The sequence below is a fragment of the Micromonospora sp. WMMD737 genome, from assembly GCF_049179055.1.
Taxonomy (GTDB): domain Bacteria; phylum Actinomycetota; class Actinomycetes; order Mycobacteriales; family Micromonosporaceae; genus Micromonospora; species Micromonospora reichwaldensis.
The window spans coordinates 7,445,001-7,485,762 of the sequence record NZ_JBMHMH010000001.1 but is presented as its reverse complement, the minus strand read 5'-3'; the positions used below and the strand labels follow the sequence as shown (position 1 = coordinate 7,485,762).

The following is a 40,762-nucleotide window of genomic DNA, read 5'->3' as shown; positions in this document are numbered from 1 at the left end:
CCGTGCTCGGTATTTCCGGCATCACTCAGGCCATCGCCAAGCAGGGACAGCGCGCTATCGCGTTCACCGCGCCGATCGTGCGCGACGGGCCGGGGTGGCGGGCCGACATCGACCTGCCGCCCGGTGTGACGGCCGGGGACGTGATCGAGCGCCGGGACCGGCTCGCCGCCGGCCTCACCCGCCCTCTCGGCTGTGTGTGGCCGGAGGGACAGCCGGAGGTGCACCCGGGCCGGCTGCTGCTGTGGGTGGGCGATCAGGACATGGCCGCCACCCCGCCGAAGCCGTGGCCGCTGCTCAAGGCCACGGGCGGGTTCGACCTGGGCCGTCCGGTGCCGTTCGGCACCGACCCACGCGGCCGGGTCATCTCCTTCGAACTGCCGTACACGAACCTGCTCATCGGGTCGATTCCCGGCTACGGCAAGACCGCTGCCACGCAGGTGCCGATGCTCGCCGCCGCCCTCGACCCGTACGCGGAACTGTGGTGCTTCGACTTCAAGGGCACCGGCGGCCTCGACCCCCTGGAGAAGGTGTCCGCCCGGTACGCGTCGGGGCAGGACGACGACACCGCCGAGGAAGGGCTGTTGGCGTTGCGGGAGCTGCGCAAGGAGTGCCAGCGCCGCGCCGCCGTCATCAAGGGACTCCCGAAAGCGGTGTGCCCGGACAACAAGGTCACCCCCGAACTTGCCCGCCGCAAGAAGTTGGGCCTTCACTGGCTGGTCGTCGCCCTCGATGAGGTGCAGGAACTCTTCTCGCACCCGGAGTTCGGCAAGGAAGCCGGCGAACTGGCCGAGAAAATCATCAAGCTCGGTCGCGCCCTGGGCGTCATCCTCGTCGTCGCCACCCAACGGCCCGACGCCAAGAGCCTGCCCACCGGCGTCTCGGCGAACGCCGGTACGCGGTTCTGCCTGCGGGTCATGGGCCAGATCGAAAACGACATGATCCTGGGCACCTCGGCCTACAAGAACGGCATCCGGGCGACCATGTTCGCCAAGAAGGACAAGGGCGTCGGCTACCTCGTCGGCGCCGCCGACGACGCGCAGATCGTTCGCACCTTCTACGTCGACGGCCCCACCGCCGAGAAGATCACCGACCGGGCACGCGCCCTACGCGAAGCCGCCGGCACCCTTACCGGCCACGCCATCGGACAGACCCCGGCCACCCCGGCGGCACGCCGAGACACCCTGCTCGACGACATCCTCACCGTCGTCCCCGCGACCGAGCCGAAGGTATGGGCCGAGACGCTCACCGAGCGGCTCGCCGACCTCAACCGTGAGGCGTACGGGGAGCTGACCCGCGATCAGCTCACGGCAGCACTCAAGCCCTACGGCATCACCACCGGGCAGGTATGGGGCACCGACCCGGCCACCGGCAAGGGCGCCAACCGGCGCGGCATCGAACGGACCCACATCGCCGATGCGGTCGCGGAGCGTAATAAGCGGCGCGGCGACAAAGCCGCCTAACCCGGACAGCGTGCGGTCGCTAGGTCTAGCGGCACCCCCCGCTAGACCTAGCACCCCCGCTAGCAACCAATCCCAACCCTGGCCAGCGCCCTAGTTCCTAGCGGCGTCAGCCTTCCACACCCTCGAAACGGCCTGTGGAGGCATCCTGTGACCACCATCCTGCCGCTCGCTAGCCTCGCCGCCCTCGGTTACGCAACGTGGTATCTGATCCTGTGCGCGGCGTCGCCGTGGGGACGCTGCCGCCGCTGCCGTGGTGCGCGTTTTCACCGCACGAGCATCGGCACCCGTCGCGACTGCACCCGCTGCGACGGCACCGGCATCCGCGTACGCGCCGGCCGTCGGCTGCTCGACTACATCCGCGCCGAGTACCGCGACGGCCACCCGTGAACCGCCGCGCCGGGCACACCGACTGGTGCGGCAGGGACCACCGCTGCAACCTCGGCGAGCACCGCTCCGACGAAATCGTGGTCGACGTCGCCGGCCACGCCCGCGCCGTCCTCGTCAGGGTGCGTACCGCCACCGGCCGGGAGCACGCCGAGGTACGCGTCAGGGTCGCCCTCGCCCCCGGCGAACTGGCCGCCCGCCGCCAGTTGGTCGGGCTACTCGGTGACCTGCGCCAGGCCGTGACCCGGGCGGCCATTGCGGCCCGGCCTCGACCCGGGCGGGCCGGGCAGTGACCGGCGGGCGGTGCCGCCACTGGATCGGCACCGCCGCCCGCTACTGCCACACCACCCATGACGTCCGGCCCTGCCTGCAAGGCCCCCGCTGCCCGGCTCACACGCCCTCAGCGCTCGCGGGGCGGCCAGAGCCGCCCTCTACGCCCCTGTGTCCGCCATCGACCGAAGGAAGGGACCTCATGCCCGATCCTGGCCTGTTGGCCGCTGCTCTTGCCCACGCCGCGCGCGGATGGCACGTCTTCCCGCTGCGCCCCGACGACAAGCGACCCGCCTTCCCCGACCACACCGCCGACACCTGCACCCAGCTCGACCCGCGCTGCCACGCCGCCGGCCAACACCTCGGCTGGGAACCCCGCGCCACGACCGACCCGAACCGCATCCGGCGCGCATGGTCGACGCGCCCCTACGGCGTCGGTATCGCGTGCGGCCCGTCCGCGCTGGCGGTGGTCGACCTGGACGTGCCGAAGCGCCCCGACGACACCCCGCCCGCCGAATGGGCCGGGGCGCGTAACGGCCTGGACGTACTCACCACCCTCGCCGCCCGCCACGGCGGCAGCATCGACACCACATACACCGTCACCACCGGCCGGGGCGGAAGTCACCTGTACTACCGCCACCCGACCGGCGGCCCCGAGTTGCGCAACACGACCGGCGAGCGGGGCGGGTTGGGGTGGAAGGTCGACACCCGCGCGCACGGCGGCTACGTCGTCGCCGCCGGCAGCACCGTCGCCGGCCGCCCGTACACGGTGGCGCTGGACTGCGAACCGGCGCCGCTGCCCGCATGGCTGGCCGGGCTACTCACCCCCGCCCCAAGACCGGCCTACCGACCCGCCCCGGTGGCACTGCCGGCCGACCGGCACGGCCCCTACGTGGCAGCGGCGATCCGCCGCCAGGTCGCCCACCTCACCGCCGCCCCGGACGGGCAGCGCAACCACGCCCTGTTCACCTCCGCCGTCGCCCTCGGCCAGCTGGCCGCCGGCGGGGCGCTCACCGACGACGATGTGACCGCCGTTTTGGAACCGGCTGCGTTGTCGATCGGCCTGCGGCCCGCCGAGGTCGCTCGCACGATCGCGTCCGGCCTGCGCACCGGGGCACGTAACCCGCGAAGTCTCGCCACCATCGGAAGGGCGGCGGCATGACCACCCGCCTACAGATCGGCTCCGGGCCGGAGACCATCCGCGTGCTCAAGGCCGCGCTCGTCGACGGGTTGCTACCCGACACGTACGTGTCGGCCGGGTCGCTGGTCCACATGGAGGCCGTCTCCGGTGGCCTGGCCACCGCCGCTGACGAAGATTCGCCGCTGCCGGTGTCGGCGAGCATGGTCAACCCCGCCGGCCTGGCCGGGCTGCTCGCGGAACACGCCTACGTGTACCGGCTCAAGACCCGCAAGAGCGACACCGGCGACCCGGAGATGTTTGAAGACGAGGTGACCCCGCCCCGCGACATCCTGTCGTCGGTGCTGGCCGGCAAGACGTGGCCGGGCGTGCCGCCGCTGCGCGGGATCATCGGTGCCCCGGTGCTGCGCCGTGACGGCACCCTGTTGCAGCGGCCCGGCTACGACCCGGCGACTGGCCTCTACCTCGCGTCCAAGGTGGCGCTGCCGCCCGTGCCGGATGAGCCCACCGCCGAGCAGGTGGAGGAGGCGCGTACGTTCCTGCTCGGCCGGTTCCTGCGTGACTTCCCGTGGGCGTCCGCTGCCGATCGAGCGAACTACGTGGCGCTGCTGGCCACGCCGATCCTGCGGCACTTCACCCGCAGCCTGACGCCGTTCGCGCTCATCGACGCCACCATGCCGTCATCCGGGAAGACGATCCTCACCGCCGGGCCGGGAATGCTCTACGGCCAGCGCGTCATGACCTGGGCCTACTCCGACGAAGAACTCCGCAAAAGCATCACCGCGGTTCTCGCCGAGCAGGTCGGCGTGGTCATCTGGGACAACCTCGCCGAAGGCACCGTCATCGACTCCGCCGTGCTCGCCCAACTCGTCACCTCCGGCGTGTGGTCCGACCGACAGCTAGGGGCGTCGCGCAACGTCGCCACCGTCAACGACCGGCTATGGATGGCCACCGGCAACAACTTGCAAGTCGGCGGGGACATGGCGTCCCGCACGGTGCGGGTGCACCTCGACCCGAACATGCCCCGCCCCGAGCTGCGCGACCAACGAGGGTTCGGCATCCCCCACCTCGACCAGTGGATCACCGACCCCGCCAACCAACTCACCGTCCTGTGGCACCTCCTGGTCCTCGTGCTCGACTGGACGCGGCGAGGTGCGCCACGGGTGACGGGGTTGTCGATGCGGCAGTTCACGCCGTGGGCGCAAGCCCTCGGCGGGTTCCTCGCGCACCACGGCATCGACGGGTTCCTCACCAACGCCGCCGACATCCGTGAAATCGATGAAGACGAAACGCGCTGGCGCGCATTCCTCACCTGCTGGCACGACCGCCACGGCAGCCGTGCAATGACCGCCGCCGAACTCCGCCAAGACGCCGAACCCATGCACCTCGGCAGCGACGTCAACGACCCGTGGGACGGGCAGTTCATCACCACCCACAACGGCCGGCTACCCAACCCGCTGCAACTCGGCCGGCTGCTCACCGGGCAGGCCGGACGCTGGCGCGGCGATCACGTCATCCGAGCCGGCAAGAACGACCGCGGCGACCGGTCCGTGTTCTGGGTCGAACGCCACCAGGGGTGAAACCCGCTGAACCATCTCCGCATCTCCGCAACGCCGCACCAACCCCGCTCCACCAGGGGAAACACTCTGCGGAGATCAAAACCTAGAGGATCATCGATCTCCGCATCTCCGCAACCGACTGCGGAGATGACGGCCTCTTGCGGAGATGACCCCTCAACGGAACTCCGCATCTCCGCAAGCATTCGCCCAGCTCACAGCCATGTTTGCGGAGATGCGGAGATGCGGAGATGGTTCAGCCCTCCCGCGCAGCAACACACCAACCACCCGCCGCCCGCCGACGTAGGGCGGCCCGCTGAGAGCCACACAGACACTCCGGCGCATCCCTTCACCCCCGCCCGCCGCAGATCTTGGCTTCATGGCGCTCTCAGGGGGCCGCCCAGCGCGTCCCTACAGCCTGACCTTCCCAACCCTTTCTCGATGGCACCTCTCGCCCGAAAGGCGCTCACCGTGCGACTCGTGACGCAGAACTTCCCGCCAGAAACGCCCACCTCACCGGAGGTAGAGAACGTCATGCGGCTCTCGCCGAAGCCGTTCATGTCCACCGAGGAGCTTGCCGGACTGCTCGACGTCGACCCGTCGACCATCCGGCGGTGGCGTACTGTCCCGCCCTTGCAGGGTCCGCCGTTCATTCAGATTTCCGACCGCGTGGTGAAGTACGCGACGGCCGACGTAGAGCGATGGCTCTCCGCTCGCCGGGTCTATCCGAAGGCGGCATGATGGCCCCTCCGCAGCAGGCACCTATCGGCGTGCACCTCGCCTCCGATGTGGAGTTCCGTCCAGGCCGAGATCGTCCCTACCGGGCGCGCGTCCGATGGGTCGACCCAACCACAAAGCGCCGGCTGTCCAAGTCGACGACGGTCGCCACCCCCGAAGAGGCCCAAGCATGGATCGACAGGATGGCCAGTGCAGCGCAAGGCGGCGTCGACCCAGTCGCCGCGACAAAGCGACTGGCCGAATACGGCGAGGGCGTGATGACGCTGGCGCTACGTGGCCTGGAGCGGAAGACGCTAGATCCATACCTCGCCGGCTGGCGGAAACGGGTGGTGCCCGCCCTCGGTCACATCCCCGTACGAATGATCACGAACGGTGCCGTTGACCGGGCCGTGCACGGCTGGATTGCCGACGAGTGCAGCCGTTCCACGGTCAAGAATAGTCTTGCCGTGCTGGTCCGGGTGATGGAGCAGGGCGTACGGGACGGCATCATCCCACGCAATCCCGCACAGGTAACCGGTTGGCAGCGCGAATACCGGCAAGCAGAAGACGAGTTGGACGACCCGCGCACGCTCGCCCTGCCCGACTGGGAATCGCTGACCACGCTCGCCGCCGCGCTGGTGGAACGATCCGCCAACGCCTTTCCCGGATGGGGAGACGTCGTCATCTTCGCCGCCTGCACAGCGGCCAGAATCGGCGAGGTTTCCGGCGTCCGCGCCGAGGACATCGACCGGAAATTGTGGATGTGGACGGTACGCCGACAAACCACGCCCAGCCCCGGCGGCCTGGTCGACAAGGGCACCAAGGGGAAGCGCGCACGCGTGGTTCCGCTGATCGAGGAAGTGCGACCGATCGTCGCTCGCCGCCTGGACTCGGTCGCCGAGCCGCACTCCCGACTGTTCACCGGGCCGCGTGGTGGACGGATCAGCACCGCCGTGCTGCGGGACGCGACGCACTGGGACGAGGTGGTGACAAAGCTGGGCTACGAACATCTACGCCGGCACGACCTGCGGCACACCGGGCTGACCTGGATGGCTGACGCCGGGGTACCGGTGCACGTTTTACGGAAGATCGCCGGGCATGGGTCGCTCACCACGACCCAGAGGTATCTTCACCCGGACCGACAGACCATCACGGATGCCGGCACCGCACTAAGTGCCCATCTAAAGGCTCGCCACTCGGGTTACTCTGGACTACTCGCGATCTAACAGCGGCGTCTCTATCGTGCTGGAGCGGGTCAAAGTTTCCCGCTCCAGCACAGCCATACAGGGAGCCCACGACAAGACATTAAAAGGCCGTCTCCGCAGCCAGTATCGCAAGCGAAGCTTATCGAAGTTCGTAGGCCCGAATCAGGTGCGGCCGTTCACTGAGGAGAGCCTCCAAGCTGGCATCGTTCCAGACTTCAATAACTGGGCGCCCATTCCGCGCGTTATGCCGTTCAATCCAAGTCACAGCATCTGCTGTGAATCTGCCACTCGTAGCGATGACAAGCACATCGAACGGCGGATCTTGCCAATGCCCCAAACTCACTACCGCCTGGTTTGCATCCACATCGCGCACCGAAGTTGAAAGCCAATGCTTACACTGGATTGCAACCCTCTGCGAACTGTGACCGCTCAATGGGTCTTTACGTAGACGCACTGCGCTTATATCGCGACCGTGGTCCGGAGCGTTGGTATGCATCAGCCAATCAACGTTCTCATACCCTTCCGTTTCAACCACCAATTGAAAGATGAGTCGTTCAAAGGTTGCCGAGTCGATCTTCCCCCAAGAAAGCTCAAGCCCTGCTCGCCTAGGAGGAAGATCGACCGGCGAATAGGACATCGGATCGTCGAGCCTTAACGCTCTTGAAAAGAGAATATGCGACAAGGTGGACAGCGGCAGACGCGAGTCTCTGTGATAAACACTCACTTGCCAGCCTTGAGCGTAGGCTCGGTCCACTTCCCCCGAGATCCTCGTCACCGCGCTATTAGCAGCCTGCTTTGCGGGGACCCTCTCCCTTGCGAGGTAGGCAGCACTTTCCTTTGCGGCTCGCCAAATGAAGTAAAATACCTGACCGATGGAGAACCATTTAAGAGCGCGACGAAATACATCGTCCGTCTTCTGCCCCGGCGTGAAATCCAAGCCATGACGTTCAAGCATATGGACTAGGTAAGCTTTGCACTCAGCAACAGCCACGTCGACCCAGAACCTAGAGAACTGACCAATCCACCGATCGGGCCAAGCTTCACGAGACACGACTTCAGCGAAACTCTTTAGATATTTCTCGGCCCGGTCCTCAAGAGGACCACTACCCGGCAGGTAGTAAGAAACAAGTGCGGGATAGTGGGAGTCGCCTAGGGTGCCATCATCGTTCCAAACGAAGGCATCGCGCGATGAGGAAGGATGCAGCCGCAACAGCCCCGAATCGGTCAATGAACTAAGCAGGCTGAAGTCATAGTCGAAAGTTGGGGTCAAACGATCGGTACGCTTGGCTACTGGAATGGTGATCCCGCGCGAGGTTTCTTCAGCGTCTTCGAGAATCGCTGCCAGAGCAAATGCCACTGGCATATCAAGGTTCTCGGCACGAGGTGCCAACTCGCCCTCCACGACAGGAAAGCGTTCGAGGATGATCGCAGCAAAGGCAGCCTCCTCGCGCTGCCGCTGCTCTTCCCGCCTTCGCTGCTTCTCTTCGCTGCAACTCCGGCACGGAAGATTCGCGTTCCTGGCGCCTGTCGTCCACTGCGCCCGTGACCTGTAGACGAAGCCCTTACCACAGTGGTTGCAGCGACGTTCCAATGACACTGCATAGCATGCCTCGGAGACGATCTTGCTTATCTTGAAGGGTTCGTTAAATCGTTCAGCTAGGGCTTTGACGGTGTATAGGAACGCACCGTCCTCCCCCGTGGCCCAGTACATCGAGCAGAGTTCGGCAAGGTGTTCATGCTCTGAATGGAGCTTGACCTCGAACCCTGACACAAGCCCTCCTGACCCCGGAGCGACGCTCGATCAGGGGCATGGCGACCACTTTGGGTCCCCAAGTGGTCCCCAGCCACCAGAAGCAGGGCATCTCCGCTTCAGCGGAGATGCCACTGACCTGCTACTTCACACCGTCGGGACGGCCGGATTCGAACCGACGACCCCTTGACCCCCAGTCAAGTGCGCTACCAAGCTGCGCCACGTCCCGATGCTCTCGCGCGGATCTCCCCGCGACAGCCGGTACAGCTTAGCGCAGGATCTTCGCGCCGTCCGCACTGCCCCCTCCCGTGCCGGAACGCGTCGTGAAGCGCACATCCTCTACGGCATCCTAGGAGGATAGGGAAGTTGAGGGCAGCGAAAAAGCCGGGTGGGAGCCTGCTCCCACCCGGCTTTCGATCGGTCGGGTCAGCCGTGCGCCTTGCCCCGGCCGCCGGGGCCGAGCTTCTTGCGGGGGCGTACGGAGATCTCGATCGGGCTGCCCTCGTAGCCGAACTCCTCGCGCAGCTTGCGCTCGACGAACCGCTGGTAGCCGGCGTCCAGCGGAGCCGTGGTGAACAGCACGAAGCGCGGCGGCGCCACGCCCGCCTGGGTGGCGAAGAGGATCTTCGGTGCCCGACCGCCCCGCACCGGGTGCGGAGTCGCCTGCACCAGCGCGGTCAGCCACGAGTTGAGCTGCGCGGTCGGTACGCGCGTCTCCCAGCTGGCCAGGGCCTTGCGCAGCGCCGGCGCGAGCTTGTCGACCGCCCGGCCGGTCTGCGCCGACAGGTTGAGCCGGATCGCCCACGGGATGCGGCGCAGCTCGCGCTCGATCTCCTTGTCCAGGTAGTACCGGCGGTCGGCGTCGACCAGGTCCCACTTGTTGAAGGCGATCACCAGCGCCCGGCCGGCCTCGGTGACCATGGACAGGATGCGCTGGTCCTGCTCGCTGATGGGCTCACTGGAGTCCAGCAGCACCACGGCGACCTCGGCGGCCTCGATCGCCCCGGCGGTCCGCAGGCTGGCGTAGTACTCGGTGCCGCTGGCCTTGCCGACCCGCTTGCGCAGGCCCGCCGTGTCGACCAGTTGCCAGGTCTCCCCGCCGATCTCGACAAGGCTGTCGACCGGGTCCACGGTGGTGCCGGCGACCGAGTCGACGACCGCCCGCTCCTCGCCCGAGAAGCGGTTGAGCAGGCTGGACTTGCCGACGTTCGGCCGGCCGACGAGGGCCACCCGGCGCGGGCCGCGCGGGCGGTTCTCGACGATCTTCGGGGCCTCCGGCAGCGCGGCCATGATGGCGTCGAGCAGGTCGCCGGAACCACGTCCGTGCAGCGCCGACACCGGGTACGGCTCACCCAGGCCCAGCGACCACAGCGAGGTGGCCTCCATCTCGATGGCGGTGTTGTCGGCCTTGTTCGCGACCAGGATCACCGGCTTGGCGCTGCGGCGCAGCATCCGTACGGCCGCCTCGTCCACGTCCGTCGAGCCGACCATCGCGTCGACCACGAACAGCACCACGTCGGCCGTGACGACCGCCGTCTCGGCCTGCGCCGCGATCGCGGCGGCCCGGTCCTTGGCGTCGGGCTCCCAGCCGCCGGTGTCCACCACGGTGAACTGCCGGCCGGCCCACTGCGCGTCGTACGGCACCCGGTCCCGGGTGACCCCGGGGACGTCCTCGACGACCGCCTGACGACGGCCGATGATCCGGTTGACCAGGGTCGACTTGCCCACGTTGGGGCGGCCGACCACGGCCACTACCGGCTGCGGACCGGTCGGCTCCTCGGTGTCGACGTCCGGTTCCCGCAGCTCGATCCACCCGTCGGTGTCGGTCATGCCACTCCCCGATCGGTCAGCAGGTCGCGCAGGCGCCCGACGACCTCGTCGATGCCCAACTCGGTGGTGTCCAGCACCACGGCGTCGGCGGCCTGGGTCAGCGGGTCGGCCTTGCGCGTCGAGTCGAGCCGGTCCCGCCGGGCCAGGTCGGCCGCCGTCGCCGCCACGTCGGTGGCGTCTTCGGCGCTGCGTCGGGCGGCCCGGGCCGCCTCGGAGGCGGTGAGGTAGACCTTCAGGTCGGCGTCCGGGGCCACCACGGACCCGATGTCGCGACCCTCGACCACGATCCGGCCGGCATTGGTGATCATCTCCTGCTGCCGGGTGACCAGCAGCGCGCGCACCGCCGGCACGGCAGCCACGGCGGAGACCGCCCCGGTCACCTCCGGCCCACGGATCTCGGCGTCGACGTTCACGCCGTCGGCGGTCACGCCGTACCCCTGCGGGTCGGTGCCGATGCGCAGGTCCACCTCGCCGGCGACCTTGGCCACCGACTCGGCGTCGGTCAGGTCGACCCCCGAGCGCAGCACAGCCCAGGTGATGGCGCGGTACATGGCGCCGGTGTCGAGGTAGCGGGCACCGAGGCCGACGGCGAGCCGCCGGGAGACGGTGGACTTACCCGAACCGGACGGTCCGTCCACAGCGACCACACATCGCCCGGCCCGTTCGTTTTCCTCCACCGTCGTCCTCCTCAGCCCGTACCTCACGAAACACCGGATGTGTCGCGAGCGGTTGTCCAAACGTTCTCAATGATGCCCGGCGTCGCGCCGCCCGGTGGGCGCCGCCCGCGCCGGGCCGCCAGGGAGCCTACCGGCAGCCGTACCCCGAACTCGGGGGTCAGTCACCCACGGCCTTGAACAGGGCGGCGACCTCCGCGTTGGTCAGCCGCCGCGTCCGCCCCGCGCGCAGGTCGCCCAGCCGGATCGGCCCGATCGCGGTACGCACCAGCCGGCTCACCGGGTGGCCCACCTCGTCGAGCAGCCGGCGGACGATGTGCTTGCGCCCCTCGTGCAGGCTCAGCTCCACCTGGGCGGAACGTCCCAGCGTGTCCACCACCCGGAAGGAGTCGATCTTCACCGGGCCGTCCTCGAGTTCCACGCCGGCCATCAGCCGCTTGCCGAGGTTGCGCGGGATCGGCCCGGACACCTCGCACAGGTACGTCTTCTGCACCCCGTACGACGGGTGCATCAGCCGGTGCGCGAGGGTGCCGTCGTTGGTGAGCAGCAGCAGGCCCTCGCTGTCGGCGTCGAGCCGCCCGACGTGGTAGACCCGCTGCTCCACCCGGTTGCCGAGGAAGTCGGCGAGCGCCGTGCGGCCCTTCTCGTCGGCCATCGTGGAGACGACCCCGCGGGGCTTGTTCATGGCCAGGTAGACCAGTCGGGTGTCGGCGACGAGGCGCTCGCCGTCGACGTGGATCACGGCGGTGGCGGGGTCGACCTTGTCGCCGAGCTGGGCGACCCGGCCGTCGACGGTGACCCGGCGACGGAAGATCAGGTCTTCGCAGGCGCGCCGGGAACCCACGCCGGCGGCGGCCAGCACCTTCTGCAGGCGCTCGGCCCCCTCGAAGGCGGGCGCGTCGGGGCGGGGCGTGCGGTCATCGCGTGGCATCGGCAAGCTCTTCTACGTCGTCGGGAAGGAACGGGGCCAGCGGCGGGAGGTCGTCGACGCTGTTCAGCCCGAGCTTCTCCAGGAACATCGTGGTGGTCCGGTAGAGGAACGCCCCGCTGTCCGGTTCGGTGCCGCACTCCTCGACCAACCCGCGGGAGACCAGGGTACGGATCACCCCGTCGCAGTTGACACCCCGGATGGCGGAGATCCGCGACCGGGTCACTGGCTGCTTGTAGGCGACCACGGCCAGTGTCTCCAGCGCGGCCTGGGTCAGCCGCACGGACTGCCCGTCCAGTACGAACCGTTCCACGTAGGTGGCGTATTCCGGGCGGGTGTAGAGACGCCAGCCACCCGCGGCCCGGCGCAGCTCGAAGCCGTGTCCGGCGGCCGTGTAGCCCGCGGCGATCTCGTCCAGCACCGGCCCGATCCGCTCGGCGGGCTGCTCCAGCACCTGGGCGAGGACCAGCTCGCTGACCGGCTCGTCCACCACCAGCAGGATCGCCTCGAGCGCTCCGCGCAGCTCCGCGTCGTCGAGTTCCGGCGCCGGCTCGGGCACCGCCCGCCGCCGCCCCGCCGGCCCCTTCGCGGGTACGCCCCCCGCCGGTCCGCTTCCCGCCGGCCCGACTGCGGCCCCGCTCTCCCCCGCCGCTCCACTTCCCGCCGGCCCGACCGCAGCCCCGCTCTTCCCGGCCGACCCCGCCGACCCGACCGCCGATGCCGGTTCCTCGGGCGCAGCCGCCGGTGCCGCCGCCTCAAGCCCTGCCGCCGGTGCCGCCGCTTCAGTCCCTGCCGGGTCCCCGGGCTGGCCCCCGTTCGCGGTCGCCGCGCCCGAGCCCGCCCCCGCACCCGCCTCCGGTGCGGCGTCGGAGTCCTCGGAGATCTTGGTAGGTTCGGGCCCCTCCGGGGGCGCGGAAGTACCAAGATCTCCGGTGTCGGGGGCCGTGGCGGGGGTCGTGGGGCGCTGCCAGGGCGGCACCCAGGCGGCGGCCTGGTCGGCCAGGGAGTCCCGACGCTCGTCGCTGCTCATCCCGCTCGCTCCTCCGGCGTCGCCGCCCGGCTCCCGTCCGCCGCCACACCCGACGACGTCCCGCTCTCCACCACCGCCGCACCCGACGCCGATCCGCTGTCAGCCTCTGCCGATCCGGCGTCCGCCCCCGAACCGGCGTCCGTCGCCGATCCGCTGTCGACCACCGATCCAGTGTCCGCCGTCGCACCCGGTGCCAATCCCTTGTCGGCCACCCATCCGGTGTCCGTCGTCGCACCCGGCGGCGATCCTGCGTCCACCACGGCCGAACCCGCGTCCTCCGGCGCAGCTCCGGCGTCGACCTCGGCCAGCCCGGCGTCCGCCGCCGATGCGGTGTCGGCCGCCAGCGCACCTGCGACCGTGTCTGAGCCGCCCTCGTCCGCCGTGCCGTCCGGCACCGGCCGCCGCTCGGCCGACGCCGCCGGCAGCAGGCCGGAGCCGGCCGACTCGGGCGGGGTGCCGGCGTACTCGTCGACGTGCAGGTCGGGGCCGCCGTCGGCGGGACCCGTCCAGCGTACGGTCAGCTCCTCCAGGGCCTGCTCCTGGACGAAGGCGACCAGGCCCTCCCGGTAGAGCTCCAGCAGCGCCAGGAACCGGGCCACCACCTCCAGGGTGGCCTCGCAGTCGGCGCAGAGGAGCGAGAAGGTGGCCGTGCCGACCCGGCGCAGCCGCTCGGCGAGGATGCCCGCGTGCTCCCGGACGCTGACCCGGACCATGTGCACGTGGGCGATGGACACCTCGGGCACCGGCTTCGGCGTCATCGCCCTGATCGCCAGCTTCAGCAGCCGCTCCGGGCCGATGCCGAGCACCAGGTCGGGCAGCGCGTCGGCGTACCGGGCCTCCAGGGTGACCGCGCGGGGGTAGCGCCGGCCGCCGACCTCCTCCAGCGCGGCGATGTGCGCCGCCGCCTCCTTGTACGCCTTGTACTGCAACAGCCGGGCGAAGAGCAGGTCCCGCGCCTCCAGCAGCGCCAGGTCCTCCTCGTCCTCGACCTCGGCGGCGGGCAGCAGCCGGGCCGCCTTCAGATCGAGCAGGGTCGCGGCGATGAGCAGGAACTCGCTGGCCTCGTCCAGGTCCCACTGGTCGCCCATCGCGCGGATGTAGGCGATGAACTCGTCGGTGACCCGGTGCAGCGCCACCTCGGTCACGTCGAGCTTGTGCTTGCCGATCAACTGGAGCAGCAGGTCGAACGGGCCGGTGAAGTTCGCCAGCCGGACGGTGAACCCGCCGCTCTCCGCCGCCGCCTCGGGCACGCCGGCCGGATCCGCCGCCCCCGGCACGCCGGCCGGATCCGTCGGCACCTCGGCGACGGCCCCGGCGGCCCGTACGGGCGGCTGCTCCGGCGTCGTCGGAGGGTCGAGGGGTGGCGCGGTCACCGGGTGACCGTAGTCCACGCCCCGGCCGGCTCGGCGCGAAGGTGCACGCCGGCCTACCGCTCGGCCTGGGCGGCGATCACCTCGCGGGCCAGTTGGCGGTAGTTGCGGGCGCCGGACGAGGCCGGATCGAGCGTGGTGATCGGGGCACCGGCGACGGTGGACTCGGGGAACTTGACGGTCTTGGTGATCACCGTCTGGTAGACCTTGTCGCCGAAGGCCTCCACCACCCGCTGGAGCACCTGCCGGCAGTGGGTGGTGCGGCTGTCGTACATGGTGGCGAGGATGCCCTCGAGCTCCAGGTCGAAGTTGAGCCGCTCGCGCACCTTGTCGATGGTGTCCAGCAGCAGGGCCACCCCGCGCAGGCTGAAGAACTCGCACTCCAGCGGGATGAGCACGCCGTGCGCCACGGTCAGCGCGTTGATCGCCAGCAGGCCCAGCGAGGGCTGGCAGTCGATCAGGATGTAGTCGTACTCCTTGCGGACCGACCGGAGCACGCGGGCCAGGGCCATCTCCCGGGCGACCTCGTTGACCAGCTGGATCTCGGCCGCGGAGAGGTCGATGTTGGCCGGCAGCAGGTGCAGCCCCGCCACGTCGGTCTTGATCAGGACGTCCTCGGCGGTGACGTCGTCCTGCATGAGCAGGTTGTAGACCGACAGGTCGAGGTTGTGCGGGTTGACCCCCAGCCCGACCGAGAGGGCGCCCTGCGGGTCGAAGTCGACGAGCAGCACCTTGCGGCCGTACTCGGCCAGTGCGGCGCCCAGGTTGATGGTCGTGGTGGTCTTGCCCACACCACCCTTCTGGTTGGCCATCGCGATGATCCGGGCCGGGCCATGCCGGTCGGTCGGCATCGGCTCGGGAATCGGCTTACGCATCGTGTATGCCGCCGGATCCGCCGGACCGAGATCCGCCCCGAGCGTGGCCTGCTGCTCGCGGAGCTCCGACGTCCAGGTCTCGGCACGGTCACCGTTGCCAGCCATGTGCTCGTTGCCCCCTCCCGACGACCACCCGGCGTCGGAGCCGTCCGACGTCCTTCGCGGCGCCGCTGCGCACCCCGGTCTGCATCACCATCGCCCCAGGAGGTCCGCGCCGATGCCGACTGTACGCCACCGCCCGGCGGCCCGGTCGCACCCGCTCGGCGTGTCGCCGCCCCGCCGACCAGGCCAGCCACCGGCGGCGTCCTGCGCGCGCCGCCCCGGACACCGTCGCGCCGCCCCTGCCGGCCGGCGGCGATCACCCCTGGCAGGCCGCCCGGTCGGTCCCGCGCCTGGGCCGGGGCCGAGCGGCTGCCGGAGCCGGGGCCAGAGCCGGGGCAGAGGGCCGGAGCCAGAGCCGGGCGGGGCCGGGGCCAGAGCCGGGCGGGGCCGGGGCCAGAGCCGGGCGGGGTCAACCCCGCGCCCGGGGATGGGCCGTGGCGTACACCTCGCGCAGGCGCTCGACCGTGACCAGGGTGTAGACCTGGGTGGTGGTCACCGAGGCGTGGCCGAGCAGCTCCTGCACCACCCGTACGTCCGCGCCGCCGTCGAGCAGGTGGGTGGCGTAGGAGTGGCGCAGGGTATGCGGGGAGACCGCGTCCGGGCCGTCCACCGGCAGCCCGGCCCGCTGGGCGGCGCGACGCAGGATGGTCCACGCACCCTGCCGGGTCAGCGCGCCGCCGCGGGCGTTGAGGAAGACCGCCGGAGTGCCCCGGCCGGCGGCGGCGAGCCCGGGGCGGGCCCGCACCAGCCAGGCCCGCACCGCCTCGACGGCGTACCCCCCGACCGGGACGAGCCGGGTGCGGCCGCCCTTGCCGCGCAGCAGCACGGTGCCCTCGTCCACGTCCAGGTCGTCCACGGCGGCGCCGACCGCCTCGGAGATGCGCGCCCCGGTGCCGTACAGGAATTCCAGCAGCGCCCGGTCGCGCAGCGCGAGCGGCGCCTGGTCCCCGGCGGCGGTCAGCGACCCGGCGGTCTCCAGCAGCCGCACCACGGCGTCGGCCGGCAGCGCGCGGGGCAGCCGGCGCGGCGGCGTGGGCGGGCGGACGTCCCGGCTCGGGTCGGCGCCGGCCAGCCCCTCGCGCAGCGCGAACCGGTGCAGGCCGCGTACCGCGCTGGCCGCCCGCGCGGCGGAGGCGACCGCGAGCGGCGGATGCTCCCCGTCGCCGGCGCGCAGCCGGGCCAGGTGCGCCTCGACCTGCCCGGGGCCGACGGCGGCCAGGTCCGGCACGCCGGCCGCCGCCAGGGTGTCCAGGTAGCGCTCCAGGTCCCGCCGGTACGACGCGAGCGTGTTCGCCGACAGTCCCCGTTCGACGGTGAGGTGGTCGAGGTAGCCGCGGACGGCACGACGCAGGGCCGGCGCGGGCTCCACGCCCGCGCCGGCCCTGTCCGGTGTTCCGGTCAGCCCGCCACCTCTCAGGCCAGCGCGTCGGCCAGCGCGAGGGGCGCCATGCCGTGCGCCTCGGCGACCGGGCCGTAGGTGACCTGCCCGTCGTGGGTGTTCAGGCCCAGCGCCAGGGCCGGGTCGCGACGCAGCGCCTCGCGCCAGCCGTGGTTGGCCAGCTCCAGCGCGTACGGCAGGGTGACGTTGGTCAGCGCGTAGGTGCTGGTGTGCGGCACCGCGCCCGGCATGTTCGCCACGCAGTAGAAGATCGAGTCGTGCACCTGGTAGGTCGGCTCGGCGTGCGTGGTGGGACGCGAGTCCTCGAAGCAGCCGCCCTGGTCGATGGAGATGTCGACGAGCACGCTGCCCGGCTTCATCCGGGAGACCAGCTCGTTGGAGATCAGGGTCGGGGCCTTCGCGCCCGGCACCAGCACCGCGCCGATGACGAGGTCCGCGTCCAGCACGGCCCGCTCGATCTCGTACGCGTTGGAGGCGACCGTCTGCAGGTGGCCCCGGTAGATGGCGTCGGCCTGGCGCAGCCGGGCGACGTTCTTGTCCAGCAGCAGCACCTCGGCCTGCAGGCCGAGCGCGATCGCGGCGGCGTTCATGCCGGAGACGCCGGCGCCGATGACCACGGTCTTCGCGGCGTACACGCCGGAGACGCCGCCCATCAGGATGCCGCGCCCGCCGCCCTGCCGCTGGAGGTGGTAGGCGCCCACCTGCGGGGCGAGGCGACCGGCCACCTCGGACATCGGGGCGAGCAGCGGCAGCGACCGGTCGGGCAGCTCGACGGTCTCGTACGCGATGCCGGTGACCTTGCGGTCGACGAGCGCGTCGGTGCACGCCTTCGAGGCGGCCAGGTGCAGGTAGGTGAAGAGCACCTGCCCCTCGCGCATCCGGTGGTACTCCTCGGCGATCGGCTCCTTGACCTTGAGCACCAGCTCGGCGGTCTCCCACACCTCGTCGGCGGTGGCCAGGATCTTGGCACCGGCGGCGGCGAACTCGTCGTCGCCGATGCTGGACCCGACGCCGGCGCCGGACTCGACGAAGACCTGGTGACCGCTGCGGACGAACTCGTTGACGCCCGCCGGCGTGATCGCCACGCGGTACTCGTGGTTCTTGACCTCGCGGGGGATTCCGACCTTCACGATGCAGACACCTCTCTTCGGGGCTGCGCTCCCCCGACTGCGCGGTGCCACGACGGCCCCTTTGCCGCCGCGGTCCACCGGTCCCGCCGGCGGCAGTCTAGGCGCGTCGCCGCCCCCGATGAGGCAGCACAGTGACATCCGGTGCCCGCACCCGCTGACGATGTGTCAGGCGTGAACCGGGCCGGCGGTGGGACCCGCACCTCAGCCGTCAGGACAGTGTTCATCCATTATCGTCCCACTCTTCGGGTACCGCTGCGGACAGGAGAGCAGTGGATCACTAGGGTGTCGCCTCATGACCACACCTCCTTACCAGCCCGGCTACCCCAACCAGCCCGGGTACCCGTCGGGTGTCTCCGACAAGAGCAAGGTCGTCGCGGGCGTCCTGCAGATCGTGCTCGGCACCTTCGGCGTCGGCCGCTTCTACATGGGCGACACCAAGACCGGCGTCATCCAGCTCATCGTGTCCCTCGTGACGTGCGGCATCGGCGGCATCTGGGGCCTCGTCGACGGCGTCCTGATCCTGATCAACGGTGGCGTCGACGGGCAGGGCCGGCCGCTGCGCGACTGACCACCCGGAACGACGAAAGGGGCCGTGCGGACGTACCGCACGGCCCCTTCACGTTCTTCCCGGCTCAGCCCGGCAGGGGCGCGTCGGCCCGGCGCAGCGCCGACCAGCCGGTGTCGCGGGCCCGGGCGGCGGCGAGCAGCCCGGTCACGCAGGAGGCGTTGGTGATCTCGCCCGCGAGGACCATGCGGACCGCCTCGTCCAGGTCGATGCGGACGACCTGGAGGTCGGCCTCCTCCTCGCGACGCTCGTGCCGCTGCTCCGCCGGCACGTCGGCCAGGTCCCGGGCCAGGAAGACCCGGACCAGCTCGTTGGTGAAGCCCGGCGAGCTGTGCAGGTCCACCAGGACGTCGATCCGCCCGGCGGTGAGGTCGACCTCCTCGGCCAGCTCCCGGACCGCGGCGGCGGCCAGGTCCTCGCCGGAGACGTCGGTCAGCCCGGCCGGCAGCTCCCACAGGTGCCGCCCCACCGGGTGCCGGTACTGGCGGATCAGCACCACCTGGCCGGCGGAGTCGAGCGCCACCACGGCGACCGCGCCGACGTGCCGGACGAAGTCGCGGACCCCCGTCCCACCGCCCGGCATGGTCACCTCCTCGCTGACCACGTCGAAGATCCGGCCCCGGTAGCGCTCGGTGCGCGAGCGCACCTCGTAGCGGTGCTCGACGGCGCTCACGCCGCTGTCGGGCCCGGTGCCCCGCTCGCTCACGCCGCCGCCCCGCTTCGCGTGCCAGCGGCGCGAGACGCCGCGCAGCGATGCCCGATGGTTCGCTCGCTCACGAGGCCGACGTCGCCTTCGCGGCGGCGCCGCCGTTACGGGCGGCGTGCTGCGCCGCCGCGCTCTCGGCGGCCTCCAGGTCGACGGGGAGCTGGTCGGCCTCCGAGTAGGCCACCGCCGCCTTCACGAAGGAGGCGAACAGCGGGTGCGGCCGGGTCGGCCGGCTCTTCAGCTCCGGGTGCGCCTGGGTGGCCACGAAGAACGGGTGCAGGTCCCGGTCCAGCTCGATGAACTCGACCAGTCGCCCGTCGGGCGAGGTGCCGGAGATGTGCAGGCCCGCCCTGGTCAGCGCGTCGCGGTAGGCGTTGTTCACCTCGTACCGGTGCCGGTGCCGCTCGCTGACCTCGGTGCTGCCGTACGCCTCGGCGACCAGCGAGCCCTCGGCGAGCGCCGCCGGGTACGCGCCCAGCCGCATGGTGCCGCCCAGGTCGCCCCTGCCGGCCACGATGTCCTCCTGGTCGGCCATGGTGGCGATGACCGGGTGCGCGGCCTCCTCGTCGAACTCCAGCGAGTTGGCGCCCTCCAGGCCGGCCAGGTGCCGGGCCACGTCGATGGTCATGCACTGCAGGCCGAGGCAGAGGCCGAGCAGCGGAATGCCGTTCTCCCGGGCGTACCGGGCGGTGCCGATCTTGCCCTCGATGCCGCGCACCCCGAAGCCGCCGGGGATGACGATGCCGTCGACGCCGGCCAGGGCAGCCGCCGCGCCGGACGGGGTGACGCAGTCGTCGCTGGGCACCCAGCGCAGCTGCACCCGGGACCGGTGGCCGAAGCCGGCGGCCCGGATCGCCTCGCTGACCGACAGGTACGCGTCGGGCAGGTCGACGTACTTGCCGACCACGGCGACGGTGACGGTGTGCCGGGGCTGGTGCACCCGGTCCAGCAGGTCGTCCCAGCTGGCCCAGTCGACGTCGCGGAAGGAGAGGCCGAGCCGGCGCACCACGTACGCGTCGAGGCCCTCGCGGTGCAGCACCTTCGGGATGTCGTAGATGCTCGGCGCGTCCGGGGCGGCGGTGACGGCCTCGCGGTCGACGTCGCAGTAGAGCGACAGCTTCTGCTTGACCTTGTCGGGGATCTCCCGGTCGCAGCGCAGCACCAGCGCGTCGGGCTGGATGCCGATGCTGCGCAGCTGGGCCACCGAGTGCTGGGTCGGCTTCGTCTTCAGCTCGCCCGACGGCGCCAGGTACGGCACCAGCGAGACGTGCAGGTAGAAGCAGTTGTCGCGGCCCAGGTCGTGGCGGACCTGGCGGATCGACTCCAGGAACGGCAGCGACTCGATGTCGCCGACGGTGCCGCCGACCTCGGTGATCACCACGTCCGGCACCTGGCCGTCGTCGTCCGGGTCGGCCATCGCCAGGATCCGCGACTTGATCTCGTTGGTGATGTGCGGGATGACCTGGACGGTGTCGCCCAGGTACTCGCCGCGCCGCTCCTTGGCGATCACCTCCGAGTAGATCTGGCCGGTGGTGACGTTCGCCTTGCCGGAGAGCGCCCGGTCCAGGAACCGCTCGTAGTGCCCGACGTCGAGGTCGGTCTCGGCGCCGTCCTCGGTGACGAAGACCTCGCCGTGCTGGAACGGGTTCATCGTCCCCGGGTCGACGTTGAGGTAGGGGTCGAGCTTCTGCATGACCACGCGCAGGCCGCGCGCGGTGAGCAGGTTGCCGAGGCTGGAGGCGGTGAGGCCCTTACCCAGCGAGGAGGCGACTCCCCCGGTGACGAAAATGTGCCTGGTCGTCCGTGCTGAAGGGGCCAAGGCCTGCTCCCGTGTCGTCCGTCGCGGTCGTGCAGACCGCCGTGCCGATCAGCCAAGTGATCACGCGATCCACGGGATTCCACGGTAACACCTCTCCCGGCCCACCCGCCGGGCGCACCCGGAGCGGGCTGCGGGACGTCCCGCCCACGCCTCAGCCGGCGGTGACCTCGGTCGATGCCAGGCCGGCCGGCGCGCGCTGCCCCGCGCCGGTTGCGGCCGTCGGCCCGGCCGCCCCGGTCGCCGGGCCCGGGGCGCGCGGAGCCGGGGGCGCCGCCGTGGCCGGTCCCGCACCCGGATCCGGGGTACGGGCGGCGCCCGGCCCCGCGCCGGTCGGTGCCGGCCGGTCCGGGCCGGCGTCGTCCGGTCCCCCGCCGCTGTCCCCGCCCGAGCCGTCGCCCGTACCGCCGGGCCCCTCGTCGCTCGGGCGGCCCGCGTCGGGCAGCGTACGGTCGGTCGAGTGGTCGAGCACCCGCAGCGCGGCCAGCGCCGCCATCGGCACCACCAGGGCGGCGGCCGCGCCGGCCACGTCCAGGGCGTCGCCGCCCAGCACCCCGCCGATCACCGCGGCGACGGCGGTGCCGGCCATCGCCGCCCGCATCGCCGGGTAGATGCCGAACAGCCGCATCAGCCCGCCCCACGGCTGGAGCAGGGCGAACCAGACCAGCAGGGCGCCGGCCAGGGCCAGCACCGTCAGCGGACTGTTGACCAGGGTATCGAAGTTGGCCGTGCTGGAGCGGTGCACGGTGAGCCCGCCGGTGCCGTCACCGACGGCGGCCAGGAACCGGCCGAGGCTGCCCCGCTCGGCGGCGGGCCGGCGCAGGTCGAGCACCGCGAAGCCGATCGTCAGTGCGAGCCCGGCCATGGTGGCCCAGGCCAGCCTGCTGATCGTCAGCCAGCCGCCGGCGCTGATCGCCGCGGCGACGCTCAGCCCGGCGGTCAGCGCGATCGCGCCGATCGGGTCGGCCCCCAGGTACGGGCTGCCGACGACCAGCACGGCGGCGCCGCCGACGGCCACCATCACGGGTGGCCGCCAGGACCGGCGGACCCGCTGGGCCAGCCACCCCGCGCTCAGCAGGGAGCCGGCCAGGAACACCCCGAGCCCGACGGTGCCCAGCCCGGCGTACCGGCCGCCCTCCAGGGCGGAGTAGCCGACCACCCCGTTGAGCTGGAGCCGGGCGCCGGTGAGCACGTCCAGCCCCACGGCCAGCGTGGTCAGGCCGGCCACCGCACCGAGCGGACCGAGCGTGCTCGCGTGCCCGGGCGCGAGCCGCACCACGGCGGTCGCGGCGACCAGCAGCAGCACGGTCACCCCGGCGAAGTAGACCCCCGCGTGCTCCCCGCGCCACCAGGGCACGGCGTCGGCCAGCAGCGCGGCCGGGACGGCGAGGGCCGCCGCGACCAGCAGCAGCTCCACGACCGCCACCACCCGCCGCGAGACCGGCTCCGGGCCGTACGGGCCGGCGTGCCGGCGGGCCCGGCGCAGCAGCGGCAGCACCGCCACGGCCAGCAGCACCTGGGCGCCGGCCAGCAGGGTGAAGAACCAGTCGGCCACCCGGCGCTGGGCGGCCGCCTCCCGGTCGGCGTCCGCCGGCGCGGCGATCGCGGCGGCGAGGTCCGCCGGCCGCCCGCCGACCGACTCGGCGGGTCGGCCGAGGAAGAGCCGGTCGGGGATCGGCCGGCCCAGCGCGGTGAGCGCGGTCGGCGCGAGGTCGACCAGTTGCAGGTAGCCCTCGCGGCCGGTGCTGGCCGAGGTGAGCCACCCGCCTTCCCAGCCCGGCCCGTCGGCGACGGCGACGTGCAGCCGGGACGGGGCGTCGGTGTCGGAGACCCCGGCGACGAGCACCAGCGAGCGGGGCGGCCGGGCGGCCAGCACCCGGGCCAGGCGGGCGTCCGCCTCCCTCGCGACCGCGGCCCGGGCCGCCGGGTCCTCGCCGGTGACCGTGCCGAGGTCGACGATGCTCAGCACGCAGGAGCCGAGCAGGCCCGCCGGGTCCGCCGGGAGCGCCGGCGCGTACCGGTCGACGCGGCCGAACGGTCGGGCGGCGGCCACGGCCGCGCCGGGTCCGACCGCGACCGAGCAGCGCACCGACTCCGCCAGCGCGCCGGGCACCGTGCCCCAGGGCAGCCGCTCCTGGTTGTGCAGGACGACGCTCTCCTGGTCGGGCAGGTTCGCGCCGATGCCGTCGGGCTGCTCGACCGTCACCTGGGCCGGTGGACAGCCCCCGGCCTGCCGGCTGCCGTTCCAGGCGGCGTAGCTGCCGGCGCCGAGGGTCAGCCAGCCGTCCACCGGGCAGGTCGGGCGGTGCGCGGAACGGACCGACAGGGAGCCGATCGAGCCGTCCTGGGCCATCCGCCACAACGTCGGCGTGGTCTGCGGGTCGACGTCCTCCCAGCGCAGCCCGGCGACCCCGACCAGCACCACGAAGTCGGCGGTGCGCCCGGGCGACGCCGCCCGTTCGGGGCGGGCGGTCAGCGCGGTGATGCCCAGCGCCACCACGACCAGGGTCAGCAGGATCGGGGCGATTCTGCGCCGCATCACCGGCGTCCCGTCGACGGGGCGTCGGCGCCGGGAGCGGCCGGTCCGGCGCCGTGCGGGGCCAGCTCGGCGTAGAGCGCCGCCAGCTGGGCCAGGGTGTCCGCCTCGGTGGGCCAGGAGGCGGCCCGGGCGGCGCCGCGCCGCCCCAGCTCGGCCCGCCCGGCCTCGTCGTCGAGCAGGGCGCGCACGGCCGCGTCGACGGCGTCCACGTCCGCCGGCGGCACCAGCACCGCGGCATCGCCGACCAGCTCGGGCAGGCCGCCGACCGCCGTCGCCACCAGTGGTACGCCGGCCCGCATCGCCTCCTGCGCGAAGAGCTGACGGGCCTCCCAGTCGCTGGTCACCAGCGCCAGGTCGGCCCCGGCCAGCAGGTCGGCCACGTCGGTGCGGTGCCCGAGCAGGGTCACCGGGGCCCGGGCGGCGGAGATCCGGGCGGCCAGCGGCAGGTAGGCGGGGCCACTGCCGGCGATCACCACGACCGGCGCCGGTGTCCGGGTACGCCACCGGGCGGCGGCGTCGATCAGCACGTCGTACCGCTTCTGCGGGTGCAGCCGGCCCACGGAGAGGATCAGCGGCCGGTCCTGGCCGACGCCGAACTCGGCGCGGACGGCGGCCCGGCGGCGGCGCGGCGCGGGCAGTGCCGGCGCGGCGACCGGGGCGAGCCGGGCGTCCGCCGCGCCCAGCGCGGCGGCCCGCTCGACCAGGTCGGTGGAGGCGCCGAGCGCCACCCGGGCGCCCCGGGCGACGACCCGCTCGACGAGGCGCGACACGCCTCCGCGCAGGCCGCCGGCGAGCACCGCGTTGTGCCAGGTGACCACGAGCGGGGCGGCGGGCCGGGCGAGTACGGCGACGAGCCCGGCGCGCAGGCCGTGGGCGTGCAGCACGTCGACCGGTTCGGCGGCGAGGGCCCGGCGCAGCGCGGTGACCGCGCGGGCGTCGGCCGGGGTCGGGCTGGCCGGGATCTCCACCGGCAGGAACCGGGCGCCGACGCCCGTGAAGTCGAACTGCTCCTGCGTCGCGGCGGGGCCGCAGACCAGCACGGAGGCGCCCGCGGCGGTCAGCCCCTCGGCCAGCGACCGGACGTGCTGCCCGACGCCGCCGGTGCTGGAGGCGAGCAGCAGGGCCACCGTGCCGCGCCAGCCGGGAGACGGTGCCGGCTGCGTCACCGCGCCCACCCCCGTTCGTCGGTAGTCGTCGGCCGGTCACCCGTCCTGCACCCGCTCACCGGGACACCGTCTCCTTCCCGCCACCCCGTTCCGGGGGGATGTCGCCCTCGCCCGTCCCATCGGCGGGGGCCGCCGGCCCACGCCGGCCCGCCCTGCCCAGCCGCCGGAGCACCCCGGCGAGCATCGGCGACACGTCCCGCCGGTCGACCAGCCAGACGACGGCGAGGAACACGACGCCGACCAGGGCTCCGGACAGCATGCCCTGCACGAGTGCGCCCGGTGTCGTCGGGGTGCCGCCGGCGGCCGCGTCGAGCCAGCGGGCGAGGGCCGTTCCGGCGAGCGCGGCAAGGGCGCCGGCGAGCAGTCCGGCGGCGCCGGCCCGGCCCGCTCCGGCGAGCGCGGGGCGCCCGGCCGAGCGCCACACCGCGACGAGCAGCAGCCCGCCGAGCAGCACCATCCCGGCCGAGTTGGCCAGGGCGACCGCGAGCACCCGGTCCGTCACCGGCAGGAGGACCGCCAGCGGCACCGCCACCACCGGCACGGCCAACCAGCCAGCGGTGATCGCGAAGGTCGCGGGGCGGGTGTCGCCCCGTGCGTAGAGGGCGCGGGAGAGCACCGCGAAGAGGCCGTAGCCGAGCAGCCCGGGGGCGAAGCCGACGATGGCCGCGGCGGTGGAGGCCGGGTCGCCCGGGTAGAAGAACGCGGCGACCGGCGCGGCCGTGCCGACCAGTGCCGCCGCGCCGAGGCAGCTGAACAGCAGCACCCCACGCACGGTCGAGGAGAGCGTGCGCCGGTACTCCTCGTTCCGCCCCGCCGCGGCGGCGGTCGCCAGCGTCGGGTACGCCGCCACCGCGAGGGGGACCGCCAGCACCGCCCAGGGCAGCAGGTACATGGTCTGGGCCAGGTTGAACACCTGCGGCGAACCGGTCGGGCCGCCGGAGACCCGGTTGAGCAACACCAGTAGCGCGAGCTGCTGCGCGGTGACGGTGACCGCCCCCGCCATCGCCAGCCCGCCCACCCGCGCCCGGGCGTCGGGCGGGAACGCGTACCCGGGGCGTGGCCGCAGGCGCAACCGGCGCAGCGGGATCAGCAGGGACAGCGACAGCACCACGACGCCGAGCGTGGTGCCGGCCGACAGGAGCAGCTCGCCTCCACCGCTCACCTGCGCCACGCCGACGCTTCGTCCCTCGGTCCCGGCGAAGGCGAGGTACACGACGATCACGGTGAGGCTGGACAGCAGCGGCGCGATCACCGGCCAGGCGAAGCGGCGGTGCGCCTGGAGCACCCCGGTGAGCACGATGCCGACGCCGTAGAGCGGCAGCTGCGGGGCGAAGACCCGCAGCATCCGCGCCCCGGCCGCCAGCTCGGCCTCGGAGCGCCCCTCGCTGAGCAGCGACACGATCGGGCCGGCCGCCACCGCGACCAGGACGGCCAGCGGCACCAGCAGGGTGACCGTCCAGGTGAGCAGGGCCCCGGTGGTGGCGGACACCGCGCGCCGGTCACCGTCCGCGACCGGCCCGGCCAGCAGCGGTACGACCAGGCTCGCCAACGCGCCACCGGCCACGATCTCGAAGATGATGTTCGGCGCGGTGTTGGCGATGACGTACATGCCGCCGAGATCGCTCTTCTGCACGACCCAGGTGAAGACGGCGGTACGGCCGAAGCCGGCGAGCCGGCTGAGGACGGTGAGTACGGCGATGAGCGCGGCCGCTCCGGCGACACGGCCGGCGCCGGCGAGGGGTGCCGGGGTCGTCACGTCAGTCGGCGCGCCGGCCCAGTGCGTCGAGCTCGCGCAGCCCGGGGGTGCGCTGGATGACCTGGGTGAAGCTGACCTTCTCGCTGGCCGCGGTGAGGCCGGCGAGCACGGCGAGCAGCCCGGCCCGCCCGACGGGCCCGGTACGCGCGGCCAGCGCCACGCCGAGCAGCGCGCCGAGCGCGTTCGCGCCGCTGTCGCCGAGCATCACGTCCTCGCCGAGGTCGGCGGGGAGCAGCCCGGCGGCGGCGCCGACGGCACCGGCGGCGATCCCGCCGTGCGGGCCGCCGGCCAGCGGGGCGCCGAGCAGGAGGCCGGACTTCAGCGCCCGGCCGGGGCGCAGGTCCAGCAGGTTGAGCAGGTTCGCGGTGCCGGCGATGACGCCGGCGCCGAGCAGCACGTCGACGCCCCGGCCCAGCGCGCCCTGCCGCTGGCGACGCCGGTGCCCGGCGACCCGGGGGTCGGCGGCGAGCAGCGCGGCGGCGCCGAGGCCTGCGGCCCCCACCCCGACGACCTTGACCAGCCCGGCGGTGACCCGGCCCTCGCGCAGCGCGGCCAGGTGCCCGGCGAACCCCTTGGCCGCCTTCTGCTCCGGCCGGGTGCCGACCACGTCGTCGTAGAGCCCGACCGCCCCGGCGCCCACCCCGGCGACCAGGGCCGCTGCTCCCGACGGGCCGCTGGAGGCGCCGAACGCGCCCGTCGCGGCGGCACCTGCGGCGAGGGCGGGGCCGGCGGCCAGGCTCACCGTGCGGCCGCGGAAGTTGGTCCGCTCCAGCGCGGGCCCCGCCGGTGAGGTGCGCACCTCGCGCAGGGCGTAGCGGGCGGCGGCGACGCCCGCGCCGGCGATCAGCAGTCGACCGAGCAGGCTCACGCGTGTCCCTCCCGCCGTACGTCGGCGGGGCGGGATCCGGACAGCGGGGTACGTCGTTCGCTCACTGGGGCAGTCTAGGCAGCAGGGACGACGCGTTGTCGCCGACACCGTACTGTCCGGCCTTCTTCTCGGTGACCTGTTGCACCAGCGCGAGGGCGGTGACCAGCTGGCCCTGGTTGGTGTTGGCGTTGTCGACGGTGGAGATGGTCTGCACCAGCACCGGGTCGCTCCGGACGGCGGCCACCAGGTTGCCCCCGGCCGAGCCGTTGCCGCCGACGACGATGGTGCCCGCCTGGTCGAACTGCTCGGCGACCTTGAGCACCGCCTCGTCCTTCTTCGCCGAGTCCTTGTCCACGTACGGCTGCCCGCTGACCACGACGACGGCCTCCGCGGAGGCGCTGACCCGCTCCTGGGTGGTGAGGTAGTTGGCGTTGGTGTACGCGGCCAGCACCGCCCGCCGGTCGGCCTCGCTGACCGGGGTCGCGCCGGGCGCCCGGTCGAGCAGCACGCTGGCCAGCAGGGCGGTCGACGTCTCCACCCCGTGCCCGTTGCCGGGCAGCCCGGCGGTCGGGGCGCTCGTGGGGCGCGCGGCGGTGACCGCCAGCTCCAGCAGGTTGTTGTTGTTGTCCGGGTTGATGAACTTGTCCTGCAGGTCGATGCGACCGGTCACCTGGGCGCCGGCGAGCTGGAGCATCTTGACCACGCCTTCGGTGTGGTCGCGTCCGGTGGGCAGGCTGACGACCAGCACCCGCTTGCCGGTCAGCGTGCCCGGCAGGACGACCTCCGCGATCTGGGCGGCGAAGTCCTCCTCGAGCTCGAGCTCCTTCTCCATGCTCTGGACCGCCTGGCGCATCTGCTGGTTGTCCTTGCGCAGCGCGTTGACGTTCTCCTTGAGCGAGTCGGCCACCGGGCCGTTGAGGGCGGCGGTGCCGACCACGAGACCGATCGCCAACGCGAGGAATACCGCGGTCAGGGACACCACGTGGTACCGGAAGTTGATCACACCTGTCGCCTCTTGGTCGGGGGGACGCTAGAAAAGCTGTTCGAGCTGGAACACGAAATTGTTCCACCACTCGGAGACCACGCCCAAGTACGCCTTGCCGACGGTGGAGACCGCCACGGCCGACGCCATCGCCGCGATCGCGGAGAGCACCAGCAGCAGCAGCGACGACCCGGAGATGCTCTGCCGGTAGAGCCGGCTCACGCCCTTGGCGTCGACCAGCTTGCCGCCGACCTTGAGCCGGGTCAGGAACGTGGAGGCCATCCCGCCCCGGCCCTTGTCGAGGAACTCGACGAGCGTGGCGTGGGTGCCCACGGCGACCAGCAGCGAGGCGCCCTTCTCGTCGGCCAGCAGCATGGCCAGGTCCTCGCTGGTGGCCGCCGCCGGGAAGGTCACCGCCGGCACGCCGAGGCCGTTGACCCGGGCCAGGCCGGGGGCCCTGCCGTCGGGGTAGGCGTGCACGATCACCTCGGCGCCGCAGCGCAGCACGTCGTCGGTGACCGAGTCCATGTCGCCGATGATCATGTCCGGTGTGTAGCCGGCCTCCACCAGCGCGTCGGCGCCGCCGTCGACGCCGATCAGCACGGGCTTGAACTCGCGGATGTAGGGACGCAGCACGTCCAGGTCGGCCTTGTAGTCGTAGCCGCGCACCACGATCAGGCAGTGCCGCCCCTGCATCTCGGTCTGGATCTCCGGCACGCCGACCCCGTCGAGGAGCAGGTCGCGCTCCTGGCGCAGGTAGTCCATCGTGTTGGCGGCGAACGCCTCCAACTGGACCGAGAGCCCCTCCCGGGCGTCGGCCATCGACTTGGCCACCGACTCGGCGTCCTGGAGGCTGCCGTGCGCCACCGGCTCGTCGCCGAGGAAGACGGTGTTGCCCTCGATCCGGACGGTGTCGCCCTCGCGGATCCGCTCGAAGACCCCCTCCCCCAGGTCGTCCAGGAGCGGGATGCCGGCGGCGACCAGCACCTCGGGCCCCAGGTTGGGGTAGCGGCCGGACACCGACGGCTTCGCGTTGAGCACGGCGCCGACACCGACGGCGACGAGCGAGTCGGCGGCGACACGGTCGAGATCGACGTGGTCGATGACCGCGATGTCACCGGGGCGGAGCCTGCCGACCAGGCGTTTTGTCCGGCGGTCGAGGCGCGCGGTGCCGAGGATCCTGCCCGGTTCCGCGTTCCGGGTCCGGCGCAACGTGGGTAGACGCATCGTGACCATCCTGGCATGTGAGGCAGGCAATTCTGTCGCGACATGCCTGAGCAGGGTCGCCTACCCAGGGAAGCACACCAACGCGCAGGCCGGTGTGCCTGTGCTCACAATCGCCGACCTCACGGGCGCCTTTCCCGGGCCGCCACGGCGAGAAGCTCCTCGGCGTGCGCGATACCCAGGTCGGAGTCGGGCAAACCCGCGAGCATCCGGGCCAGCTCCCGGGCGCGCTCGGTGTCCTCCACCACCCGGACCCCGCTGGTGGTGACCGCCCCACCCGTGTCCTTCGCCACCACCAGGTGCCGGTCCGCGAACGCGGCCACCTGCGGCAGGTGGGTGACGACCAGCACCTGGTGGCTGCGGGCCAGCCGGGCCAGCCGCCGGCCGATCTCGACCGCGGCCTGGCCGCCGACCCCGGCGTCGACCTCGTCGAAGACCAGCGTGGGCGGCCCGCCCGAGCCGGCGAAGACCACCTCGATGGCGAGCATCACCCGGGACAGCTCACCGCCGGAGGCGCCGCGCTGCAACGGCAGCGAGGGCGCGCCCGGGTGGGCCAGCAGGCGCAGCTCGACCTCGTCGCCGCCGTCCGGGCCGACGCCGACCTCGGTGCCGTTGACCGGCAGGGTCGGCTCGGCGCGGCCGGCCGCGCGGGGCAGCACCGCCACCTCGATCCGGGCGTGTGGCATGGCCAGCCCGGCCAGCTCGACGGTGACCTGCTCGGCGAAGCGGGTCGCCGCCTCCTGCCGCGACGTCGACACCCGGCCGGCCAGGTCGGCCACCTCGCCGGCCAGCCGGGAGGCCTCCCGGTCCAACTCCTCCAGCAGGTCGTCGGAGGTGTCCAGGTCGGCCAGCCGGGTGCGGGCGTGCTCGGCCCAGGCGATCACCCCGTCGACGTCGTCGGCGTACTTGCGGGTCAGCGCGCGCAGCGCGGCACGCCGCTCGTAGACGGTCTGCAACCGGGCCGGGTCGGCGTCCAGCGCGGCGAGGTAGGCCGACAGCTCGGCGGAGACGTCCGTGACGAGGGTCGCCGCCTCCTCCAGCCGCCCCGCCAGCTCGCCCAGCGCCGGGTCCGTGCCGGCCTGCGCCTCCAGGGTGCGGCGGGCGGTGCCGAGCAACGCCGCCGCGTCCGGCGTCTCGTCGGTCGCCTCCACGCCGCCGGCCACGCACTGGTGGGCCACCTGCGCCGCGGTGCGCAGCCCTTCGGCGTGCTCCAGCCGCTGCGCCTCCGCCTTCAGCTCGTCGTCCTCGCCGGGCTGCGGGTCCACCCGGGTGATCTCGTCGAGGCCGAGCCGCAGCAGGTCCGCCTCCTGGTTGCGCTCGCGGGCGTTGCGCCGCCGGTCGGACAGGTCGTCGACCACCGCGCGCCAGCGGGCGTAGGCCTCGCGCAGCGCGTCGAGCAGCTTCTCGTGCTCCGGGCCGGCGAAGCGGTCCAGCGCGGCCCGCTGCTCGGCCGGCCGCAGCAGCCGCAGCTGGTCGGACTGGCCGTGCACGGCCACCGCCTGCTCGCCCACCTCGCCGAGCATCGACACCGGCATGCTCCGCCCGCCCAGGTGCGCCCGGGAGCGGCCCTCCACGGTGACGGTGCGGCTCAGCAGCACCGAGCCGTCCTCGTCGGGCTCGCCGCCCGCGTCGGTGATCCGCGCGTGCACGGTGGCGGCGACGCGGCCCGCGAGCCGCAGCCGGCCCTCGACCACCGCCCGGCCCGGCTGGGCGCGCACCCGCCCGGCGTCGGCCCGCCCGCCGAAGAGCAGGCCGAGGCCGGTGACCACCATGGTCTTGCCCGCTCCGGTCTCGCCGGTGATGACGTTCATGCCGCCGGTCAGCGGCAGCGTGGTGTCCTCGATGACGCCCAGTCCGGTGATGCGCAGCTCTTCCAGCACAGCAACCGACAGTAGACGCGGCCCCCGACACTTGACCAGCCGGCGTGCGCACGCCGGTGCGTCCGTCCGCCGACACCCCGCCGGGGCGGCCCGCCGGCGCCGGCAGGACCCGGGTCAGCGGCGGTTGCCGCGCCAGCCGTGCACGGGCAGGTCGAACTTCGCCACCAGCCGGTCGGTGAACGGGCGGTCCCGCAGCCGCACGACGCGCACCGGCAGCGCGCCGCGCCGCACGGTGACCCGCGCCCCGGGCGGCAGGTCGTAGACCCGTCGGCCGTCGCAGGACATCACGGCGAGGGTGGTGAACGGGTCGACGGTGATGACGAACGTGGAGGTGGGCGCGGTGACCAGCGGCCGGCTGAACAGCGCGTGCGCGCTGATCGGCACCAGCAGCAGGGCCTCCACCTCCGGCCAGACCACCGGCCCGCCGCCGGAGAACGCGTACGCCGTCGAGCCGGTGGGGGTCGCGCAGACCACGCCGTCGCAGCCGTACCGCGACAGCGGGCGGCCGTCCACGTCGACCATCAGCTCCAGCATCTGGGCGCGCTCGCCCTTCTCGACGCTGATCTCGTTGAGCGCCCAGGACTCGATGGTCGGGCCCCCGTCGAACTCGGCGGTCACGTCGAGGGTGAGCCGCTCGTCGACGGTGTAGTTGCGCTCGACCACGTCGCGTACCGCGCTGTCCAGGTCGTCGATCTCGGCCTCGGCGAGGAAGCCGACCTTGCCGAGGTTGATGCCGATCAGCGGCACCTTCTCCGGGCGGGCCAGCTCCGCCGCGCGCAGGAAGGTGCCGTCCCCGCCGAGCGCGAAGACGATCTCCGCGCCCTCGGCCGCCTCGAGGCCGGTCACCGGGACCACTCCGGGCAGGTCGAGGTCGTCGGCCTCCTCGGCCACGACCCGCACCTCGAAGCCGGCCGAGATCAGGTCGGCGGCGACGGCGCGGGCGTGCTCGGTGCTGCGCCGGCGACCGGTGTGCGTCACCAGCAGCGCCGTGCGGCTCACCGGGACGGCCGTCCCGTCGCGACCGCGCGGCATCCGCGCGGCACGCCCGCGACCGCGGGGCTCGCCAGTCCACTCACCCGGCCACCTCCTCCGTCGCCGCGTCCGGCTGGTCGCCGGACGGCACCGGGCCACCCGGCCCGGCGGTCACCACCGCGCGCACCCGCTCCGGGTCCGCCGGGGGTGCGTCCCGGCGTAACCATACGAAGAACTCGACATTGCCGCTCGGCCCGGGCAGCGGACTCGCGGCCACGTCGGCCAGGCCGAGGTCGAGCCGGGCCGCCGCGGCGGCCACGTCGAGCACGGCCTCCGCGCGCAGCGACGGGTCCCGGACCACCCCGCCGGCGCCCACCCGCTCCTTGCCGACCTCGAACTGCGGCTTCACCATCAGCGCCAGGTCGCCATCGGGCCGGGTGCAGCCGGCCAGCGCCGGCAGCACCAGCCGCAGGGAGATGAACGACAGGTCGGCGACCGTGAGGTCGACCGGGCCGTCGATGACCTCGGGCGTCAGCGTACGGACGTTGGTGCGCTCGAGGACCCGCACCCGGGAATCGTTGCGCAGCGGCCAGGCGAGCTGCCCGTAGCCGACGTCGACCGCGACCACCTCCGCCGCGTCGGCGCGCAGCAGCACGTCGGTGAAGCCGCCGGTGGAGGCTCCCGCGTCCAGGCACCGTCTGCCGGCCACGGTCAGCCCGCCCGGGGCGAAGGCGGCCAGCGCGCCGGCCAGCTTGTGCCCGCCCCGGGAGACGTACTCCGAGCCGGGGTCCTCGCCGGTGACCAGGAGCGGATCGGCGGGGTCGACCATCGCGGCGGGCTTGCGGGCCGGCACCCCGCGCAGCTGGACCCGGCCGGCCTCCACCAGCGCGGCGGCCTGCTCCCGGGACCGGGCCAGCCCGCGGCGGACGAGTTCGGCGTCCAGCCGGTTACGACGTGCCATGCGTGGTTCTTCTCCGGTCGGTCAGGTCTGGTCGATGGTGGCGAGGGTCTCCCGCAGCGTCTCGTACGCCGCCTCGTACTGCGCGATCTGGTCGGCCGGGGCGAGCGTCGCGGCGTTGGCCATGGCCCGTACGGCGGCGTCCACGGCGGGATGCCGGTCGTCGCCGGGATCCTCGGCGGACTCCGGCGGAGCGGGGCGCGGGCCCGGTCGGGCGGCGGGCGGCGGACCGGGGCGGAACGCGCCGGTCGCGGAGCCGTGGCCGGCACCCGGCGGGCCGGGGCGGGCGGCGGGCGGCGGGCCGGGCCGGAAGGGGCCGCTCACGACCCGCTCCCCGTCAGGGGCGGGTACATCACGCCTCGTCCTCCGGCGGCCGCTTGCGGGCCGGTGCCTTCTTCGCCGGCCGGACCGGCTCCGTGGTGCCCTCGGTCGGGGCGAGGGCCGACGGCGTCCGCTTGGCCACCGCCTTCTTCGCCACGGCCTTCTTCGCCAGCGCCTTCTTCGCGACGGCCGGCCTCGCCACCGGGGCGGAGGCCGCCGAGGTCGGTACGGCCGGCTCGGCCGCGCCCGGGGCGGGCGACGGCCCGGTGCCGGCGGGCACCGGGTGCGCCGACGCCTCGGTGCCGGCGGGCACCGGCGCCCCCGGACCGGCTGGCACCGGCGGGGCGCCGAGGGTCGCCTTGGCGTCCCGGAGCTGGCGCTCGAGCTCGTGCACCCGGCGGGTCAGCTCGGCGACCTCGTCGGCGGTGGCGAGCCCCACCGCGCCGAGGGCCCGGTCCACTTCGAACCGCACCAGCTTGGTCAGCGACTCCCGGTTGGCCGCGCCCGTGGACACCAGCTCCTCGGCGAGGGTCTGCAGCTGGGCGGCGGTCGCCCCGCCCGAGCCGACGACCCGGCGAACCGCGTCCTGGGCCTTCTTCCGGGGCGCCTCCGTCAGGCCCATGGCCAGCTCGAGGTAGGCGCGCCACGCGTCCTGCATGCCTGTTTCCTTCCGCGGGGCGGGGGTGTGCAGGTGCCACGCTACCGGGCACCCCGCGACGCCCTGTGCGGTACGGTGCCGGGGACGGCGTGGCGAGCGGTGAGGGGGGCGATGGTGGCCAGCGTGGACGAATGCCGGCAGGCGTTGCGGGATCTGGCGGCCCGGCTGGACCGCAACGCGGAGACGGTGCGGGAGAAGGTCGACTTCGACCGGACGCTGGCCTGCCGGATCACCGACCTGGAAACCGCCTTCCACGGCCGGCTCTCCGGCGGGCGCCTGGTCGACCTAGCCGACGGCGACGACCCGAAGGCCAAGATCGCGCTGAGCACCGGCAGCGACGACCTGCTCGCACTGGTCCGCGGCGAACTCGACATCACCCGCGCGGTCACGTCCCGGCGGGTGTCGATCAAGGCCAACCCGCTCGACCTGATGAAGCTGCGCAAGCTGCTCTGAGTCAACCCGCGCGGGGCTCGACCCGGGAACGCGGGCGGCCGTCAGCGGGAGGAGTTCGTCGGCGGACGTCAGCCGGATGAGTTCGGCGTCGGCGGCCGTCAGCGGGATGGAGTCTGGCGTCGGCGGCCGTCAGCGGGATGGAGTCTGGCGTCGGCGGCCGTCAGCGGGATGGAGTCTGGCGTCGGCGGTCGTCAGGCGGACAGGCCGAGTTCGGCCAGTGCCTTCTCCGCCTCGGCCGAGCCGGGACGGATCCGCGCCGGCCGCGTCGACCAGGCGGTCGCGCAGAGCGCCGCCAGGGCGTCCAGCACGCGGCCCGACCCGGTCAGCTCCAGCGCCTCGTCCCGCGCCTCCACCGACCATCCGCCGGCGTCCGCCGGGCCCGGGACCCGCACCACGGCCGCCGGGTCGAAGAGCCCCGCCAGGTCCATCGAGACGTACGTCGGCCTGCGGGGCGGCGGGGCGGCGAGCAGCTCGGCCGCGTCGCTCACGCCGGTGAGCACCAGCAGGCTGTCCAGGCCAGCCCGCCGGGCGCCCTCGATGTCGGTGTCCAGCCGGTCGCCGACCAGCAGCGTCCGGCCCTCGCCGGCACGTCGGGCCGCCGTGGTGAACAGGGCCGGCTCGGGCTTGCCGACGACCACGTCGGGATCCCGGCGCAGCGCGGTGCGCAGCACGGCGACCAGGGCACCGTTGCCCGGCAGTGGTCCGCGGTCGCTGGGCAGGGCCGGGTCCGTGTTGGTGGCGACCCAGGTCGCGCCGCCGCGTACGGCCACCGACGCCTCGGCCAGGTCCGCCCAGCAGACCTGCGGGCCGAACCCCTGCACCACCGCGACCGGCGACTCGTCGGCCCGGGACACCGGGGTCAGCCCGACCGCGCGCAGCTCGGCCCGCAGAGCCTCGGTGCCGACGACCAGCACCGCGGCACCGGCGGGAAGCTGGTCGCGAAGCAGCTCCGCGGCGGCCGCCGCCGAGGTGAGCACCTCCTCGGGCCGGGCGGGCACGCCCATCCCGGTGAGCAGGTCGGCCACCTCGCTGGAGCGGCGCGAGGCGTTGTTTGTCGCGTACGCCACCGAGCGCCCCTCGGCGTGCAGCCGGCCGACTGCCTCGACCGCGCCGGGGACCGGCTGGTCGATCAGGTAGATCACGCCGTCCAGGTCGAAGACGACCAGGGCGTACCCGTCGACCAGCCGTTCCCCGGCACCCGTCGTCATCGCTGCGCGGTGTCCGACTCGCCGGAGGCGTTTGGTTCGCCACCGCCGGTGGCGGCCCGGCTGTCGTCGCCGCGCGTACCGGCCGCGACCCTGTCCGCCTCGTCGTCGGCCAGGTCGTCGTCGGTCAGGTCGTCCGACGGCACCGCCGCGACTGCGGCCTCGTCCTGCTCGTCGTCTTCGCCTTCGTCCTCGTCCTGCTCGTCGTCCTCGTCGGCGTCGGTCGGCTCCGTGTCGTCGGCGAGGTCGGCGTCCGGCCGGGCCGGTACCGCACCCGGGGCGCCGGGGCCGGAGGCGATCGCCTCGGCGGACTCCTCGTCCTCCTCGTCGCCCTCGATCACCACACCGTCGAGCTCCAGCAGCCGCTCGGCGGCGTCGGTCTCGCCCTCGGTGTCGACGTCGGCAGCCCGGGAGAACCACTCGCGGGCCTCGTCACGACGACCGACCGCGAGCAGCGCGTCGGCGTACGCGTACCGCAGCCGGGCCGTCCACGGCTCGGCCGTCTCGCTCGTCAGCTCGGGGACCTGGAGCATGGCCACGGCGGCGTCCTTCTGGCCCAGGTCGCCGCGCGCCCCGGCCGCCACGATCAGCAGCTCGGTCGCCACGGCCTGGTCCAGCTTCTCCCGGTCCGCGCCACGGAACAGGTCGATCGCCCGCTCGGGCCGGCCCAGCGCCCGCTCGCAGTCCGCGAGCACGGCCAGGTGGCTCTGCAACCCGCTCATCCGGTGGTACGTACGCAGCTCCGCGATCGCGGTCTGCCACTCCCCCGCGTGGTACGCGGCCAGGCCGACCGCCTCGCGGACGGCCGCGATCCGGGACGCCAGCCGACGGGCTGCCAGCGCGTGTGCCAGCGCCTCGGCCGGGTCCTCGTCGATCAGCTGGCCCGTCGCCACGAGGTGCCGGGCGACCGTCTCGGCGACCGGCTTCGCCAGCGAGAGCAGCTCGGCCCGGACGTCCTTGTCGAGGTCGGTCGCGACGATCTCGTCGGGCAGCGCGGGGGCCGCCGTACGCTCCCCCTCCGCCTCGGGACGCTCCCGCCGCTCGTCGCGACGCTCTCCGCCCCGGAAGCCACCCTCACGACGGTCCCCCTGGCGGTCACCGCCCCGGTAGCCACCTTCGCGGTCACCGCCCCGGTAGCCGCCTGAACGGTCGCCACCCTCGCGACGGTCGCCGCCACGGAAACCGCCCTCGCGGTCACCGCCCCGGAAACCACCCGGACGATCGCCGCCCTCGCGACGGAACCCACCTTCACGGTCACCGCCCCGGAAACCACCCGGACGGTCGCCACCCTCGCGACGAAAGCCACCCTCACGGCGGTCGCCGCCACGGAAACCGCCCTCGCGATCACCGCCACGGAAGCCACCCGGACGATCGCCGCCCTCGCGACGGAACCCACCTTCGCGGTCACCGCCCCGGTAGCCGCCTGGACGGTCGCCACCCTCACGACGGTCGCCGCCACGGAAGCCGCCCTCGCGGTCACCGCCACGGAAACCGCCCTCGCGGTCACCACCGCGGAAGCCACCCGGACGGTCGCCGCCCTCACGACGGAAGCCGCCCTCACGGCGGTCGCCGCCACGGAAACCGCCCTCGCGGTCACCACCGCGGAAGCCACCCGGACGGTCGCCACCCTCACGACGGAAGCCACCCTCACGGCGGTCGCCGCCACGGAAACCGCCCTCGCGATCACCGCCACGGAAGCCACCCGGACGGTCGCCACCCTCACGACGGAAGCCACCCTCACGGCGGTCGCCGCCACGGAAACCGCCCTCGCGATCACCGCCACGGAAACCACCCGGACGGTCGCCACCCTCACGACGAAAGCCGCCCTCACGCGGCGGGCCCGAACGGAAACCACCCTCACGGCGGTCACCGCCACGGAAACCACCCTCGCGATCGCCACCGCGGAAGCCACCCGGACGGTCGCCACCCTCACGACGGTCGCCACCACGGAAACCACCCTCACGATCGCCACCGCGGAAGCCACCCGGACGGTCGCCGCCCTCACGACGGTCGCCACCACGGAAACCACCCTCGCGGTCACCGCCACGGAAACCACCCGGACGGTCACCGCCCTCACGACGGAAACCGGCCTCACGCGGCGGGCCCGAACGGAAACCACCCTCACGACGGTCCCCACCACGGAAACCGCCCTCGCGATCGCCACCACGGAAACCACCGCCCGGACGGTCGCCACCCTCACGACGGTCGCCACCGCGGAAACCGCCCTCACGCGGCGGACCCGAACGGAAACCACCCTCACGACGGTCCCCACCACGGAAACCACCCTCGCGGTCACCGCCACGGAAACCACCCGGACGATCGCCACCCTCACGACGGTCGCCGCCACGGTAGCCGCCGGATCGCTCGTCACCGTCCCGACGGAAGCCACCCTCGCGGCGGTCGCCGCCCCGGAAACCCTCACGGTCGCTGCGGAAGCCGCCCTGGCGGTCGCCGGCGTCCCGACGAGGGGCGCCACCACCGCGGGAATCACTGTCACGCGGACCGGACCGGAAGCCGCCCTCTCGGCGGTCGCCACCACGGGAGTCGCCGTCACGGCGGTCGCCGCCGGCGTATCCGCCGCGCTGGCCGCCCCGGTCCTCGCGGTACGGGGGCCGGTCGTCGCGGCGCGGCGCTCCCTCGCGTCCACCCGAACGGTCTTCGTAGCGACGGGGACGATCTCCGCCCTGCGATCCTGAACTCACAGGTACATCCTTCCTCATTGCGTCACCTACGACGCTACGCAGTCGAGGGCCGACCCGGATGGGGCGGCCCTCGACTGGAAAAGTTGTCCGGCGGTGTCCTACTCTCCCACACCCTCCCGAGTGCAGTACCATCGGCGCTGGAGGGCTTAGCTTCCGGGTTCGGAATGTAACCGGGCGTTTCCCCTCCGCCATGACCGCCGTAACTCTATCAACATATCAAACAACACCACACCACTCGTGGTCTGTTGTTCGTTTGCTGTGAGTTGCACAGTGGACGCGTAGCAGCTTGGTAGTCAAGTCCTCGGCCTATTAGTACCGGTCAACTGAACCCGTTACCGGGCTTACATTTCCGGCCTATCAACCCAGTCGTCTAGCTGGGGGCCTTACCCCACAAAGTGGGTGGGATACCTCATCTTGAAGCGAGCTTCCCGCTTAGATGCTTTCAGCGGTTATCCCTTCCGAACGTAGCTAACCAGCCGTGCCCCTGGCGGGACAACTGGCACACCAGAGGTTCGTCCGTCCCGGTCCTCTCGTACTAGGGACAGCCCTTCTCAAGTATCCTACGCGCACGGCGGATAGGGACCGAACTGTCTCACGACGTTCTAAACCCAGCTCGCGTACCGCTTTAATGGGCGAACAGCCCAACCCTTGGGACCTGCTACAGCCCCAGGATGCGACGAGCCGACATCGAGGTGCCAAACCATCCCGTCGATATGGACTCTTGGGGAAGATCAGCCTGTTATCCCCGGGGTACCTTTTATCCGTTGAGCGACACCGCTTCCACTCGCAAGTGCCGGATCACTAGTCCCGACTTTCGTCCCTGCTCGACCTGTCAGTCTCACAGTCAAGCTCCCTTGTGTACTTGCACTCAACACCTGATTGCCAACCAGGCTGAGGGAACCTTTGGGCGCCTCCGTTACCCTTTAGGAGGCAACCGCCCCAGTTAAACTACCCACCAGACACTGTCCCTGAACCGGATAACGGTCCGAAGTTAGATACCCAAATCAACCAGAGTGGTATTTCAAGATTGCCTCCACCCATACTGGCGTACAGGTTTCACCGGCTCCCACCTATCCTACACAAGCTAATTCGGATACCAATGTCAAGCTATAGTAAAGGTCCCGGGGTCTTTCCGTCCTGCCGCGCGTAACGAGCATCTTTACTCGTAATGCAATTTCGCCGGGCCTGTGGTTGAGACAGTGGGGAAGTCGTTACGCCATTCGTGCAGGTCGGAACTTACCCGACAAGGAATTTCGCTACCTTAGGATGGTTATAGTTACCACCGCCGTTTACTGGCGCTTAAGTTCTCCGCTTCGCCCCGAAGAGCTAACAGGTCCCCTTAACGTTCCAGCACCGGGCAGGCGTCAGTCCATATACATCGAATTACTTCTTCGCATGGACCTGTGTTTTTAGTAAACAGTCGCTTCCCCCTGCTCTCTGCGGCCATACAACGCTCCACCCGCGCGGGGCTTCACGTCTCCGGCCCCCCTTCTCCCTAAGTTACGGGGGCAATTTGCCGAGTTCCTTAACCACAGTTCGCCCGATCGCCTCGGTATTCTCTACCTGACCACCTGTGTCGGTTTGGGGTACGGGCCGCTAAGAACTCGCTAGAGGCTTTTCTCGGCAGCATAGGATCACTGACTTCACCTGAATCGGCTCGGCATCACGTCTCAGCCCTCATGGTGTGCGGATTTGCCTACACACCGGCCTACACGCTTACCCCGGCACAACCACCGGCCGGGCTCAGCTACCTTCCTGCGTCACCCCATCGCTTGACTACTACCCGCCAGGTTCCCACGCTCCCCCAGTTCGGTCCGAAGACCTCCCCAGGTTCGGGTGGTTAGCACAACGAGGTTCATCACGGGCGCTCTTTCGCGGGTACGGGAATATCAACCCGTTGTCCATCGACTACGCCTCTCGGCCTCGCCTTAGGTCCCGACTCACCCAGGGCGGATTAGCCTGGCCCTGGAACCCTTGGTCATCCGGCGGAAGGGTTTCTCACCCTTCTTTCGCTACTCATGCCTGCATTCTCACTCGTGCCGCGTCCACAACTGGGTCACCCCGCTGCTTCACCCCCGGCACGACGCTCCCCTACCCATCCACACACCTGCACAACACATCAAGGCGTTGCGTGGTTAAAATGTGAATGCCACAGCTTCGGCGGTGTGCTTGA

General features: G+C 72.4%; 33 protein-coding genes, 1 tRNA gene, 2 rRNA genes and 1 pseudogene (1 of these 37 running past the window's edge). 9 read left to right on the top strand and 28 right to left on the bottom strand.

Annotation, left to right across the window (positions count from 1 at the left end; genetic code table 11):
• The 7 genes from ACN27A_RS33185 to ACN27A_RS33155 form a co-directional block, all read left to right on the top strand.
• Positions 1 to 1,460 (top strand): cell division protein FtsK (locus tag ACN27A_RS33185; RefSeq protein WP_421458328.1); only part of this gene is annotated, 1,460 nt, incomplete at its 5' end.
• Between the two features lie 147 nt (positions 1,461 to 1,607).
• A complete protein-coding gene (locus ACN27A_RS33180) occupies positions 1,608 to 1,847 on the top strand; it encodes a hypothetical protein (RefSeq protein WP_421448728.1) in 240 nt (79 codons plus the stop codon).
• Complete coding sequence (locus tag ACN27A_RS33175) at positions 1,844 to 2,137, top strand: hypothetical protein (RefSeq protein WP_421448727.1); 294 nt, start codon at positions 1,844 to 1,846, stop codon at positions 2,135 to 2,137. The genes ACN27A_RS33180 and ACN27A_RS33175 overlap by 4 nt, the downstream gene beginning before the upstream one ends.
• A gap of 179 nt (positions 2,138 to 2,316) precedes the next feature.
• Positions 2,317 to 3,276, top strand: coding sequence for a bifunctional DNA primase/polymerase (locus ACN27A_RS33170; RefSeq protein WP_421448726.1), 960 nt, complete (start codon positions 2,317 to 2,319; stop codon positions 3,274 to 3,276).
• A complete protein-coding gene (locus tag ACN27A_RS33165; RefSeq protein ID WP_421448753.1) occupies positions 3,273 to 4,832 on the top strand; it encodes a hypothetical protein in 1,560 nt (519 codons plus the stop codon). The genes ACN27A_RS33170 and ACN27A_RS33165 overlap by 4 nt, the downstream gene beginning before the upstream one ends.
• Positions 4,833 to 5,342: 510 nt before the next feature.
• Positions 5,343 to 5,549, top strand: a complete 207-nt coding sequence (locus ACN27A_RS33160) for a helix-turn-helix transcriptional regulator (RefSeq protein ID WP_350928780.1) — start codon at positions 5,343 to 5,345, stop codon at positions 5,547 to 5,549.
• The gene (locus tag ACN27A_RS33155) at positions 5,549 to 6,751 is read left to right on the top strand and encodes a tyrosine-type recombinase/integrase (RefSeq protein ID WP_421448751.1); all 1,203 of its coding nucleotides are present in this window, start codon (positions 5,549 to 5,551) and stop codon (positions 6,749 to 6,751) included. The genes ACN27A_RS33160 and ACN27A_RS33155 overlap by 1 nt, the downstream gene beginning before the upstream one ends.
• Positions 6,752 to 6,869: 118 nt before the next feature.
• Here ACN27A_RS33155 and ACN27A_RS33150 read toward each other — a convergent pair whose 3' ends face one another.
• The 10 genes and pseudogenes from ACN27A_RS33150 to ald all read right to left on the bottom strand — a co-directional run bounded on the left by ACN27A_RS33150 (position 6,870) and on the right by ald (position 17,818).
• On the bottom strand, positions 6,870 to 8,501 hold the full coding sequence (locus ACN27A_RS33150) for a restriction endonuclease (protein ID WP_421448748.1): 1,632 nt from the start codon (positions 8,499 to 8,501) through the stop codon (positions 6,870 to 6,872).
• 134 nt (positions 8,502 to 8,635) lie between these two features.
• Positions 8,636 to 8,709: transfer RNA gene (locus ACN27A_RS33145), tRNA-Pro, on the bottom strand.
• A 197-nt stretch (positions 8,710 to 8,906) separates the two neighbouring features.
• On the bottom strand, positions 8,907 to 10,310 hold the full coding sequence (der, locus tag ACN27A_RS33140) for a ribosome biogenesis GTPase Der (protein ID WP_132234404.1): 1,404 nt from the start codon (positions 10,308 to 10,310) through the stop codon (positions 8,907 to 8,909).
• The gene (cmk, locus tag ACN27A_RS33135; RefSeq protein WP_132234406.1) at positions 10,307 to 10,987 is read right to left on the bottom strand and encodes a (d)CMP kinase; all 681 of its coding nucleotides are present in this window, start codon (positions 10,985 to 10,987) and stop codon (positions 10,307 to 10,309) included. The genes der and cmk overlap by 4 nt, the downstream gene beginning before the upstream one ends.
• A 157-nt stretch (positions 10,988 to 11,144) precedes the next feature.
• Positions 11,145 to 11,915, bottom strand: a complete 771-nt coding sequence (locus tag ACN27A_RS33130; protein WP_421458327.1) for a pseudouridine synthase — start codon at positions 11,913 to 11,915, stop codon at positions 11,145 to 11,147.
• Positions 11,902 to 12,942, bottom strand: a complete 1,041-nt coding sequence (scpB, locus tag ACN27A_RS33125; RefSeq protein ID WP_421458326.1) for an SMC-Scp complex subunit ScpB — start codon at positions 12,940 to 12,942, stop codon at positions 11,902 to 11,904. The genes ACN27A_RS33130 and scpB overlap by 14 nt, the downstream gene beginning before the upstream one ends.
• Before the next feature lie 365 nt (positions 12,943 to 13,307).
• Positions 13,308 to 14,315 (bottom strand): annotated as a pseudogene (locus ACN27A_RS33120) (segregation and condensation protein A); the annotation flags it as partial.
• Between the two features lie 53 nt (positions 14,316 to 14,368).
• Entirely contained in the window at positions 14,369 to 15,292 is a 924-nt protein-coding gene (locus ACN27A_RS33115) for a ParA family protein (protein WP_121397670.1), read from the bottom strand.
• A gap of 406 nt (positions 15,293 to 15,698) precedes the next feature.
• Positions 15,699 to 16,691, bottom strand: a complete 993-nt coding sequence (locus ACN27A_RS33110) for a site-specific tyrosine recombinase XerD (protein WP_421458738.1) — start codon at positions 16,689 to 16,691, stop codon at positions 15,699 to 15,701.
• A gap of 11 nt (positions 16,692 to 16,702) precedes the next feature.
• Positions 16,703 to 17,818, bottom strand: coding sequence for an alanine dehydrogenase (gene ald, locus ACN27A_RS33105; protein WP_132234416.1), 1,116 nt, complete (start codon positions 17,816 to 17,818; stop codon positions 16,703 to 16,705).
• 226 nt (positions 17,819 to 18,044) lie between these two features.
• Between ald and ACN27A_RS33100 the strand changes: the two genes are divergently transcribed.
• Positions 18,045 to 18,386, top strand: a complete 342-nt coding sequence (locus tag ACN27A_RS33100) for a TM2 domain-containing protein (RefSeq protein WP_357580379.1) — start codon at positions 18,045 to 18,047, stop codon at positions 18,384 to 18,386.
• Positions 18,387 to 18,450: 64 nt separating this feature from the next.
• Here ACN27A_RS33100 and ACN27A_RS33095 read toward each other — a convergent pair whose 3' ends face one another.
• From ACN27A_RS33095 to ACN27A_RS33035, 13 genes are all read right to left on the bottom strand, one after another.
• The gene (locus tag ACN27A_RS33095; RefSeq protein ID WP_311413955.1) at positions 18,451 to 19,056 is read right to left on the bottom strand and encodes an NUDIX hydrolase; all 606 of its coding nucleotides are present in this window, start codon (positions 19,054 to 19,056) and stop codon (positions 18,451 to 18,453) included.
• 100 nt (positions 19,057 to 19,156) lie between these two features.
• Positions 19,157 to 20,908, bottom strand: a complete 1,752-nt coding sequence (locus tag ACN27A_RS33090; RefSeq protein ID WP_421458325.1) for a CTP synthase — start codon at positions 20,906 to 20,908, stop codon at positions 19,157 to 19,159.
• Positions 20,909 to 21,059: 151 nt separating this feature from the next.
• Positions 21,060 to 23,444 carry a hypothetical protein gene (locus ACN27A_RS33085; protein ID WP_421458324.1) on the bottom strand — a complete coding sequence of 795 codons (2,385 nt, stop codon included), beginning with the start codon at positions 23,442 to 23,444 and terminating at the stop codon, positions 21,060 to 21,062.
• Complete coding sequence (locus ACN27A_RS33080) at positions 23,444 to 24,610, bottom strand: glycosyltransferase family 4 protein (protein WP_421458323.1); 1,167 nt, start codon at positions 24,608 to 24,610, stop codon at positions 23,444 to 23,446. The genes ACN27A_RS33085 and ACN27A_RS33080 overlap by 1 nt, the downstream gene beginning before the upstream one ends.
• A gap of 55 nt (positions 24,611 to 24,665) precedes the next feature.
• Positions 24,666 to 26,366 carry a murein biosynthesis integral membrane protein MurJ gene (gene murJ, locus ACN27A_RS33075; protein WP_421458322.1) on the bottom strand — a complete coding sequence of 567 codons (1,701 nt, stop codon included), beginning with the start codon at positions 26,364 to 26,366 and terminating at the stop codon, positions 24,666 to 24,668.
• 1 nt (position 26,367) lies between these two features.
• Positions 26,368 to 27,234: a hypothetical protein gene (locus ACN27A_RS33070; protein WP_421458321.1), complete on the bottom strand. Its 867-nt coding sequence runs from the start codon at positions 27,232 to 27,234 to the stop codon at positions 26,368 to 26,370.
• A 61-nt stretch (positions 27,235 to 27,295) separates the two neighbouring features.
• A complete protein-coding gene (locus ACN27A_RS33065) occupies positions 27,296 to 28,237 on the bottom strand; it encodes a copper transporter (protein WP_421458320.1) in 942 nt (313 codons plus the stop codon).
• A 27-nt stretch (positions 28,238 to 28,264) separates the two neighbouring features.
• Positions 28,265 to 29,443: a putative cytokinetic ring protein SteA gene (gene steA / locus ACN27A_RS33060; RefSeq protein ID WP_132234430.1), complete on the bottom strand. Its 1,179-nt coding sequence runs from the start codon at positions 29,441 to 29,443 to the stop codon at positions 28,265 to 28,267.
• A gap of 119 nt (positions 29,444 to 29,562) precedes the next feature.
• Positions 29,563 to 31,320, bottom strand: coding sequence for a DNA repair protein RecN (gene recN / locus ACN27A_RS33055; protein WP_421458319.1), 1,758 nt, complete (start codon positions 31,318 to 31,320; stop codon positions 29,563 to 29,565).
• Between the two features lie 114 nt (positions 31,321 to 31,434).
• Positions 31,435 to 32,352, bottom strand: coding sequence for an NAD kinase (locus tag ACN27A_RS33050; protein WP_132234434.1), 918 nt, complete (start codon positions 32,350 to 32,352; stop codon positions 31,435 to 31,437).
• Between the two features lie 40 nt (positions 32,353 to 32,392).
• Positions 32,393 to 33,253, bottom strand: a complete 861-nt coding sequence (locus ACN27A_RS33045) for a TlyA family RNA methyltransferase (RefSeq protein ID WP_421458318.1) — start codon at positions 33,251 to 33,253, stop codon at positions 32,393 to 32,395.
• A 21-nt stretch (positions 33,254 to 33,274) separates the two neighbouring features.
• Entirely contained in the window at positions 33,275 to 33,574 is a 300-nt protein-coding gene (locus ACN27A_RS33040; RefSeq protein ID WP_421458317.1) for a hypothetical protein, read from the bottom strand.
• A gap of 28 nt (positions 33,575 to 33,602) precedes the next feature.
• The gene (locus ACN27A_RS33035; protein WP_421458316.1) at positions 33,603 to 34,229 is read right to left on the bottom strand and encodes a hypothetical protein; all 627 of its coding nucleotides are present in this window, start codon (positions 34,227 to 34,229) and stop codon (positions 33,603 to 33,605) included.
• Between the two features lie 114 nt (positions 34,230 to 34,343).
• Between ACN27A_RS33035 and ACN27A_RS33030 the strand changes: the two genes are divergently transcribed.
• Complete coding sequence (locus ACN27A_RS33030; RefSeq protein ID WP_132234479.1) at positions 34,344 to 34,682, top strand: SCP2 sterol-binding domain-containing protein; 339 nt, start codon at positions 34,344 to 34,346, stop codon at positions 34,680 to 34,682.
• A 191-nt stretch (positions 34,683 to 34,873) separates the two neighbouring features.
• Here ACN27A_RS33030 and ACN27A_RS33025 read toward each other — a convergent pair whose 3' ends face one another.
• The 5 genes from ACN27A_RS33025 to ACN27A_RS33005 all read right to left on the bottom strand — a co-directional run.
• Positions 34,874 to 35,890, bottom strand: a complete 1,017-nt coding sequence (locus ACN27A_RS33025; RefSeq protein WP_421458315.1) for an HAD-IIA family hydrolase — start codon at positions 35,888 to 35,890, stop codon at positions 34,874 to 34,876.
• Entirely contained in the window at positions 35,887 to 36,828 is a 942-nt protein-coding gene (locus ACN27A_RS33020) for a tetratricopeptide repeat protein (protein WP_421458735.1), read from the bottom strand. Before ACN27A_RS33020 ends, ACN27A_RS33025 begins: the two co-directional genes overlap by 4 nt.
• Entirely contained in the window at positions 36,762 to 38,534 is a 1,773-nt protein-coding gene (locus ACN27A_RS33015; protein WP_421458760.1) for a hypothetical protein, read from the bottom strand. The genes ACN27A_RS33020 and ACN27A_RS33015 overlap by 67 nt, the downstream gene beginning before the upstream one ends.
• A gap of 140 nt (positions 38,535 to 38,674) precedes the next feature.
• Positions 38,675 to 38,791 (bottom strand): 5S ribosomal RNA (gene rrf / locus ACN27A_RS33010).
• An 87-nt stretch (positions 38,792 to 38,878) separates the two neighbouring features.
• Positions 38,879 to 40,762 (bottom strand): 23S ribosomal RNA (locus tag ACN27A_RS33005); it runs 1,224 nt beyond the window's last position.

What these genes read in the sequence shown, in the direction of transcription:
- ACN27A_RS33170 (WP_421448726.1), top strand. Translation starts at nt 2,317, where the DNA reads ATGCCCGATCCTGGCCTGTTGGCCGCTGCTCTTGCCCACGCCGCGCGC.
- ACN27A_RS33165 (WP_421448753.1), top strand. Translation starts at nt 3,273, where the DNA reads ATGACCACCCGCCTACAGATCGGCTCCGGGCCGGAGACCATCCGCGTG.
- ACN27A_RS33160 (WP_350928780.1), top strand. Translation starts at nt 5,343, where the DNA reads ATGCGGCTCTCGCCGAAGCCGTTCATGTCCACCGAGGAGCTTGCCGGA.
- ACN27A_RS33155 (WP_421448751.1), top strand. Translation starts at nt 5,549, where the DNA reads ATGGCCCCTCCGCAGCAGGCACCTATCGGCGTGCACCTCGCCTCCGAT.
- der (WP_132234404.1), bottom strand. Translation starts at nt 10,310, where the DNA reads ATGACCGACACCGACGGGTGGATCGAGCTGCGGGAACCGGACGTCGAC.
- ACN27A_RS33130 (WP_421458327.1), bottom strand. Translation starts at nt 11,915, where the DNA reads ATGCCACGCGATGACCGCACGCCCCGCCCCGACGCGCCCGCCTTCGAG.
- scpB (WP_421458326.1), bottom strand. Translation starts at nt 12,942, where the DNA reads ATGAGCAGCGACGAGCGTCGGGACTCCCTGGCCGACCAGGCCGCCGCC.
- ACN27A_RS33115 (WP_121397670.1), bottom strand. Translation starts at nt 15,292, where the DNA reads ATGGCTGGCAACGGTGACCGTGCCGAGACCTGGACGTCGGAGCTCCGC.
- ACN27A_RS33085 (WP_421458324.1), bottom strand. Translation starts at nt 23,444, where the DNA reads ATGCGGCGCAGAATCGCCCCGATCCTGCTGACCCTGGTCGTGGTGGCG.
- steA (WP_132234430.1), bottom strand. Translation starts at nt 29,443, where the DNA reads ATGCGTCTACCCACGTTGCGCCGGACCCGGAACGCGGAACCGGGCAGG.
- ACN27A_RS33050 (WP_132234434.1), bottom strand. Translation starts at nt 32,352, where the DNA reads ATGCCGCGCGGTCGCGACGGGACGGCCGTCCCGGTGAGCCGCACGGCG.
- ACN27A_RS33045 (WP_421458318.1), bottom strand. Translation starts at nt 33,253, where the DNA reads ATGGCACGTCGTAACCGGCTGGACGCCGAACTCGTCCGCCGCGGGCTG.
- ACN27A_RS33035 (WP_421458316.1), bottom strand. Translation starts at nt 34,229, where the DNA reads ATGCAGGACGCGTGGCGCGCCTACCTCGAGCTGGCCATGGGCCTGACG.
- ACN27A_RS33025 (WP_421458315.1), bottom strand. Translation starts at nt 35,890, where the DNA reads ATGACGACGGGTGCCGGGGAACGGCTGGTCGACGGGTACGCCCTGGTC.